At 36.3% G+C, this 57,671-nt stretch carries 40 protein-coding genes and 1 pseudogene (1 of these 41 cut by a window edge); 35 read left to right on the top strand and 6 right to left on the bottom strand.

Annotation, left to right across the window (positions count from 1 at the left end):
- Positions 1 to 874: the 3' portion of a response regulator gene (locus AC07SW_RS05910; RefSeq protein WP_463685126.1), read on the top strand. It extends 578 nt beyond the left edge of the window; the window shows 874 of its 1,452 coding nt (coding positions 579-1,452); its start codon lies off the left edge, out of view; the stop codon is at positions 872 to 874.
- 148 nt (positions 875 to 1,022) lie between these two features.
- Here AC07SW_RS05910 and AC07SW_RS05905 read toward each other — a convergent pair whose 3' ends face one another.
- Positions 1,023 to 2,111, bottom strand: a complete 1,089-nt coding sequence (locus AC07SW_RS05905; RefSeq protein WP_135022756.1) for a GntR family transcriptional regulator — start codon at positions 2,109 to 2,111, stop codon at positions 1,023 to 1,025.
- Between the two features lie 191 nt (positions 2,112 to 2,302).
- On the opposite strand from AC07SW_RS05905, the gene AC07SW_RS05900 reads away from it, so the two are divergent.
- The 3 genes from AC07SW_RS05900 (at position 2,303) to AC07SW_RS05890 (ending at position 7,274) form a co-directional block, all read left to right on the top strand.
- Positions 2,303 to 3,589, top strand: a complete 1,287-nt coding sequence (locus tag AC07SW_RS05900) for a glycoside hydrolase family 125 protein (protein ID WP_494632442.1) — start codon at positions 2,303 to 2,305, stop codon at positions 3,587 to 3,589.
- Between the two features lie 15 nt (positions 3,590 to 3,604).
- A complete protein-coding gene (locus AC07SW_RS05895) occupies positions 3,605 to 6,292 on the top strand; it encodes an alpha-mannosidase (protein WP_135022757.1) in 2,688 nt (895 codons plus the stop codon).
- 106 nt (positions 6,293 to 6,398) lie between these two features.
- Complete coding sequence (locus AC07SW_RS05890; RefSeq protein ID WP_119907528.1) at positions 6,399 to 7,274, top strand: ROK family protein; 876 nt, start codon at positions 6,399 to 6,401, stop codon at positions 7,272 to 7,274.
- Positions 7,275 to 7,311: 37 nt separating this feature from the next.
- Here the strand turns inward: AC07SW_RS05890 and AC07SW_RS05885 are convergent, their stop codons facing one another.
- Complete coding sequence (locus AC07SW_RS05885; RefSeq protein WP_202872135.1) at positions 7,312 to 9,513, bottom strand: GH92 family glycosyl hydrolase; 2,202 nt, start codon at positions 9,511 to 9,513, stop codon at positions 7,312 to 7,314.
- Between the two features lie 315 nt (positions 9,514 to 9,828).
- On the opposite strand from AC07SW_RS05885, the gene AC07SW_RS05880 reads away from it, so the two are divergent.
- The 21 genes and pseudogenes from AC07SW_RS05880 (at position 9,829) to AC07SW_RS05780 (ending at position 31,765) form a co-directional block, all read left to right on the top strand.
- Positions 9,829 to 11,838, top strand: coding sequence for a KUP/HAK/KT family potassium transporter (locus tag AC07SW_RS05880; protein ID WP_119907530.1), 2,010 nt, complete (start codon positions 9,829 to 9,831; stop codon positions 11,836 to 11,838).
- A 290-nt stretch (positions 11,839 to 12,128) separates the two neighbouring features.
- Positions 12,129 to 13,967, top strand: a complete 1,839-nt coding sequence (locus AC07SW_RS05875) for a beta-glucoside-specific PTS transporter subunit IIABC (RefSeq protein ID WP_494632441.1) — start codon at positions 12,129 to 12,131, stop codon at positions 13,965 to 13,967.
- 29 nt (positions 13,968 to 13,996) lie between these two features.
- Positions 13,997 to 15,463 carry a glycoside hydrolase family 1 protein gene (locus AC07SW_RS05870; RefSeq protein WP_494632439.1) on the top strand — a complete coding sequence of 489 codons (1,467 nt, stop codon included), beginning with the start codon at positions 13,997 to 13,999 and terminating at the stop codon, positions 15,461 to 15,463.
- Positions 15,464 to 15,483: 20 nt separating this feature from the next.
- Complete coding sequence (locus AC07SW_RS05865) at positions 15,484 to 16,335, top strand: PRD domain-containing protein (RefSeq protein WP_119907533.1); 852 nt, start codon at positions 15,484 to 15,486, stop codon at positions 16,333 to 16,335.
- A 195-nt stretch (positions 16,336 to 16,530) separates the two neighbouring features.
- Positions 16,531 to 17,235: a GntR family transcriptional regulator gene (locus tag AC07SW_RS05860; RefSeq protein ID WP_074402264.1), complete on the top strand. Its 705-nt coding sequence runs from the start codon at positions 16,531 to 16,533 to the stop codon at positions 17,233 to 17,235.
- Positions 17,236 to 17,460: 225 nt separating this feature from the next.
- Positions 17,461 to 19,317, top strand: a complete 1,857-nt coding sequence (locus AC07SW_RS05855) for a BglG family transcription antiterminator (protein ID WP_494632438.1) — start codon at positions 17,461 to 17,463, stop codon at positions 19,315 to 19,317.
- A 12-nt stretch (positions 19,318 to 19,329) separates the two neighbouring features.
- Positions 19,330 to 19,677: a transcriptional regulator gene (locus AC07SW_RS05850; RefSeq protein WP_034571794.1), complete on the top strand. Its 348-nt coding sequence runs from the start codon at positions 19,330 to 19,332 to the stop codon at positions 19,675 to 19,677.
- Between the two features lie 40 nt (positions 19,678 to 19,717).
- Positions 19,718 to 20,074 (top strand): glycine-rich SFCGS family protein, encoded by a 357-nt coding sequence (locus AC07SW_RS05845; protein WP_034571791.1) that lies wholly within the window; start codon positions 19,718 to 19,720, stop codon positions 20,072 to 20,074.
- Between the two features lie 32 nt (positions 20,075 to 20,106).
- Positions 20,107 to 20,481, top strand: a complete 375-nt coding sequence (locus AC07SW_RS05840) for a DUF4312 family protein (RefSeq protein WP_463685134.1) — start codon at positions 20,107 to 20,109, stop codon at positions 20,479 to 20,481.
- Positions 20,482 to 21,264 carry a DUF4311 domain-containing protein gene (locus tag AC07SW_RS05835; RefSeq protein ID WP_034571785.1) on the top strand — a complete coding sequence of 261 codons (783 nt, stop codon included), beginning with the start codon at positions 20,482 to 20,484 and terminating at the stop codon, positions 21,262 to 21,264.
- Positions 21,265 to 21,286: 22 nt separating this feature from the next.
- Entirely contained in the window at positions 21,287 to 21,943 is a 657-nt protein-coding gene (locus tag AC07SW_RS05830) for a DUF4310 family protein (protein ID WP_074402270.1), read from the top strand.
- Between the two features lie 117 nt (positions 21,944 to 22,060).
- Positions 22,061 to 23,359, top strand: coding sequence for a PTS sugar transporter subunit IIC (locus AC07SW_RS05825; protein ID WP_034571781.1), 1,299 nt, complete (start codon positions 22,061 to 22,063; stop codon positions 23,357 to 23,359).
- A gap of 54 nt (positions 23,360 to 23,413) precedes the next feature.
- Positions 23,414 to 23,686 (top strand): hypothetical protein, encoded by a 273-nt coding sequence (locus AC07SW_RS05820; RefSeq protein ID WP_034571779.1) that lies wholly within the window; start codon positions 23,414 to 23,416, stop codon positions 23,684 to 23,686.
- Positions 23,683 to 24,771, top strand: coding sequence for a DUF871 domain-containing protein (locus AC07SW_RS05815; protein ID WP_463685136.1), 1,089 nt, complete (start codon positions 23,683 to 23,685; stop codon positions 24,769 to 24,771). Before AC07SW_RS05820 ends, AC07SW_RS05815 begins: the two co-directional genes overlap by 4 nt.
- Before the next feature lie 8 nt (positions 24,772 to 24,779).
- Positions 24,780 to 25,892 carry an amidohydrolase/deacetylase family metallohydrolase gene (locus AC07SW_RS05810; protein WP_494632436.1) on the top strand — a complete coding sequence of 371 codons (1,113 nt, stop codon included), beginning with the start codon at positions 24,780 to 24,782 and terminating at the stop codon, positions 25,890 to 25,892.
- Position 25,893: 1 nt separating this feature from the next.
- The gene (locus AC07SW_RS05805) at positions 25,894 to 26,991 is read left to right on the top strand and encodes a DgaE family pyridoxal phosphate-dependent ammonia lyase (RefSeq protein ID WP_135022766.1); all 1,098 of its coding nucleotides are present in this window, start codon (positions 25,894 to 25,896) and stop codon (positions 26,989 to 26,991) included.
- 30 nt (positions 26,992 to 27,021) lie between these two features.
- Positions 27,022 to 27,762, top strand: a complete 741-nt coding sequence (gene dagF / locus AC07SW_RS05800) for a 2-dehydro-3-deoxy-phosphogluconate aldolase (protein ID WP_109841224.1) — start codon at positions 27,022 to 27,024, stop codon at positions 27,760 to 27,762.
- Positions 27,763 to 27,787: 25 nt separating this feature from the next.
- Entirely contained in the window at positions 27,788 to 28,798 is a 1,011-nt protein-coding gene (locus AC07SW_RS05795; RefSeq protein WP_135022767.1) for a sugar kinase, read from the top strand.
- Positions 28,799 to 29,199: 401 nt separating this feature from the next.
- Positions 29,200 to 30,339: pseudogene (locus tag AC07SW_RS05790) on the top strand (SulP family inorganic anion transporter); the annotation flags it as partial.
- Positions 30,340 to 30,636, top strand: a complete 297-nt coding sequence (locus AC07SW_RS05785; RefSeq protein ID WP_376711434.1) for an STAS domain-containing protein — start codon at positions 30,340 to 30,342, stop codon at positions 30,634 to 30,636. It begins immediately after the preceding pseudogene.
- A gap of 439 nt (positions 30,637 to 31,075) precedes the next feature.
- Positions 31,076 to 31,765 (top strand): YcjF family protein, encoded by a 690-nt coding sequence (locus tag AC07SW_RS05780; protein ID WP_034571765.1) that lies wholly within the window; start codon positions 31,076 to 31,078, stop codon positions 31,763 to 31,765.
- A gap of 229 nt (positions 31,766 to 31,994) precedes the next feature.
- Here AC07SW_RS05780 and AC07SW_RS05775 read toward each other — a convergent pair whose 3' ends face one another.
- From AC07SW_RS05775 to AC07SW_RS05760, 4 genes are all read right to left on the bottom strand, one after another.
- On the bottom strand, positions 31,995 to 33,239 hold the full coding sequence (locus AC07SW_RS05775) for a glutamate-5-semialdehyde dehydrogenase (RefSeq protein ID WP_494632434.1): 1,245 nt from the start codon (positions 33,237 to 33,239) through the stop codon (positions 31,995 to 31,997).
- A complete protein-coding gene (gene proB / locus AC07SW_RS05770; RefSeq protein WP_135017927.1) occupies positions 33,240 to 34,064 on the bottom strand; it encodes a glutamate 5-kinase in 825 nt (274 codons plus the stop codon).
- A 22-nt stretch (positions 34,065 to 34,086) separates the two neighbouring features.
- The gene (locus tag AC07SW_RS05765) at positions 34,087 to 35,307 is read right to left on the bottom strand and encodes a GNAT family N-acetyltransferase (protein ID WP_034571760.1); all 1,221 of its coding nucleotides are present in this window, start codon (positions 35,305 to 35,307) and stop codon (positions 34,087 to 34,089) included.
- Positions 35,308 to 35,467: 160 nt separating this feature from the next.
- Positions 35,468 to 38,101 (bottom strand): cation-translocating P-type ATPase, encoded by a 2,634-nt coding sequence (locus AC07SW_RS05760; protein WP_494632432.1) that lies wholly within the window; start codon positions 38,099 to 38,101, stop codon positions 35,468 to 35,470.
- A 281-nt stretch (positions 38,102 to 38,382) separates the two neighbouring features.
- Here AC07SW_RS05760 and rlmN point away from each other — a divergent pair, with 281 nt between their 5' ends.
- From rlmN to AC07SW_RS05710, 10 genes are all read left to right on the top strand, one after another.
- The gene (rlmN, locus tag AC07SW_RS05755) at positions 38,383 to 39,441 is read left to right on the top strand and encodes a dual-specificity RNA methyltransferase RlmN (RefSeq protein ID WP_135017929.1); all 1,059 of its coding nucleotides are present in this window, start codon (positions 38,383 to 38,385) and stop codon (positions 39,439 to 39,441) included.
- A gap of 353 nt (positions 39,442 to 39,794) precedes the next feature.
- The gene (gene abc-f / locus AC07SW_RS05750) at positions 39,795 to 41,360 is read left to right on the top strand and encodes a ribosomal protection-like ABC-F family protein (protein WP_494632431.1); all 1,566 of its coding nucleotides are present in this window, start codon (positions 39,795 to 39,797) and stop codon (positions 41,358 to 41,360) included.
- A gap of 279 nt (positions 41,361 to 41,639) precedes the next feature.
- Positions 41,640 to 42,473: a BglG family transcription antiterminator LicT gene (gene licT, locus AC07SW_RS05745; RefSeq protein WP_135017931.1), complete on the top strand. Its 834-nt coding sequence runs from the start codon at positions 41,640 to 41,642 to the stop codon at positions 42,471 to 42,473.
- 168 nt (positions 42,474 to 42,641) lie between these two features.
- Positions 42,642 to 44,531 (top strand): beta-glucoside-specific PTS transporter subunit IIABC, encoded by a 1,890-nt coding sequence (locus tag AC07SW_RS05740; RefSeq protein ID WP_494632430.1) that lies wholly within the window; start codon positions 42,642 to 42,644, stop codon positions 44,529 to 44,531.
- A gap of 134 nt (positions 44,532 to 44,665) precedes the next feature.
- Positions 44,666 to 45,784: an AI-2E family transporter gene (locus AC07SW_RS05735; RefSeq protein WP_135022773.1), complete on the top strand. Its 1,119-nt coding sequence runs from the start codon at positions 44,666 to 44,668 to the stop codon at positions 45,782 to 45,784.
- 26 nt (positions 45,785 to 45,810) lie between these two features.
- Positions 45,811 to 46,617, top strand: coding sequence for a MerR family transcriptional regulator (locus AC07SW_RS05730; protein ID WP_135022774.1), 807 nt, complete (start codon positions 45,811 to 45,813; stop codon positions 46,615 to 46,617).
- A 607-nt stretch (positions 46,618 to 47,224) separates the two neighbouring features.
- The gene (locus AC07SW_RS05725; RefSeq protein ID WP_494632429.1) at positions 47,225 to 52,522 is read left to right on the top strand and encodes an adhesive domain-containing protein; all 5,298 of its coding nucleotides are present in this window, start codon (positions 47,225 to 47,227) and stop codon (positions 52,520 to 52,522) included.
- A gap of 222 nt (positions 52,523 to 52,744) precedes the next feature.
- Positions 52,745 to 53,503, top strand: a complete 759-nt coding sequence (gene fabI, locus AC07SW_RS05720) for an enoyl-ACP reductase FabI (protein WP_034571738.1) — start codon at positions 52,745 to 52,747, stop codon at positions 53,501 to 53,503.
- A 363-nt stretch (positions 53,504 to 53,866) separates the two neighbouring features.
- The gene (locus AC07SW_RS05715) at positions 53,867 to 54,544 is read left to right on the top strand and encodes a hypothetical protein (RefSeq protein ID WP_494632428.1); all 678 of its coding nucleotides are present in this window, start codon (positions 53,867 to 53,869) and stop codon (positions 54,542 to 54,544) included.
- Positions 54,545 to 54,555: 11 nt separating this feature from the next.
- On the top strand, positions 54,556 to 57,671 hold a 3,116-nt coding region (locus AC07SW_RS05710; protein ID WP_494632426.1), incomplete at its 3' end, for an isopeptide-forming domain-containing fimbrial protein.

Genomic DNA, 57,671 nt, shown 5'->3' with positions numbered 1-57,671 from the left:
TCATTATTTATTTTTAATGGTTTCTGAAACTGAACTGGCAGTGATTGTAATGGATTCTCGAAAAGACGAATTGATTTCTGACTTAACCAGTAAAATGCAAGAGAACGTATTGGTTTTTGAAGGAACAGTTGTTGCAACGATGGAGGAAGTAGGAGGAAGTTATCAAACAGCTAAAGGGAAATTAGATACATTCGCCTTCTACAATAAGGATGTTTTAATCGTAGAAAAGGAGAAACCAAGCCAATTCCTACCAGAGTCCTTTAAACAGTTTACAGAAGTATTAGCATTGCAAGACTTGAGCAAAATTAAAGCAGCTATGCAAGAAATTTTAACTCATTTTGAGCAAAATGTGGAACAACCAAAAATGGTGAAGCAACATGCTAATTTACTCTTAATGCACCTTCATTTACAATTTACCTTCATTGAAAACACCCTTTTTCAAGAAAAAATAAATGAGGTGAATCAGGCTAAAAAACTAAAAGATGTAGAAAACATCTTATTAGAAATGCTTCAAATAATCGAATTAGATGAGCATCTAGTTATCTACAGTCCCATTACGCAACAAGTGATTGAACTAGTCCAAACGAGCTACCGTGAAGATTTGAATTTAAAAATGATTGCAAAAAAATTACATGTCAACGTGATGTACTTAGGACAACTATTTAAAAAAGAAACGAAGAAGAGCTTTTCAACCTACTTAAACGACTACCGGATTAAGTTAGCTCAAAATCTCCTGCTGCATTCAACGGATCCAATTAATGATATTGCCTTAAACGTGGGCTACCAAAGCTCCGGTTATTTTTATAAGAACTTTAAGAAAAAGTGTGGCGTCTCACCGAAGGAATTTAGAGAACATTATTTGAATCGGAAATAAAAACCCAAATTTTTTTATTGAAACTGATTTTATAAAGCAAATAAGCAATACCTATTTACTTATCTTAAAGTATCAACAAACGATAATTTGTCTAAAAACCGCTTTAATTTGTTACTAGTTTCAATGTAGAAAATTCATTAAACTAAACTTAGTGAATCGGTTTTAAAACAGATTCTCTTTCCACCAACGCAACAGGAACAATTTTTGAAAATTTTTGATTAGTATTGTCGCGCTCAGTTAATTGTTGAACCAAAGACTCGGCTGCTAAAAAGCCAATTTGATAAAAATTTTGTTCGACAGTTGTGAGCTGTGGGGAAACTAAATCAGTCATTTGGATGTTATCAAAGCCAATCAACGAAAGATCATTTGGAATATCTAGTTTGAGTTTTTTAGCTTCTGCTAATAAACGCATGGCAATAATGTCGTTTTCAGCAATAATGCAAGTGAAGCCAGTCCGTTTAATTTCTAAAAGGTATTCTTGTAAGGAAGCAGCATCCAATTGTTTGATGAATTTTTTATTTGTTAACCCATCTGAATAGTCTTGAATTTTAGCGTCGTGGAGAGCCTTTAAATAGCCTAAGTAACGATCACGAACGGAAGTGTTTTCTAGCAAATCAATCGTGGACAAATAGGCGATTTTTGTATGCCCCATTTTGAGGGCGTAGTTAGCAGCTAGCGCACCACCATTAAAGTTATCTGAAGTTATGGAAGGAATATCCGTCCCTTCTAGCTTTTTATCCAGCATTACGATTGGGAAGCCATTTAGATGCTGACGGTAAAGTAAGTCGATGGAATTGATTGGGTTTTCTGGATAAATAATCAGTCCGTCGTATTTATCTTCTTTTAAATTCTGCAATAATTCGCGTTGTCGAGTAGGGCTTCCTTCAGTTGCGTGGATGGTTAATTGATAGGGTGTTTTTTCTAAGTAATCTGTTGCCCCTTGTACGTAATATTCTAAACCTGCTGCTTGAGAAAAAGGCAACATAAAAGCAAGTTCATACGTTTGAGGAAGGGATTGACTTTGGTAGATTACAAAGCTTCCTTTTCCGGCAGTTCGTTCAATTAATCTATCGCTTTCAAGCTCCATTAAAGCACGTTTAGCTGTAATCCTGCTTACTTGATAAGTTTCAGTTAACTCCATTTCAGTAGGAACCTGAGTCCCATAGGAGTAGTGTTGATTTAAAATAGCGTTTTTTAAGTCGAGATAAATGACTTTGTAAAGAGGTTCTTTTTTCATCTTAAAAGCTCCTTAGTTGTTTTAAATGGTATAGTTCTTGTTTTATTAATATATCATTTATTCCAGTTAAAAGAAAGCGAAAGAAAGAAAATAAGAGATTTTAGTTAAATTCAGTAGAAAGTGTAGACAATATAAATGATATATCATATAATTGTTATATAACTAAAAATGATATAAGAGGAGCGAATAAAATGGTTTATCAAGAAATCCCTACATCAGTTAAAAATTTTATGAATACGATTACAGAAAAGTGCCAAGAGCATCCACGTTGGGCAGAGAATTTTAACGCTTGTTTTGCAAATACATTGCTAACAACCGTTAAACGCCAAGAAGATGGAACGACTTTTGTTTTAACAGGAGATATTCCAGCGATGTGGTTACGTGATTCAACAGCGCAAGTTCGTCCTTATTTAGCCATCGCAAAAGAAGATTCAGATATTGGAGATATGATTGAAGGGTTAGTAGAAAAACAATTTCAATATATTCAGTTAGACCCTTACGCAAACGCTTTCAATGAAACGGCAAATCACGCCGGTCATCAAACGGATCATACGAAGATGAATCCATGGATTTGGGAACGCAAATATGAAATTGATTCCTTATGCTACCCATTGCAACTAAGCTACTTATTATGGAAAGCAACTGGCCGAACCACTCAATTCAATCAAACGTTTAAAGCAGCAGTGAATGAAGTTTTAACAGTCTGGGAAATTGAACAAGATCATAATCGGTCTGCGTATCAATTTGAACGCGATACAACAAGAGAAGAAGATACGTTAGTAAACAGAGGTCGAGGAACAGAAGTTGCGCCAACAGGTATGACGTGGTCTGGTTTTAGACCAAGTGATGATCGCTGTATTTATCATTACCTAGTTCCGTCTAATATGTTTGCTGTGGTTGTTTTGGACTATTTAAAAGAAATTTTTGAGATGATTTTAAAAGAAGAAGAACTGATTCCCCGAATCACAGCTTTACGAGAAGCGATTCAAGAAGGTATTGAAAAATATGGAAAAACAACGAATAAAGCTGGTGAAACAGTTTTTGCATATGAAGTAGATGGTCTAGGAAATGCTAGCTTAATGGATGATTCCAATGTGCCTAATTTATTAGCCGCTCCTTATTTGGGCTATTGTTCGCCAGAAGATGAAGTCTATTTAACAACAAGAAAAACCCTGTTAAGCAGTGAGAATCCTTTCTTTTATGAAGGTGAATTTGCGAAAGGAATCGGAAGCTCCCACACACCAGAGAACTATATTTGGCCAATTGCGATGGCAATGGAAGGGTTGACGACTTCTGATAAGTCAGAAAAAGAACGAATTTTAAATACGCTAGTTGCAACAGACGGTGGGACGAATTTAATGCATGAAGGCTTTGATGTTAATGACCCAAATCAGTACACTAGAGAGTGGTTTTCATGGGCAAACATGATGTTTTGCGAGTTAGTAATGGATTACTTTGATATTCAAATCGAGAAGTAGAAAGGAATGGAAAGCATGAAAAAAGTATCAATTATTGCCCATAGTCACTGGGATCGAGAATGGTATTTACCCTACGAACAGCACCATATGCGATTAGTAGAATTAATGGATGATTTGCTTGAGTTATTTGAAACGGATCCTGATTTTAACAGTTTCCATTTAGATGGACAAACGATTATTTTAGACGACTATTTACAAGTCCGACCAGAAAAAAAAGCATTAGTCCAAAAATACATTACAGAAGGAAAATTAAAAATTGGTCCCTTCTACATTTTGCAAGACGATTTCTTAACGAGCAGTGAATCCAACACCCGCAATATGCTGATTGGTATGGATGAAAGTAAAAAATGGGGAGTACCAGTTCAACTTGGTTATTTTCCAGATACTTTTGGAAATATGGGGCAAACTCCGCAGATGATGAAACAAGCTGGGCTAGATGTTGCGGCATTTGGTCGAGGAGTGAAGCCGACAGGTTTTGATAATGTAGTGATTAATGATGAAAAATATGCTTCTCAATACTCAGAAATGTGGTGGGAAGGTCCAGATGGTTCTAAGATTTTAGGTCTGTTGTTTGCCAATTGGTACAGCAATGGAAATGAAATTCCAGTTGAAAAAGAAGCCGCAAAAGCCTTTTGGGCGAAAAAATTAGCAGATGCAGAAACGTATGCATCGACGGATCATCTATTAATGATGAATGGTTGCGATCATCAACCCGTTCAAAAAGACTTATCAAAAGCCATCGCAGTAGCCAATGAATTGTATCCAGAGATTGAATTTGTGCATACTGATTTTGATACGTATTTAACGGGACTCAAAGAAGCCTTACCTGCTGATTTAAGTACCGTCACTGGGGAATTGACTTCACAAGAGACTGACGGCTGGTATACGTTGGCGAACACTGCTTCTGCACGGATCTATTTAAAACAATGGAATACTCGTGTTTCAAGACAATTAGAAAATATTGCAGAACCTTTAGCAACAATGGCTTATGAAGTGACAAAAGAGTATCCACACGATTCATTGCGTTACGCATGGAAAACATTGATGCAAAACCATCCTCACGATAGTATCTGTGGTTGTAGTGTGGATGAGGTTCATCGGGAAATGATGCCACGTTTTGAAAAAGCCAATGAAGTTGGAAAATTTGTTGCCGATGAAGCAGCACGCCAATTAATAGCTGCTATTGATACAGCTAGTTTACCAGAGAATGGAATTCCATTTGTTGTATTTAACACGAATGGTTCAGAAAAAACAGGTCTGGCAACGATTCGTTTGGAAATCAAACGTTTGCCATTTGCTAGTGGTTTGCCAGAAACCCTCTATCAAACGTTAAAAGCAGAAGATTTCCCTACGTTTAGTGTAAAAAACAGCAAAGGAGAAGTTGTTTTAGCTGAAATTAAAGATGATGGAGTTGAGTTCGGATACGATTTACCAAAAGATCGTTTTAGACAGCCCTTTATGGCACGATATGCACGAGTTGAAATTCCAATGGAAGCCATGACAGGTTTGAGCTGGGAAACATTTATGTTAGTAGAAACAGAAAAAAATCTGCAAGAAGCGTCAGACGAACTTATTAACGAGCTCGAAGGCACAATGGAAAATGAGTACCTTAAAGTTACGATTGCTTCTAATGGCATCTTGACGGTTCTTGATAAGGAAACGAATCACACCTATCACGACTTATTGAATTTTGAAGATGTCGGAGATTTAGGAAATGAATACATTTTTAAACAACCTGCTAATGATCAACCGATTTATTCTAAAAATAGTCAAGCGACAGTCAAGACTCTTAATAATACAGCCAGCTATGGAGAAATTGAAGTTATCCAACAATTGGACATTCCAATTTCAATGGATGAACGCTTAGAAGAAGAACAAAAAGCGGTTGTTGAATTCCGTTATCGTAAAGCAGAACGCAGTAAAAAACTTGCTCCGTTTACTCTAACCACTAAAATTTTATTAGAAAAAGGTAGCAGACAACTAAAATTCACCACTCACTTTGATAACCAAATGAAAGATCATCGACTTCGTGTTCTTTTCCCAACAGGAATTGAGACAACGGTTCATTATGCTGATAGTATTTATGAAGTTGTTGAAAGACCTAATACCACCGATAGTGCGTGGGAAAATCCAACGAATGCACAACATCAGCATGCTTTTGTGAACGTAAAAGATCAGCGTCAAGGTGTAACCGTAGCTAATTTTGGCTTAAATGAGTACGAAATTTTACCTGAAGACACAACCATTGCGTTAACCTTATTGCGTAGTGTTGGAGAGCTTGGAGATTGGGGATATTTTCCAACGCCAGAAGCGCAATGCCTAGGAGAACAGGTTGTCGAGTATGCCCTATCTTTCCACGGCTCAGCGGATGCCGTTCAGACGTATCATGAAGCAATGACGTTCCAAGTTCCGTTTAGTACGTATCAAACGGATCGTCATCAAGGGTCATTGCCGCTAACCCATTGTTTTGCGGATTTAGAAGGCGAAAAAGTTGCCTTAACGGCCTTTAAACGAAATGAAGCTACTTCTGAAATCGTTACACGAGTGTATAATTTAACAAATGAGCAAACAACGTTTAACTTAACGATTCCTAATCAAACTCCGTATGTTTGTAATTTAATTGAAGAAATATCTGATGCTAAGCCGACAAAAGTAGTAGCTCCTTATGAAATTATTAGCTATCGTTGGCAAAAAGGCAATTAAACACGAGTGAAAAAACACTATTTTCTATAGTGTTTTTTCGCTATAAATTGCGAATTTAATAGAATCATGTAAAATAAAAGAAACGAATTCTTTAGGAGGAACGTAGATGGCAATTTTAGCTTTTGACTTAGGAGGAACGGCAGTAAAATACGGAATTTGGGAAAACAATCAGTTGCAAGAAATTAGTAATTTCAGTACCCCAACTTCTTTTGATGAATTAGAAGAAAAAATGAAAGCGGTTTTAAATGAGCTTGAATTAAAATATGAAATAGTGGGTATTGGGATTAGTGCACCGGGCACTGTAGATACTCAAAAAGGAGAAATTGGTGGAATCAGCGCCATTCCTTATATTCATCGTTTTCCCATCAAAGCCCATTTTGAGCACAGCTTTAATCGACCTGTGACAATTGAAAATGACGCCAACTGCGCTGCCCTAGCTGAAATGTGGCAAGGCGCTGGTAAGGGAAAGAAAAATGTATTGTTTGTTGTCATTGGTACAGGAATTGGCGGAGCAGTAATCATGGAAGGGAAGTTGCAAAAGGGGAAACATCTTTATGGCGGTGAATTTGGTTTAATGATTTTGGATCGTGGAGAAAGCTTTAGCGAGCTAGGAACAGCAGCCAATATGGCGAAACGTTATTCAGAAAAAAAAGGAACACTCTATACAGGGGAAGAGGTTTTTGAAAGAGCCAATCAAGGAGAAGAAGATGCCTTGGAAGCTGTTCATGAATTTTATCACTATTTAACAGTCGGGCTGTATAATTTACAATTCACAGTAGATCCAGAATTGATTATTATTGGTGGCGGAATTTCAAAAAAAGAAGAGCTTTATCCTGAAATCAACCAGCGAATGGAAGTCTTATTAGCTAAAAATGAGCTGAAAGACTTTGTCCCTCAAGTGGTCCCTTGTGTGTATCGAAATGATGCGAATTTGGTAGGGGCAGTTGCAGTATTTAGTGAGCGTTATCCGAGTTTAAACTAAAAAAACATTGAGCTAATTCAATTAGCTCAATGTTTTTTTAGTTGGATTCAGAAATTGAGAAAGGAACTTCTTTAGTTGAATAGTCATGGTAAGTTGGCGCTAGTCCTAATGTAAAATGAAGACTTGCTCCCTCTAGTAAGGTTTGATGAGTTAAAAATAGAGGGCGATAGTCTTGTTGATTCACTTTCAAATTGGCAACAAAATTTGCTTGGGGAACGTTATTGTCTGTTTCAATCGTCAAAGCCTTTCCATTTGGCAAGTGTATCTTAACTGAATCAAACAATGGAATGCCAAGGACATATTCCCCACTACCTGGGGTTACTGGATAAAAGCCGAGAGCACTAAAGACAAACCAACCAGACATGCTCCCATTATCTTCATCCCCTGGAAAGCCATCAAAACCACTATTAAACAAGCGTGTCATGAGTTGTTTCACTACAACTTGAGTGGAAGCAGGTTGACCTACATAATTAAACAAGTAAGGCAAATGGAAGCTAGGTTGATTTGAAAGAGCTAACTGACCATAATCAACAGCGGCCATTTCACTCATTTCATGAATTTCAAAACCATAGCCAAGCACATCAAATTCAGGCGGTTGGTTGCACAAATCAGTTATTTTTTTGAAGAATGCTTCCTTTGAGCCATAAAGCTTAATTAAACCTGCAAAATCCTGGTAGACAGCAAAACTATTTTGCCATGCGCTGCCTTCTGCGTAATCAAGACCCCAGTTCAGATCGTTAAAATGTGGTCTGAATTCCCCTTTTGTATTTTTCGCCCGCATCAAGCCAGAATCAGGATCAAATAAATTCTGATAATTTAAAGCATTTGAGCGGTACGTTTTAGCCAACTCGGTTTTTCCTAATAAATCAGCTACTTGGCTAATACAAAAATCACTATACGCATAATCCAAGGTGTGGTTCACACTTTCATGGTGATCCAGTGGAACGTAGCCATATTTCAGGTAATCGGTTGTCCCTCTTCGACCATAATTTGGATCTTTACTTTGAGTCGTAGCAGCATGGAGCATGGCAGATAAAAATTCTTCTAGTTGAACTTGATTAACGAGACCTTTCACTGCAGCGTCAGCAATAACAGCATCTACCAAGGTTCCTGGCATCAGTCCGCGTTCATCAGGTGAAAGCCATTTAGGTAAGTAGCCTGTTTCGCGATAGGAAGTGAGCAAACCCTCCAAAATTTCTTGATATTCAGTAGGAGCAATCAAAGAATAGAGAGGGTAGACGGTTTTGTAAGTATCCCAAAAACCATTATTTGTGTACAAAATACCATTAGCGACTTTTTTAGTAGTTGTATTGTAGTGAATCGGTTGATTATCTAATGTAAGCTCGTAGAATTTTTGTGGAAATAAAAACATTCGGTACAAGCAAGTGTAAAAAGTTTTCACCTGTTCTTGATTGGAGCTTTGAATCTCAATTTTAGATAGATAATGAGTCCAACGATCTGCTGCAAGAGTCTTTAAATCTGCAAATGAATGTTCAGCTAGTTCACGTTGGTAATTTAATTGAGCCTGCTCAATACTGATATAAGAAGTGGCTAATTTAATAGATGCCTGTTGATTCGACAATGTCAAAAAACGAAGAATAAAAGCTTTATCTTGCCCGTTTAATTCAGTAGCTGAGATAAAGTCATCGCCATTAAAGTAGCCCGTTTTAGCTAAGTCAATAGAAGCATCAAAAGTCATTGTGAAGTAGAGTTTAAAATTTTCATCTAAACAACCTGAGAAATTTGAAATAAAACCGGTTAACGTCGAAGTTTCAACATCAAGTTGATAAGAGGATTTGCCAGGTGCTTGTAAAATAAAGCCAGGATCATCTTTCTGTGGATAGGTTAGTTTTAAACTGGCGCCGCGTTCAGTAGGGGTCAATTCAGTTGTAATTTGATAGCGCTGTTGCTTTATTTTTAAATAGTGAGGTTGAAAAATCGCTTCTTCAGGTCGATAGGAGCTTTGATAGCTAAACACATCTCCTTTTAAATAGGTTCCTGTAACCGGTGTCATTAAGATATGTGCAAAATCGCCCATCCAAGGACTTGGTTGATGGCTAATTCGAATTCCTTGAAAGGTGCGGTGAAGTGGATTGAAAAACCAACTAGATTCATGATTGGTTTGCGGAACATAATGATTCATTCCAAAAGGCAAACTTGTGTAAGGTAAGGTATTTCCATTTGAAAAACTGTGACTGTTATGAGTACCTTGTCGTGTGTCAATAGACTCTAGCATAATAAAACCTCTCTTTTTGTTTTATTTGATATATCAATACAACTATTTTAACATATCTATAAAAGGTTTGTAAGGTGTTTGCGAAATGTTGTAATTCTTTTTAATGATATATCATTAAAAAGGGCTGAACTAAAATTTTTTTTAATAATTTTTCGGTAAAAATAAAGTTGAAAAGATGATTGTTATTATTTTTATATTTGGTATAATCAAGCTTAGATTTCAGGAATGCTATTATCAATAAAACAAATCGAAATGGTTTCAAGGAAAGTTTCAAATTCACAAAGCAAGTCAAAATTCAATTAAAAGAGGATCAGAAAAATGGAAGTAAATCATGACAGAAGAAGTCATATGAACAAAGTAACACTAGGTGGAATTTTAGTTGCGTTAGGTGTTGTTTATGGCGATATCGGAACGTCACCACTTTATGTAATGAAAGCTATTGTAAAAGGAAATGGTGGTTTAGCTAATATTTCCGAAAACTTTATTTTAGGTTCAGTTTCACTCGTATTTTGGACGATTACCATTTTAACAACCATTAAATACGTCTTAATTACGTTACGGGCAGATAACCATGGTGAAGGTGGGATTTTCTCCTTATATACTTTAGTTCGAAAGCAAGCCAAATGGCTCATCGTTCCAGCTATGATTGGGGGCGCCACGCTCTTAGCAGACGGAATGCTCACCCCGGCGGTAACAGTAACGTCAGCCATTGAAGGATTAAAAGAGATACCGGTATTTAGTTCGTTCTTTGGTGAAAACCAACATATAATCATCGTAATTGTAATTACGATTATCAGTGCCTTGTTTTTAATTCAACGTTTTGGATCGGAAACTGTTGGGAAAATGTTTGGACCAATTATGATGGTTTGGTTTACAACCTTAGCTATTTTTGGGATTGTGAATATTACAAGAGATGTGACGTTGTTTAGAGCATTGTCCCCACACTATGCAATCGCAGTTCTTTTTAGCGATGAAAATAAAATGGGATTTTTCATTTTAGGTGGTGTTTTCCTAGCAACAACAGGTGCAGAGGCGTTGTATTCTGATTTGGGACATGCGGGAAGAAAAAACATTTACGCAACATGGGGCTTTGTAAAATTAAGTCTAGTTTTAAATTATTTTGGTCAAGCTGCATGGTTATTAGATGCCAAAAATGATCCTCGATTATTAGCAATGAAAGATATGAACCCTTTCTTTCAAATGATGCCAAAACAATTCTTGATTTATGGTGTCGTAATCGCTACATTAGCCGCAATCATAGCCTCACAAGCCTTGATTTCTGGTTCGTATACACTTGTTTCAGAAGCCATTAAATTGAATCTATTGCCACGTCTTCACAGTCGCTATCCATCAAGTTCAAAAGGACAAGTTTACATTTCAACAGTCAATACAATCCTTTGGGCAGTGTGCGTAGGAGTGGTGTTATTCTTTAGAAGTTCTGATCGAATGGAGGCCGCCTATGGTTTAGCCATTACGGTCACTATGTTGATGACGACTATTTTATTGTACAATTATTTGATTAAAATTCATTGTCCAAAATGGGTTGCAATGGGAATGTTGCTTTTCTTTGGCGCTTTTGAATTTTCATTCTTCCTATCAAGTGCCGTTAAATTTATGCATGGTGGTTTTGTAACTGTGATTATAGCACTGGCTATTCTGTTTGTTATGTTTATCTGCATTCGCAGCTACAAAATTAAAATGCGCTTATTGGAAAATGTGCCATTAGCAGATTATAAAGATCAGTTGGTGCAATTAACTCATGACGCAGACCGTACAAAATATGCAACAAACTTAGTTTATTTAACCAATTGTGCCAAACCCGGACAAGTAGAATCTAAAATTATGTATTCTATCTTAGATAAACGACCAAAACGCGCAGATGTGTATTGGTTTGTAAATGTGGTTGTAACAGACGAACCCTATACCGCAGAGTACACCGTAGACAACATTGGTGGAACAGATTATATGATTAAGATTCAACTAAAATTAGGGTTTAGAGTCAATCAAAAACTCAATGTATTCTTACGACAAATCGTAACAGAATTAGTTGAAAGTGGCGAAGTAGACATTCAATCAAGAAACTATACAACCATTCCAGGACGTAAAGTCGGCGATTTCCGCTTTATCTTGATTCAAGAACAACTTTCCATGGAAACAGAATTAAACAGCTTTGAAACCTTTATAATGCAAGCGAAACTCATGCTGAAACGTCATACAGTTGAACCCGAAAAATGGTTTGGCTTAAATGCAAGTGACGTTGAAATCGAATACGTGCCATTATTCTTAGGGAAGCGGAAAGATTTGATGTTGAAGCGAGTAGCGAAGTAACGTGACATATAAAGCTATAAAAGACGATACAACCTTTAAATAGATGGTTGTATCGTTTTTTTTCACATAATAAATCAGCTAAACAAAAAAATGGTTGCGTTTTCAAAAAACATATGCTAACATAAAGACAATTAAGAACAGGCATGTGACTGGTAATGCAGGCAGGACCTAAATAAAGTATTTTTCAAAAAAGAGTTTCATTTTGATGAATGCAGTATTTAGATTCTGCCTGTTTTTTTTGCGTAGTGTTTGGCCAATACTACGTAACTACTTATAAAGGAGAAATTGTGATGAACTATAAAGAAACTGCTGTATCGATTCTACCGCTAATTGGCGGAAAAGAAAATGTATCACACCTTGAGCATTGCTCGACTCGATTACGTTTTACGTTAAAAGATAATGCTAAAATAGAAACTGAAAAACTTGAAAAAATTGATGGCGTCATTGGAGTTCGTCAAAATGTTCAATGTCAAGTCATTATCGGCAATGATGTTGTTGAAGTTTACGATGAAATGAAAGCTTTGTTAGGAGAACTATCAGAATCAGGCAGTTCAACTGAAAAACAAAAATGGGGAGCCGTAATATTAGATTTTATTATTTCTATTTTTCAGCCCCTTATTCCAGCCATTGCTGGTGGAGGTATTTTAAAATCATTATTGTTGCTTGCTTCTGTTACTGGAGTAATGAGCGATCAAAGCCAGACCTACCAAATTCTTAACTTAATCGGAGGTGCACCGCTTTACTTTTTACCTATTTTGGTTGCTATGACAACGGCAAATAAATTAAAAGTAAACCAGCTAGTTGCCGTATCAGCTGTAGGGGCACTGATTTTGCCAGAACTGTCTACTTTATTGACAGAAGGAGCTACTTTTTTAGGCTTTGGTATAACGAATATTGCCTATGCTTCTCAAGTGTTTCCAGCAATTTTAACGGTATTATTTTATGCGCAAGTAGAAAAACTATTTACCAACTATTCACCAAAGCCCATTCGAATTTTCTTTGTTCCAATGATGAGTTTATTGATTACAGTACCAGTCGCACTACTTGTTTTAGGCCCATTAGGATATAATGTTGGGACTGTTTTTTCTACAGCAATCATTTGGCTTTATTCTCGCTTGGGTTGGGTTGCTACAGGAGTATTGGCAGCAGGCTTGCCCTTTATGGTAGTGACGGGTATGCACAAAGCCATGATTCCATATGCTGTTTCTTCAATAAGTGAAATTGGAGCGGAACTCCTTTACTTACCTGCTTCATTAGCTCATAACATTGCGGAATCTGGGGCCTGTTTTGCTGTAAGTATTAAAACAAAAGATCAAAAGCTACGTTCTACTGCGATATCTGCAGCAATTTCAGCACTCTTTGGGATTACAGAACCAGCTTTATATGGCGTAACCATTTTAAATAAACGTGTGTTGTATAGTGTGATGTTTGCAAGTTTAGTCGGAGGTAGTTTTGCAGGGATTATGGCCATTAAAGCTTTTGCATTGGTAGGACCTGGTTTAGCTAGCATTACGATGTTTGTCGATAAAGTAAATCCAATGAACTTAATTTGGGCATTTGTCACAGTAGGTATTTCCTTTGTAATTGGATTTATAGCTGTACTAGTTAGCTACAAAGATGAGGTTGAATTAGAAAAAGCTGATGAGGTCAACGAAGCTTCTAACGCAGACGCTGAACAATTAATCAGTCCAGTCGCAGGACAAATTATTTCTTTGAGTGAAGTCAAAGACGATGTCTTTTCAAGTGGGTTAATGGGAGATGGACTTGCGATCATTCCAGACGATAATGTATTGATTGCACCAGAAGACGGTGAAATTACCATGGTATTTGAAACAAAACATGCTTTAGGATTTAAAACAACTAATGGAGCAGAAATTCTATTTCACATTGGTCTAAATACCGTACAATTAGGTGGAGAAGGATTTGAAGTATTTGTACAAGTGGGGGATAAGGTCGTGAAAGGACAAAAATTGATTGAATTCAATCTGGAAAAAATTAAATCAGCTGGATTTGATCCAACGATTGTCTGTGTTGTAACAAATAAGGAAGCCTACACGGTTAAAACGTCTCATCAATCTGAGATGGTTACGAACCAGACGGATGTCTTATCCATTGTACCAATTATATAACAGAAAAAACGTGAAAATAGGAGGATATTATGAAAATTAAAAACACATTTCCAAAGAATTTTTTATGGGGTGGCGCAATTGCTGCCAATCAAGTAGAGGGGGGCTGGAATGTTGATGGAAAGGGCTTATCTGTAGCGGATATTGCTAGTTACAAACCACATGTAGATAATAAAGATTATGCAGCTCATATGGATATTTCCACTTCAACAATTGAATCAGCGATGGCTGATAAAACAGACAAATGGTACCCAAAACGTCGAGGAATTGACTTTTATCATCGCTACAAAGAGGATTTGGCATTGTTTAGCGAACTAGGATTTAAAACTTTACGTTTGTCTATCGCGTGGACACGTCTCTTTCCAACAGGTGAAGAAGAACAACCAAACGAAAAAGGAATCGCCTTTTATCGTAGTGTATTTAAAGAGATGCAACGCCTAGGAATCAAACCAATTGTTACGCTGTCCCATTATGAAATGCCATTATCTCTTAGTTTAAAGTACAATGGATGGGTTAATCGTCGAGTGATAGATGATTTTGTTCGTTTTGCAACCGTTTGTTTCGAAGAATTTGGTGAATACGTTGATTACTGGTTGACGTTTAATGAAATTGATAGTATTCATCGTCATCCATTTACAACAGCTGGGATTGTGCCAGACAAGTGTCAACCTGGAAAAGAAGAGCAAGAAATCTATCAAGCATTGCATCATCAATTTGTTGCAAGTGCATTAGTAACAAAAATAGCGCATGAAATTAATCAAGAAAACAAAGTAGGCTGTATGTTGACTAAGTTAATGACCTATCCACTAACTTGTGATCCTCTTGATGTTGAACTTACATTAAAGAAAAATTTAGAAAATAATTTTTATACGGATGTTCAAGTGAAGGGAGAATATCCTAAAATGATTGAAGTTGCTTTAAAAAATAAAGGAATTGACATTAAAATAACTCCAGAAGAACGACAAATTTTGAGAGAAAATACGGTTGATTTTCTTTCGTTCAGTTATTATATGTCGATGGCAGAGTCTGGAGATCCTAAAGCGGAAAGAACTCCTGGTAATACTGTTTTAGGTGTTAAAAATCCATATCTACCATCAACAGACTGGGGATGGCAAATCGATCCCAAAGGACTAAAAATTGCCTTGATTGAATTATACGATCGCTATCAGCTACCGTTGATGATTGTAGAAAACGGAATGGGATCTGTTGATACGGTTGAAGAGGGACATATTCACGATCCCTATCGAATTGCTTATTTTAAAGCACATTTTCAACAAATGAAAGAAGCCATTGATGAGGGGGTCGATTTGATAGGATACACGAGTTGGGCGCCGATTGATTTAGTCAGCGCAGGAACATCTCAAATGTCAAAACGTTACGGATTCATCTATGTTGATACAGATGATGAAGGAAATGGCACATACAATCGCTCTAAAAAAGATTCCTTTGACTGGTATCAAGAGGTTATTGCCACAAATGGTGGAAGTTTAGAGGAGTAGTAGACAAGGAGAGGATCTGGATGATCTTAGTAAAAAAAGTATTGAATTCAAGTGTAGTTCTTGTGGAAAAAGAAGGACAAGAAATGATTGCTCTAGGGAAAGGAATCGGTTACGGTAAAAAAAGGGGCGATTTTATTTCCGATTCAGTAGTTGACCAAATTTTCTTGCCAATAGAAGAGCAGAAGTCTTCACAATTTGCTGAACTAGTTGATGAAATTCCAATGAAATTTTTTGAAATCACGAAAGAAATTGTTTCGATTGCAGAAGAAGAGTTAGCTGTATCACTGAATACAAGTATTTATTTAACCCTTTCCGACCACTTGCATTTTGCAGTTGAACGTAGTGAGAAGGGATTAAATACTTCGAATCGATTGTATTGGGAAATTAAAAATTACTATCCAAAAGAGCTTCATATTGGTGAGATTGCTTTAAACAAAATGAAAACGAGCTATCAAATTGAGCTACCAATTGAAGAAGCTTCAAATATTGCTTTTCATTTAATTAATGCTCAATCCGACAACCACGAGGACAAAGATGGGTTAAAAAAAGCTAAATTGGTTGGAACAATCGTTAACATGGTCCGCTATTCACTACGACAAGAAATTGATACAAATTCAGTACATTATACACGTTTTATCACCCATGTCCGCTTTTTTGTTGATCGTTTTTTTTCCGATGGTCTACTTCAAGAAAAGGAAGATGAATTGTACCGTCAAATGTGGTCTTTATATCCAGGTGCAATGGAAATTGCAACAAAAGTTAAAAATTATATCGATCAAAGCTACCATACACAAATCCCGGAAAATGAATTGGTTTACCTTGGTGTTCATCTTAATCGTTTGATGAATCATTCTGCGATTGAAAATGACTAGTGTCTGATTAAATGATTCAACAAGTCTTGATTTGAAGTCAAGGCTTGTTTTTTTTAGCAAAGAAGATAAGAATAGCGATGACAACTAGTCTTGCTCAAAATAGTTAAAGACATTTTAACGAAATAAAGTTTTTTATTGACTAATGCCATCGACTCTCCTATTCTAAAGATACTACATAAAACGAAGGGAGAGACTATGAAAGCAAAAGGTCCGTTGTATATCGAAGTTGCTGAAAATATCAAATCTGCTATTTTAAATGGGGTTTACCCTGTTGGCACGCAAATCCCTACTGAAAATGAACTAGAACAAACCTTTAATGTTAGTAAAATCACAGTTCGTAAAGCGATTGAGATTTTATCGAATGAAGGCTATGTGGAAAAGAAAAGTGGCAAAGGAACAACTGTATTAAGTGATCGATTATTTAATAAACTGTCTAAAGCAGCCTCATTTTCTAGTATGATTGAAGCATCAGGTCACCATTTAACCAAAGAAATTTTAGCCGTAGAAAAAGTGAAACTAACCGTCGATCAAACAGAGCTAACCCAAATTTTTGGGAAACAAGCCTTTAAATTGACACGTTTTTATCGATTAGATGAGGAACCGTATATTTACTTTGAACATTACTTGCCAACTTTAGGAAATGAAAAAAACCTGATTCAAATGGAACAAATTTCTTTGTATAAATGGTTAGCTAGTCACCAAAAGGTGGTTGCTCGATTTCAAGATAGCTTTTCAGTGGAGGAAGTAAGCCAAGAAATTAAAACCTTGTTAGCCACCGATCAAAGCCACTTATTAAAACGAAAGCGAACTTCATATAGTCAAACAGGAGAAATCATTGAAATTTCGTATGCACTTTATGACACAATCAAGTATCCTTATTTGATTGAATATGAAATTTAATCCTTAATAAGGACGAAAAACAGCACAAAAAGCCACGGCTTAGTGCTGTTTTTTTTGTTCTTCATTTATTTAAAAAGAAAAGTCATGCAAGAAGTTAAAAAGAAAATAAAAAAACTGCACTTATTCAAGTGCAATCATCTACTATTGTATTTCAGCATAGATACCGATATATTTGGAATGTAAAGGGTTTTAATAAAGTGCTGAAGAAAGAAAGGATTGAGCAAGATGCAGCTATCAAAACGACAAATCAAAATAATCTTAGCCTTATTGGATTTAGAAAACGCCATTACAACCAAAGAATTAGCGGAACAGTTTCAAATGAGTATTCGCACAATCAAGTATGATTTAGACGCAATCAAAACATGGTTTACAAAAAAAGACAGTTTATTGTGTACACAGCGAAACAAAGGAATCTGGCTAGACGTGACAGACTCTAAAAGAATCGAATTAAAAAATGAATTGTTGCAAGTTGAGCGTTATGAATTGTATCCAGATCAAGAAATTAGAATACATCAAATGATTACGATTCTATGCTTGCAAACCACTTATTTAACCACCCAACAGCTTGCAGATGATTTAAAAGTCAGTAAAAGCACCATTGTAGCAGATTTAGAAAAATTAGAACAGGTCTTAATGAGCTACCAATTGCAATTGATTCGAAAGAACTATTTTGGTTACACCATCGTAGGAGCAGAAAATCAGATTCGGCTATTGCTAGAATTTATTATTCAAAAAGGAATTACGGATTACGATATTTACAATATTATGAACGTAATCACCAATCCCACAGAAGAAAGCAATCATCAGTTGAAATTAGCCATTCATAGCCAAATGCAACAAATCTACCAAGTGACCTTATTTGAAATCTCAAAAATCGTGAATCAAGAAGTGTTAGAGCAGTTCAATTATAGCGAAATTTTATCGATTATTTTACGCGTAACCATCGCTACTGCCAGAATGAATATCAATCACACCATTGAAAGCTATAAAATATTGCCCAATCAAGAACTATTGGAAAAGAAAAAAGAATTGCCATTCTTATTGATGCGACAAGTTTTTAGTTCCTATGAATTTCCAATATTGGAAGATGAGTACATTTATATTTTTAGTGATGTTTTAATGGCTTATGAAGAACACAATATAGCCGATTTAACGAGACAGATGATTGCATTTGTCAGCGAAAAAGAAGAGGTTGCATTCAATGGAGATCAGCAATTATTTACCAATTTATTCGCCCATTTATCATTGAAGCTGCATAAAAAATACCTGTTTGTAAATGAGTACAATCCCTTTACAGAAGATATTAAGCAACGGTATCCTTCTTTATTTCAAACGATTAGTGATGCTTGTCAAAAAGAAATTTCTAAATCCGTATCGATTATTAACGATTCTTTTATTTCGTACATTGCCTTGCATTTTCTCGTGTCATTTGAAAAATTAACGATCAATCAGACGATTGTGAGAATCGTTTACATTTGTTCTACCGGTTTAGGAGTGACGAGTCTCATTCAACAACGAATTATGGAAGAAGTTCCAAACGTTGAAATTGCTAGCTTTGCTTCTGTTTTAAAAGTAAAAGAAGTCCTTCAAGAAGTAGAGCCCGATTTAGTTGTGAGTATTTTTCCATTAGAAGATATACAACTGCCCTTCGTTAAAGTCAATCCCATCCCAACTAAATCAGATATCGCAACCATTCGTAAAATGGTAGAAGGAATTTTACAAGGAAATCCAAATAAAACAACGACAAAATTTTTGGCAAGTAAAGGAAAACCAAGTCAAAACGGAATTGAAGAAGAAAGCAGAGAATTAATTTTAATGGGATTTCTGGTATATGAGGAACTAATAAAATTATTTAATCAACGTATCCAAGAAGAGTACGAAGCAGCCTTTTTATTACATGTCTATATGATGGTTCATCGAATTTATTTTCAATCGCAATATGAAAATAAAGGCAATGTAGCACCAGATTCATTACTTAATTATCAAGAAGAAGTTGCTGAAGTTGAAAGCATTATGGCAAAAAATAAGTTGCCAATTAACAAAGCTGAAATCACAGCTTTATTACAATACCTAACCATTTAGGAGGAATAGATTTTGGAAAATCAAGTGACACAAGCGGTTGAAGAAATCATTTTAGCAAGTCACGACTCTGTTGCAACAAGAAAAATAATAGATTTTACGTTAGCAAAATTACGCACATTTGAAATTGTACCAACGGAAGTTCAATTGGTTGTATTAGCGAATCATTTAGGTGAAATGATTCGTCGTTCACAAACGAACGAAAGGATGATGCGTGTTGATCCGTTGATGTTTAGCGAGGTTTCTAAGGAGGCACTGGCTCTTTCTCAAGCAGTCGTAAAAGAAGTTGGAAATTTAGCCGTTGATGAAAAATATGTTTTATCGATTCATTTTGAAACAGCAAGACAAAATAAATTGAATTAACTAAATGAAATACAAACAATAATACTAGGAGGCAACAATTATGATAACAGTAGTCATTGCAGATCGATTAGGAAAAGGACAAAATGTCGCAAAAGGAGTAGAAGCAGCAGGAGGAAAAGCTGTTGTAGTACCAGGAATGGGGGCTGATATGCGTTTGGGTGACGTGATGCAACAAGAGAAAGCCGATTTAGGTATTTCATTTTGTGGCAGTGGAGGCGCTGGGGCGTTAACAGCAGCAACGAAATATGGCTATCCAGAACGACATGGCATGCGCTCAGTCGAAGAGGGAATCACGGCAATCAATGATGGAAAAACTGTTTTAGGCTTTGGTTTCATGGACCAAGAAGAATTAGGGAAACGGATTGTTGAAACGTATTTAAAAAAAATTGGATCCTAATAGAATAAAAAACACAAGAGGAGGAGATCCATTTGTCAGAAGTCAGATGCAAAAAAAGACAGGTGATTCGAGTAGAGGGAACTGGTAAAGAAAAAACACAAGCTTTTGCAAGTGCCTTAAATAGCATTCATACAAAAGTATTAAAGGAAAGCAATGAAGTTGTGCTACGTATTGAACCGCTAGATGTTCAGGTTCTTGTTGCAGAAGAGGCAACTTTTATAGAAAAATTTTTATTCTTGTTCTTACCCAGGACAAGAGTTACTTACCGGGTCGTTTTAAATGTTGAGATTGAAGTAACCTTAATCGAAATGGAGAAAGTAACCTTTGTCAAAAAAAAGATTTCTGATCCAAATGGTGTCTCCAATCCTTTTCGTAAAAAGAAATTGATTCAAAAGGAGGAAAGTTAGATGACGATTATTATTATTTTGTTGAAATCATTGTTTATCGGAGGCTTGGTGGGGTTTGCAGCTGGAGCTGGGGCAGCACGCATGTTCCATGCCCCGACAACACAAGGCCTAGGCGCCTTTAGAACGCTAGGTGAGATGAATGCTTGTGAAGGGGATGCGGCGAGTCATTTCTCATTTGGACTAGGTTTTTTCTTTAATGCTTGGGCATCAACGGTTGGAGCAGGTGCGTTTACGCAAGATATTACCCATCGTGTCATTCCCAACTGGGCAACGGCTGCTTTGATGATTAAAAATAAAAACGTAGCAGAAACAATGCATGATCCTAAAAAAATGAGTATTGCTGGCGGCGTGATTGGAATGATTTTAGTGGCATTCTTAAATACAACCGCTTCAGCAATTCCAGAAGCGTTACAAGTAACGGCAGTAGCTGTTTTAGTACCAGCAGCCAATCTATTAATCAACACGGTCATGCCAGTACTATTTTGGCTAGCTGCAATTGATGCTGGAAAACGTTCCGGTTTATGGGGAACGATCTTTGGTGGCTTATCTGCAATGGTTATGGGAAATGCAACACCAGGCGTAGTCCTTGGGATTCTAATTGGCAAAGGCGTGGATGAAATTGGTTGGAATCGTGTGACTAAGAGCATGATGGTAGCAGTTATTTTACTCTTTATTTTAAGTGGTTTCTTTAGAGGCTTTGATTTACAAATGCTAGAAAGCTTTAGAGTACAAATTCCACAATGGTTAGAAAACACTCACGGTATCTTTAATATCGGCAAATAATAAAAGAAGGTGGGAATAATAGATGAATGAACGAATTGAAAAACCAAATTTTTGGTTTGCGGATTGGTCGTTTCCAATCTTTGTTGGGCTTTTAGCGGCAGGTATTTTTGCCGGAACACATATGTATTTTGTATACGGCGTTGGAGCATTTAACGAGGTCGCAATTGTGGCAATGTTAAAAGCGGGAATGGATGGAGGTTCCTATGGCGCAGCTGCAGCTTTTGGTGCTAGTTTCTTATTTGCTCGCATATTAGAAGGGTCATTAGTCGGTATCTTAGATCTAGGGGGAGCGATTTTAACCGGAATTGGAATCGGTGTGCCAGCGATTTTGCTTAGTATGGGAATTGTTGCCCCAATTGAAAATTTTGCATTGGCATTATTAACAGGTTTAATTTGTGGATTGGCAACCGGAGGAATTATTGTATTGATTCGTAAGTTTACTATCAATCAATCAAATTCAACTTTTGGAGCAGATGTCATGATGGGAGCAGGAAATGCCTCAGGTCGATTTTTAGGTCCTTTGATTATTTTAAGCGCATGTGGCGCATCGATTCCAATTGGAATTGGTGCAACAATTGGCGCAGTCATTTTTTATCTTTGGAAAAAACCCATTGCAGGAGGAGCCATTTTAGGAGCCATGATTTTAGGAGCGATTTTCCCTATTGCTTTAGGAAGTTAGTTTTAAGAAGGCAAGAGGGATGAATCTAAAAAACAATTCAAGAAATCGTTTACATCTAAAGGTTATAATGTTATATTGTTTTTGTAAAACATTATAATCTTTATTTGGGAGGAACGTATGGATAAACTTGTTGAGTTATTAGAATCAAAAGTACTACCAGTAGCAACAAAAATTGGATCACAACGTCATATGACGGCGATTAGAAAAGGGATTATTGCAACGCTACCCTTAACAATTGTCGGATCATTTTTCACGATTTTGCTTAATATTCCAATTGATTCCGTTGCAGCCATCATTGAACCTTATAAATCTATTTTAGATGTTCCATTTCGATTTACAGTTGGAATCCTGTCTTTATATGCTACCTTTGGGATCTCATCTTCATTAGCCAAAAGCTATAAAATGGATAGTATGACCAGTGGATTACTGGCAGTTTTAGCCTTCTTAATTTCCACTGTGGTACCCACGCAAGTCTTAGATCCAGTCGATAAAGTAATTGAAGCAGGTCGTTATATTAATATCGCATCGCTAAGCTCGGCATCGTTATTTGGTGCCATTGTAACATCAATTATTTCAGTTGAGATCTATCGATTTATGAAAGAAAAGAATATTACCATTAAAATGCCAGAAGGTGTTCCACCTGAGGTTTCCAATTCATTTGTCGCTTTATTGCCAACAGCAGTCATTATTCTGTTCTTTTGGACAATTCGTTATGTTTTAGGTTTTGATATTAGTAGCTTCTTAAGTACGATATTGATGCCCTTGAAAGGCGTGTTAGCTGGGAATAGTTTATTTGGTGGACTTTTAACGGTCTTTCTAATTACTTTCTTCTGGGTTTTGGGAATTCACGGGCCAGCAATTATGGGACCAGTGATTCGTCCTTTCTGGGATATTTCAATTGCAGAAAATATGGATGCTTTTCAAGCTGGAACAAATGCCCATCAATTGCCTAATATCTTTACAGAACAATTCTTACAATGGTTTGTCTGGATTGGTGGAGCAGGAGCGACGCTTTCGTTAGTCGTTTTATTCCTCTTTTCAAAATCAGAATATTTACGTAGCTTAGGAAAATTGTCACTTTTACCAGGATTATTCAATATCAATGAACCGATTATTTTTGGTGCACCCATTGTAATGAATCCAATTTTAGGTTTGCCATTTATTCTTGCTCCGTTAGTTACAACAACATTATCTTATATTTTAACAGTGACCAATGTCGTCCCAATGATGACAGCAAGGTTGCCATTTACAGTTATTTCACCGATTGCAGCTTGGATTAGTACGAACTGGAGTATTATGGCGGGAATTTTAGTTATTATCAACTTCTTTATTTCCTTAGCTATCTATTATCCATTCTTTAAAGTTTTTGAAAAACAACAATTAGCTCGTGAACGAGAAGCAGCTGAAATGAACTAAATTTAAGAAAAGGAATGGGGGAAAGTCCTTTGGCTTTCTTCCTTGGTGAGAAAAATGCAACTAATTTATTTTATTGGATTTGTCGTTTATTTTATCGGGTGTCAATATCTTGTAGAAAAAGAAAAAATCCCTAAAGAAATAATGGATTGTTCTGCACTGAAATTAATTTTAGGTGGTATTTTTGTAATTGTTTTAAGCATGGTGATGGGTGTTTTATTATCGATTGCCGTTCCACTAGTAGTGGCAATGACCATGTTAGTGGCAAGTATTATTGCTGGCAAATACCGTAAAGTATTTAATGAAATGGAAAGAGGCGGGAAAATATGAAGAGACGTTTAGGTGTATCCATATACCCAGATCATAGTGATGTAAAAGTAGATGAAGCCTATTTAAAAAAGGCAGCAGAGTATGGATTTTCAAGAATTTTTATGAGCATGTTAGAAGTAACGGAAGGAAAAGAGGCTGTTGCAACTAAATTTACTCATATTATTCATTTTGCGAAAGAACTGGGATACGAAGTTATTTTAGATATTGCCCCGTCTATTTTTGATGAGCTAGCCATTTCATATGATGATTTAAGCTTTTTCCATCAGCTAGGAGCAGACGGTTTACGGTTAGATGTTGGTTTTGATGGAAACAAAGAAGCGATGATTTCTTTCAATCCATATGAAATGATTATTGAATTAAATATGAGTAATGATGTAGCCTACCTAGATAACATCTTAACTTATCAAGCCAATAAACCAATGTTGTATGGATGTCATAATTTTTATCCACAAAATGGAACGGCATTGCCATTTGATTTCTTTATGAAATGCAACGAACGTTTTAAAAACCAAGGATTAAGAACAGCAGCTTTTGTAAATTCTCAAGTAGGAAAGATGGGTCCTTGGGACATTAATGATGGATTGCCAACAGTCGAAATGCATCGTTTTCTTCCCGTTGAAGTTCAAGCAAAGCATCTATTTGCTACGAATAGGATTGATGACGTGATTATAGGCAATGCATATGCATCAGACGATGAATTAAACGCTTTATCACAAATAAATCCTTATCAAGTGACCTTTGATATTGAGTTTGTGGCAGACGTTAATCCTGTGGAAAAAGAAATCGTTAAAACAATGCAACATTACCGCCGAGGGGATATTACGGATCAAGTGATCCGTTCCACAGAAGTACGCAAAAAATTTAAAAATCATGAAAATAAACCACATGATCATTTACAGATGTTCCAAAAAGGCGACATTGTGATTGGCAATGATCAATTTGGCAAATACAAAAATGAACTACAAGTGGTTTTAGAGCCTCATCAGGATGAGCGTAAAAATTTAGTTGGACACATTATCCCTGAAGAGCACATCTTGTTGGACTTTATCTACCCATGGAGTAAGTTTAAATTCAACGAAAAGTGAGGCGTAACATGGTAGATTTATACATTAAAAATGGAAAGAGTGTTACAGGAAAATCAATTGAAGTTGCCATTGAAGCTGGGAAAATTACTGCAGTTGCAGAAAAACTATCGGTGACAGCTAAAAAAGTGTTAGATTTAAAGCATCAATCCGTTGTATCTGCTGGTTGGATCGATGACCATGTGCATTGCTATGAAAAAATGACCTTGTATTATGATTCACCCGATGCAATTGGAATTCCCAAAGGCGTAACGACGGTAATCGACGCAGGAACAACTGGTGCAGAAAATATTGGAGATTTTTATCAATTAGCGAAAAAGGCCAAAACCAATGTCTATGCACTGGTGAATATTTCAAAATGGGGCATTGTCGAGCAAGATGAACTAGCTGATTTGAAAAAAATCAAAGAAGAGTTGATTCACGAAGCGTTGCAAGAATATCCTGATTTTATCGTAGGAATCAAAGCAAGGATGAGCAAGACTGTAGTTGGAGAAAATGATATTGTACCACTAGAGTTGGCTAAAAATATCCAAAAGAAAAATGAAAATTTACCTTTAATGGTACACATCGGATCGGCACCACCTACCTTAGATGAAACGTTAGCTTTAATGGAAAAAGGCGATATAGTAACCCACTGTTTCAATGGAAAAGAAAATGGAATTTTAGACAGTGAGGGACGGATTAAACCTTTTGTTTGGGATGCATACCGTCGTGGTATTCTTTTTGATATTGGACACGGAACAGATAGCTTTAATTTTCATGTGGCTCAAGTGGCTCAAGAAGCGGGGCTAACGCCTCAAACGGTTAGTACCGATATTTACCATCGAAATCGTGAAACAGGTCCAGTCTACGATTTAGCGACAACGCTTGAAAAAATGCGCACTTTAGGATATACCTTAGAAGAGCTAATGCCGATGGTAACAACAAATCCAGCCCGTGCTTTCCATTTAGCAACTAAAGGCGAATTGAAGCCTGATTTTGATGCGGATATGACTATTTTTAATGTAGTAGCGGGTGAAAAAGGGTTAACAGATTCAAATGGTGGAACAAGAAAAACCAATGAATTGATTCAGCCAATCTACACAATCGTTAATGGCGAAGTTTATCCAGTAGGAGGAAACTGAAATGAATAGTTACGAAAAATACAATCTAAAAGAGGTTATTAATGCAAGTGGAAAAATGACCATCTTAGGAGTTTCGAAGGTTAGTGATGAAGTTCTTGCAGCCCAACAATTTGGAGGACAGCATTTTTTTGAGATGGCGGATTTAACGATTCAAACGGGGAAACACATTGCGAATTTGCTAGGTGCAGAAGATGGAATTGTTGTTTCTTCAGCTTCAGCAGGAATTGCCCAATCGGTAGCTGGAGTAATTGGAGAAGGAAATTTGTATCATGTGTACCATCCGTTTACAAATCAGATTACTAAACGTGAGATTATTCTACCGAAAGGTCATAATGTTGACTATGGAACACCTGTAGAAGTGATGGTTGAATTAGGCGGCGGGCAAGTCGTTGAAGCGGGCTACGCAAATATGTGCTCAGCTGAACACTTAGAAATGATGATTACGCCAAATACTGCGGCGATTCTCTATATTAAGAGCCATCATACTGTGCAAAAAAGTATGTTGACGGTTGACGAGGCGGCAGCTGTAGCCAAACGTCATAAGTTGCCACTGATTGTGGATGCAGCAGCAGAAGAGGATTTAGTGAAATACCGTGAAGCAGGCGCTGATTTAGTCATTTATAGCGGTGCTAAAGCATTAGGCGGACCAAGTTCTGGACTAGTGATTGGAAAAGCGAGCTTTATTGAGTGGGTTCGTCTGCAAGGAAAAGGCATTGGTCGTGCCATGAAAATTGGAAAAGAAAATATTCTAGGCCTAACCACAGCAATTGAAGAATATGTACGAGATGGTAGCGAGTCAGGAACATCTATGAGAACTCGTTTAGAACCTTTTATTAAAGAGTTGAATCAACTGCCTCATCTTCAAGCCAGCGTGGAACAAGACGGAGCAGGACGTGAGATTTACCGAGCGAAGGTTCAAATTAAAGATTCTGCTCCACTGAGTGCAGTAGAAGTGATTAAAAAGTTAAAAGAAGGCCAGATTGCGATTTATACAAGAGAATACCGCGGAAATAATGGCATTATTGAATTTGATATTCGTGCTGTAAACGAGAAAGAAATGCAACAAATCGTGACTCGTTTGGCAGAAATTTTAAAATAAATGACTTAAAATGAAAGAAGGAACCCCATTATGAAAAAAACACCCAATTATTTAGAAGACCGTATTTGTTTAAATGTCTTAGCCAACTCTGTTGAAAACGCCATGGACTGTTATAAAGCAGCGGATGGGCATATCGTGCTCGGAGTTTTATCAAAAAATTATGACAGTGATGAGGCAGCAATTGCCGATATGGAACGCTACCAAGCTGCAACTAACAATGCCTTATCAGTTGGTTTAGGGGCAGGAGATCCGAATCAAAGTCAAATGGTGAGTCGCATCTCAGGAACCTTACAACCGCAACATGTAAATCAAGTATTCACAGGTGTTGGAACAAGTCGCGCTTTATTAAATCAATCAGAAACAATTGTCAACGGACTGATTTCACCTACTGGAAAAGTAGGTTTAGTGAATATTGCAACAGGGCCACTAAGTAGTCAAATGCCTGCTGGAGAAGTGACAATTGAAACGGCAATTGCATTGTTAAAAGATATGGGAGGCAGCTCCATCAAATTTTTCCCAATGAAAGGCTTGCAACATATTGAAGAATACAAAGCTGTAGCCAAAGCTTGCGCTGAACATGACTTTTATTTAGAGCCAACAGGTGGGATTGATCTTGAAAACTTTGAAGAAATTGTTCAAATCGCTATTGATGCAGGCGTAAAAAAAGTTATTCCTCATGTCTATAGTTCAATTATTGATGCTACAACAGGTGATACACGCCCCGAAGACGTGAAGACTTTACTAGAAATGATGAAAAAAACACTCGCTTAATCAATTTTAGAAAAAGGAGCTACCTATGAAAATTTTAGCATTTGGCGAAGTGATGATGCGTTTGACGCCACCTCAGTATAAATTGATTCAACAAACAGATAATGTAGATCTAAGCTTTACCGGAACAGGAGTCAATATTTTGAGTAGCTTAGCTCATTTTGGGTACGAGACATCAATGTTAACCATCTTACCAGACAATCAAGTAGGAAGAGCAGCAGCAGGCGCTATTCGAAGCCTAGGTATCAAAGATGAATTCGTTCGTTATCAAGGCGATCATATGGGACTTTATTTTTTAGAGATGGGCTTTGGCAATCGGCCTTCGGAAGTGACGTATTTAAATCGTTTAGCTAGCTCCTTTGGTGAAAGTACCCTTATCGATTATGATTTAGCAACAGCGGTCGCTAACAGTGAGGTGATCCATATTTGCGGTATTGCGTTAATGTTGTCAGAAGGGACTAGACAAGCAGCTTTTAAATTGGCTGAATTGGCACATCAGACGGGTAAAAAAGTTTGTTTTGATTTCAATTACCGGCCAAGTTTAAATAAACACAATAGTCACGAATGGGTAAAACAACAATTTGAGGCAATTCTACCCTATTGTGACATTGTGATTGGGGGTATAAGAGATTTAACAGAGTTGATGGATTTTAAAATTCCAACAGAACTGGAAGGTTCCATTGAACAGTTAGCCTATGTTAGCCAAATGTTTGTCAAGCAGTATCAATTAACGTACTTTGCAGGAACCATTCGTCAAAAAGAAACTACTCTATCCATTCGAGGTTTTGTAACAAGCAACCAAGAATTCGCCCTGAGCCAGCCAATGGAATTACAGATTTATGACCGTATCGGAACTGGGGATGCCTATGCTGCAGGGATTATTACAGGAATGATTGAGAAATGGGACAATCAAAAAATGGTTCAATTTGCAATCAATAATGCTGTTCTAGCCCACACGACCTTCGGGGATAGCCCTTTAATGAGAAGAGAGCAGGTAGAAGCGTTTAGTCAGGGAAACCGAGGGGACGTTATTCGGTAAGAAAGAATTTAAAGTAGAAAGAATCAGATCCGTTTTCCACTATGGAAGGGTTTGATTCTTTTTTTTAAGGAAATAATTGTGTAAAAAAAAGAAGTTATCAACAAAAACAGAAAGCATCTGTGGATAAAATTAGGAGTTACCCACAAAAAAATGTGCATAAGTATGTATAGCTGTTATTAAAACCGTAAAATCGGTTTTTTTAATCGGTTTAATTGCAGAAAAATAGATAAGTTATACACAACCTCTGTGAATAACTTAAATTCATTTATAATAGTTACCCACAGACCTGTGTATAAAAATATTTTTAAGAGGCTGTGTTGCTTTATTAGTTAATATAATTTTGATATTATGGTAAAGTTGTGACACTTAACTATAATTTTTAAAGGATGTGAACGGGTTACATGCTATTTAGTATAAAAAAAGAAGAATGGCTAGGAAATATAAGAAATGATTTATTTGCTGGATTAGTTTCTTCAATAGCATTACTTCCAGAAGTTGTTGGTTTTGCCATTATTGCAGGGGTAAATCCAATGACAGCTTTATTTGCTTCAGCGACGACCATTTTGGTAATTTCTTTTACAGGTGGAAGACCGGCTATGGTTTCTGCAGCTGCCGGATCGATGGCGCTTGTTATGGCTAGCTTAATCAAAAGTCATGGTCTTGAATATATGATTGCAGCAACGATCTTAACGGGTCTTTTGCAACTAATTTTAGGATACCTAGGGATTCAAAAATTAATGAAATTCATTCCAAAAACTGTTATGTTTGGCTTCGTAAATGCTTTAGCTATTTTGATTTTTTTAGCACAAATTCAACAATTGCCGGGGCAAACATTATGGACGTATTTTATGGTAGCACTCACTATTATATTGATGTACGCACTTCCAAAAATCATAAAAGCAGTCCCACCAGCATTAATTGTTATCCTGATCATGACCGTTGTGGCAATGATATTTCCTGAGTATTTGCAAAAAATTGGAGATATGGGAAACATGTCTACAGTTGTACCTATTTTGTCTTTTCCAACTGTTCCATTCACTATTGAAACACTTGTAATCATTTTTCCAACAGCGATTGCTTTGACAATGGTGGGGCTTATAGAATCTCTTTTAACGATTCCATTAGTTGATAAAATGACTGAAACTAAAGGGGATAGTAAAAGAGAGGTAAAATCGCAAGGTCTTGCCAATATAGTGACAGGATTATTTGGTGGTCCAGCAGGTTGCGCAATGATTGGGCAAGCTGTGATAAATGTAAAATCTGGAGGACGAAAAAGGCTTTCTACTTTTATTGCGGGAATAGCATTATTAGTATTAATTTTTGGGTTAAAGGATATGATGGTACAAATTCCTACGGCAGCTCTTATTGGAATTATGATTACCGTTTCATTTGAAACCTTTGAATGGGAGAGCTTGTCGCTTATTCGATCTTTTCAAATAACTGAGAGCATGATTATGTTAGTGACCATTAGTCTAGTTGTCTATACACATAATTTAGCAATTGGTATTTTTGTTGGAGTTTTACTAAGTTCTGTCATTTTCATGGCAAAATTAGCTAACATTTCTATCACTCAAGAGGAGAATGTATTTGTAGTAAGGGGACCTTTATTTTTTGCTTCTACACATGAGTTTCTTCACTATTTTGAATCTCGTGATTACGATAACGAGACACTTATAATAAATTTATCTGACTCACATATATTGGATCATTCTGGAATTGAAGCACTAAAGACCTTGATTATCAATACAAAAAAACAAAACAGAAAAATAGCCATTATTGGTTTAGAAATTCATAATCCTGAATTGCGTAATGAGATAGACTTACTTTTATCAGAATAATAAAAAATGAATTCAAAAAGATATGTACAAATAAAAAATAACTAAAGATAGCGTGAATCCGAAGGTTAGATTCACGCGTAAATTACATATTTAAAAACTCTATAATAATCGTTCAATAAAACGAACACGGCTAGTTTTTCAAATTATTAAATGAAACTAAAAATGCTCATCCCTATTTTGAAAAAGAATAGGAACACTAAACCACTAGTTCGTTACAAGTAAATTCAAAAGATAGCGAAAGGACAATTTAAATTCAGAGTTGCTTTTAAATAAGAATGCGAACTTATAAAAACATGAAGACATGAGTAATTTATGTTTTGTGATAAAATAGGAGATGTAAGGTGGGGATCTTGTTTTACCACAAAAAAAGCGTAAAATAAAACTTAATTTTACTAGAAAATTTAAAGAGCGAATTAAGTAGATATAGGAGGAACTCAATATGAAAAAAATTTTTAAGAAAAAAAGGATAGATGAAGATAAATTAGTAGAAAAAGAGCCTAAAGAAGAGAATCAAGTTTTAGAACAGAGTGACAAAGAATTTGACTCTTTTTTTTCAGAAGTAATAAAAAAAATGCCTTCTAAAACAGGAAAAGTCATTCTTAAAAGTTATGAAAGCTCAAAATTACGGGCTGAAAAAATACTTGAAAATAGTAAGAGTCAATTAGACGGACAGTTTGATGTGTTTCTAAAAGATGTCGATAGCCAAACAAGGAAAAAATGCCATACAATCATTCATGCAGCTTCCTTAACAGCAGCTATTATTGGCTGTTCTCCCATTCCTTTTTCAGACGCTTTTTTACTAGTCCCAGTGCAACTTACCATGATGGCTCGTCTGCATAAGTTATTTGGTCAATCATGGTCGGAAAGTTTAGGGAAAAGCTTATCAAAAGAATTGATAATTGTTGGGTTAGGAAGAAGTACCGTTGGAAATATAGTTAAATTAGTTCCAGGGGTAGGAACTGTGACAGGTGCAGCAATCAACGCTACGGTTGCGAGTACGATAACGGAAGCGCTAGGTTGGGTTACGGTAAAAATGTTAAATGATGGACAAGATATATTTGAAGAAGCTATGAGTTTTAAAGGGCAGTATACAATGTTATTTAAAGCTCTTCGAAAATCAACTAAGTAGAGGTTAAATGAAGTAGTTGTATTTTGAAATAGGAATGTAAAAATCGCTAGTCTTTTTTTTAAGAAAAAAAACTTTTACTATCGGTAGTCAATCGATTTTTAACTTTTTTAAATAAAAGCTAAAAAAGATTTGCTAATCCTCTAATAATTTAAATTTAGACTTTAATCCATTAAATGTTAAACCAAAAAAGGACATCTATTAAGCAACATGCTTTTAGATATCCTTTTTTTTATCGAATTTGACCTTCGCCAAAGATAATGTATTTTGAAGATGTTAGTTCATTTAAACCCATTGGCCCTCGAGCATGAAGTTTTTGCGTGCTAATTCCAATTTCAGCCCCAAAACCAAATTCAAAACCATCGGTAAAACGAGTGGAGGCATTAATGTAAACAGCCGCCGAATCAACCTCACGGTGGAATTGTTGACCATTAAAATAATTACTTGTCACAATCGATTCAGAATGTTTTGTACTGTATTGATTGATATGTTTGATGGCTTCGTCAATAGAATCCACAACTTTGACAGCTAAAATGAAGTCAAGAAATTCAGTTTCCCAATCCTCTTCAGTTGCCTCAACAGCCGTTTTGAAGATAGCCAAAGCTGAAGAATCTGCTCGTAATTCTACTTGATACGGAGCTAAGGATTCTTCAATAACAGGGAGAAAGGCAGTTGCTACATTTCTATGAATCAATAAGGTTTCAGCAGAGTTACAGACAGATGGACGAGAACATTTAGCATTTACGATAATATCCGTCGCCATTTTTAAATCGGCAGATTCATCAATGTAGACATGACAATTTCCAGTTCCTGTTTCAATAACAGGAACCGTAGCATGCTCTAAAACGGTTTGAATTAATGTGGCACCTCCACGAGGAATCAGTACATCTAAATAACGATTTAACTGCATCAATTGGCGTGCAGTTTCTCTTGAAGTATCAGTAATTAATTGAATCGCATCTTTTGGAAAGCCAGCTTGTTCTAAGGCTGTTTGTAAAATAAGTACAATTGCACTATTAGAATGGACAGCTTCTTTTCCACCACGTAAAATGACTGCATTTCCAGATTTGAAACAAAGAGCTGCAGCATCAGCGGTTACATTTGGACGAGATTCATAAATAATGCCAATAACACCCAAAGGAACCTGTTGTTTGCCAATGGTTAAATTAGCGTCATTTTTCCACATTTCACTGACATGGCCAATTGGATCCGGTAATTCCGCGACATCTAAAAGTCCTTGTGCCATTGCTTGAATACGGTTTTTATCAAGTTTTAAGCGGTCCAACATGACTTCAGTAACGCCATTATTTTTTGCAGCATTCAAGTCTTGTTCGTTGGCTTTTATAATCGTAGCATCATGAGCAATTAAAGCAGCACTCATTTGTTTTAAAGCATTATTTTTTAATAGCGTATCTGCTTGGGCCAAAAAAGTGGCAGATTTTTTGGCTGCTTTACCCATCGTTATTAAATCACTCATTTAGTCCACCTCTTTCAAAGCTCTGAAATGCGTTCCAATTTGTTCCCCATTAATAATATCAAAAATAATCGTTGGATCTGCACCATTTGCTAAAATCATTTGTCCATTTTGTTCTAAAACATGGTGGGCGGCTTTCAATTTTGTTGCCATCCCACCTGTTCCAAATTCCGAACCATTTCCACCTGCTAATGTTACCAATTCAGGTGTAATAGCATGGATGTCAGAAAATAATGTGGCAGCAGGATTAGTTGTGGGATTGTCATTGTAAAAACCATCAATATCAGACAGCATAATCAGTAAATCTGCAGTGACCAGTTCGCTCACAATCGCAGAAAGTCGGTCATTATCGCCAAATTTTGTTAAATGATCTAGTTCTTCTACAGCTACAGTGTCGTTCTCATTAACAACAGGAATGATTCCTTGTTTTAATAACTGCTCGAAGGTATTAATCACATTGTTTCGACTTTTAGGATAGTCAATAATATCTCTTGTTAATAGCAATTGGCCAACAATTTGTCCATAATTTCCAAAGAACTGGCTATATAAATTCATTAATTCGCTTTGGCCAACGGCAGCAATAGCTTGTTGTTCAGGAATGGTAGCTGGGCGTTTAGTTATATTCAAACGATGGCATCCTACGCCAATAGCACCAGATGAAACCAAGATGACTTCTTTGCCTTGATTTTTTAAATCGGTCAGCACGAAAGCTAATTTTTCAATACGTTGTAAATTCAGTTTGCCATTTGGGTACATCAAGGTGCTTGTGCCAACTTTGATTACGATTCGTTTCATTTTATTTAATGAAGAACGAGTTGCTGCTTTCATAAGTCATCCTCCAATTTTCTAGTTAAAAGTAGTCTGAGAAGTAAGGCTCACCTTGTGGAATAAGTTGTTCTAAACTACGTAATGTTTTTTTATCTGTACTTAATCGTTCTAATTTTGCTAAATAAGAAGGTCTGCGATACCCCATCAACATGGTTGTCAAGGTCTGGATATCAATGTGAACAGGATTGCCAATGGCTTTATCTGTAACAGCTAAGGTGCCGTCTGGAGAAAATTGAAGTCCAAAAACTCCGGTATTCCACTCTAACATCGGATCTTCTACAACAAAATGGAAGTCTTCAACAGTCACGGTTTCAAAAGGATATTCTTTCAAAAATTCAGCAACGTCAACAATTCGCGCCATAAAATAAGGCTGGATCGTTTCAATAATTTCGCTATCCTCCAGAATAAATGCAATCGGTTCATTTTTATAGATATTGCCGCGTACTTCGTCAACCATTGAAAAATGGGCCGTAACAAAATTCCATAAACCTTTTCTTGCTTCTTGATTTAAATAAATCATTTCTTTCATATGGAAGACATCTTCTGCTATCCAATAAAAAAGATAGCCAGTCGGTTCTTGTTTTTCATTATAATAAACAGCCGCAATATGCTCTTCTTCATTTTCCCAACGCCAGTATTCATCCCAAGCCAATTCATCACGAATCATTGCGCCATGATTGACTCTTGAAAAGGTATCATAGACAGCGATTACGTCAGGATGGTTGATATCTAAGCGTTCGACAAAGCCGTTAACTGGGACAGCTTTTGGTAGCTGCGTGTCTTTGATTGTAAATGTCATTTTATCTGACATAATTTCCCAGCCTTTTCGGCGATAATAAGGAATGGAGTAGGGGAACAAGTAAGAAATCCATTGGCCTTTTTCACGCATGCGTTTTAAGCTTTCTTTCATTAAATGATGCATCAGACCTAAATTTGCATACTCTGGATAAGTTCCAACTCCTGTTAGACCGCCCATTTTTACGATTTTTCCTCGAATGTTTACTTCGCAAGGATAGACAGCTAATTGCGAAATCAATTTTTCGTCATCAAACCAACCTAATACATCGGCTTGACGCAATACCGGTCGTTTAGCCCGTTCTAATTCATCTTCTTCATAGCCCACTTCTTGAAGATCTTGATTGGTCACCTGAAAAACATAGCGTAACAGCTCGTTAAATTGTGATAAATGTTCCATTTCTACAGGTTTCATTTCAAATTGTTTGCCATGATCATCTTGTATCATAAGTATCCCTCGCTCTAATTTTTATTTCAATAAATAGAAATAAATGAATAGTTCTATTTTATCAGTTTCTAACAGGAAAGACTATCTTTTAAGGAAAACTTATCTAAAAAACACTCTTATACATAAGTTCTGCATAAGAGTGTTGAAATCATTTTTTATTTTAGAAACTTTTCCCCATTTTTCTAAACACAGCTTTTTGAATCTCAATTACGACTAATGGCACGATGGATAAACCAACGGCTAGTAACCAGTGAGTGGAACTTAGCGACACAAGTGAGAAGATACTTGCGAAGGCTGGGACCAATGCTACTAATAGAATCAGTGAAATCGAAAGCATTGCAGACCAGAATAAAACGGGATTGGACATAAAGCCAATTTTGAAGATCGATTCTTTACTACGTGCATTGAAAATGTGGATAACAGAAGACCAGCCAAGAATGATAAAGGCCATTGTTTGTCCAACTTGGTGATTTGCTGTAATCGTTTGGTTGATATCCACAAAGGAACCAACATAAAACCCAATCAACGTAATAATCGTAAAGATGATTGATTGTACACCAATTTTTTGAGCTAAGCCACCACTAAAGATACTAGCGCCTTTTTTAGTAGGGGTTTGTTCCATAATATCGGTATCAGCTTTTTCTCTACTTAAAGAGAAACCAGGAATTCCATCAGCTACAACATTGATTAATAATAGTTGAATCGAGATCACTGGAACACCCCAACCCATACTAACCGCAATTAGCATAACGAAAATCTCTGAAATATTACAACTTAATAGGAAGTAAACAGCTTTTCGAATGTTTTCATACACACGACGACCTTCTTCAACTGCATGAACAATCGTTGCGAAGTTATCATCCGTTAAAACCATATCCGCAGCACTTTTCGCTACTTCGGTTCCAGCAATTCCCATCGCAGTTCCAACATCAGCTGCTTTTAAAGCAGGAGCATCATTGACACCGTCTCCAGTCATGGCAACAACTTCGCCGTTTGCTTGCCAGGCTTTAACGATTCGAATTTTGTCTTCTGGTGAAACACGGGCATACACTGCATAATCGCGAACCGAATTTTTTAACTCTTCATCAGATAGTTGCGCTAATTTTGCTCCCGTAATCGATTTATCACCGTCTTCTAAAATACCAATCTCTTTAGCAATAGCTTTAGCAGTGACAATGTGATCTCCGGTAATCATGACTGTCTTAATACCGGCAGCTTTAGCGGCTCGAACGGCTTCTTTACTTTCTTTACGAGGAGGATCAATCATCCCAACGATTCCAGCAAAAGTTAAATTTGTTTCAAGTTCTGCTTGAGTTAAATCAGAAGGAAGCTCTTCGTAATATTTGTATCCCACAGCGATAACTCTAAGAGCTTTTTCAGCAAAAGAATCATGAATTTGTTGCGCTTTTAATTTTAACTCGTTAGAAAAATCAGCAGGGATTCGATCGAATGCTCCTTTTGTAATTGAAATATAGCCATTTTCCCATTCGTGAAGGGTAGTCATTAACTTACGCTCGGAGTCAAAAGGAATTTCGTGTATTCTAGGATGACGTTTCTCAAGTTCATCTTTTTGTTGACCACGATCTTGTAGCAAGCGAATAATCGCAGATTCAGTAGGGTCCCCGCTTAAAATTTCTTCGCCATCTCGTTCCTCAATCGTAGCATTTGTTGCTAAACTAATCATTTCTAATAAATTATTTTCTTCTTCTTGATAATCAGCATCCGCTTTGATAGGTTCATGATTTACTGCCCAAAGCTCTTTAATAGTCATTTTATTTTGTGTTAAGGTCCCTGTTTTATCTGAACAAATAACAGAAGCGCTCCCTAACGTTTCAACAGAAGGAATGTTTCGAATAATCGCATTTCGTTTAACCATATTTTGAACACCGTAGGCAAGAGTAATCGTCACAATAACCGGTAACGTTTCAGGAACGGCAGCAACTGCTAAGGATACAGCAGTCATCAACATCTCGGCAAGGGCTTCGCCATGTAAGTAACCAATTACGAAAATAAAAACTCCGGCAAGTAAAGCAATCACACTTAGCGTTTTTCCTAAATTATGAAGACGATGCTGTAAAGGTGTTTTAGCTTTTTTAGTTGTGCTCAATAACTCAGCAATTTTTCCCATTTCAGTATCCATGCCCGTTGCAACTACCACAGCAGTTCCACGACCATTTGTAATTAAACAACCTGAGAAAACCATATTGAAGTGATCCCCCAAAGCAGCATCGGCTGCAACAAGTGCTTTTTCATCCTTATCAACAGGTAAGCTTTCACCAGTCAAGGCAGATTCTTCCACGCTTAAACCAGAAGACGTCAATAATCTAGCGTCGGCTGGAATCGATTCACCCGCTTCTAAAATTAAAATGTCACCAGGAACAAGCTCCCAAGCTTCAACTTTTTCAATTTGACCGTTTCTTAAAACAGTTGCTTGTGGTGAATTTAAGCTCTTAAGAGAATCTAGGGCTTTTTCTGCATTATTCTCTTGTTTGATACTTAAAATTACATTCAAAACCACAATTGCAATAATAACGATTGGTTCAGCAAAATCTTCTGGATGTAATGTTAAGGTCAAATAAAAGGAGATTGCCGCGGCAATAAGTAAAATAATGGTGGTAATTTCTTTTAGTTGATCGAGTACTTTTATGAAAAGAGAGTCTTTTTTTTCTTCTTTAAATTGATTCGGCCCTGTTTCATTTCGAATCGCTTCTACTTGTTCTAGAGTCAAGCCCTTGTTTTCGTTGACGTTTAATTTTTTTAAGACAGACTGTATTGAATCAGTTCTTAAATCCATAAATCATCCTCCTTTAAGTCTATTTTTTTGGAAAATACAAGCAAGTAGTCGCTTGCTTTATAATCTAACTTTAACAAAAAAAGAATTTAATTACAAGTAATACCTCATTAAAACTTTCCTTATTAAAGAAATAAATCGTTTGATATCTGTCACATTTAAATTAAATTAATCAAATAGAGATTGCTAGAATAGGCATTTTGGTATATATTGTTAAAGACTATCCATTGTGATATAGGTAACGAATGACAAATTAAAAAAAGTGAGAAAAGCGAGGTAAGAAGATGAAACCGTCAATTTACGGATTAACAAATGCAGAATTAGTAGAGTGGTTTTTAGAACACGATCAAAAGAAATTTAGAGCAACACAAGTTTGGGACTGGTTATATGTAAAACGTGTGCGTCAATTTTCTGAAATGACGAATCTTTCAAAAGCAACCATTCAATTATTGGAAGAAAATTTTATTATGCAACCATTGGAACAAAAAATTGTTCAAGAATCAAATGACGGAACAATTAAATACCTGTTTGAATTATCAGATGGTTTGTTGATTGAGACGGTATTAATGCGCCATGAATACGGCTTATCTGTTTGTGTGACAACTCAAGTAGGCTGTAATATCGGTTGTACCTTCTGTGCAAGTGGTCTTTTGAAAAAACAACGTGATTTAACGGCCGGTGAAATTGTTTCGCAAATTATGCAAGTACAACATTATTTAGATGACAAAGAAGAAAACGACCGCGTGAGTCATATTGTTGTAATGGGAATTGGCGAGCCTTTCGATAATTATGATAATGTGATGAGTTTCTTGAAAATCGTTAATGACAATGAAGGGCTAGCAATTGGCGCTCGTCATATTACAGTTTCGACTAGTGGACTAGCACCAAAAATCAAAGAATTTGCTGAAAACGGCTTGCAAGTAAACCTAGCAATCTCATTACATGCGCCAAACAATGAAATCAGAACAAGCATTATGCGTATCAATCGCAACTTCCCAATTGAAAAATTAATGGAAGCCGTCGATTATTATTTAGAAAAAACAAATCGTCGCATTACCTTTGAATACATTATGTTACGAGGCGTAAATGACCAAAAAGAACAAGCTTTGGAACTAGCAGCACTCCTTGCTAATAAACGTCATTTAGCCTATGTAAATTTGATTCCATACAATTCAGTATCCGAACACGATCAGTACAGCCGCAGTAAAAAAGCAGATGTACTAGCCTTTCACGATACGTTGAAGAAAAAAGGAATTAATTCAGTTGTCCGTAAAGAACAAGGAAGCGATATCGATGCTGCTTGTGGACAACTAAGAAGCAAGCAATTAAAGTCTAAAGAATAGTTCAATAGTATAAGAAAGTTCCTTCAATTATTTTTTTGAAGGGATTTTTTTAATGCCACGATTTGAAATTTAGCAACAAATAAAGTACAATAGCGGTGTAAGATCAATTCATGAAAGGTAAAGGTATTTAAGGCGATGAAAATATAATTCACTGTTTCTTAGTTAACTGAATTCTTAAAGTAACTTCAAAGGCAAAATAATGAAGGGTTATTTGGAATTTTCGCAACTAATCTGAGAGTGGATTTTATCAACATACAAGCCAAAATACCCGTCTAGTTCCTTTATTAGAATCGGTCTATTTATTTTGTATGCAAGTAAACCATCACCTCTTCAGATTTGAAGGAGGTTTTTTTATGTTAGTAGAAATAAAAGCAATCAAAAAATCAGTTGGAGGTCGTGTCTTAGTTGAGATTGACAACTGGCAAATTGAGGATGGCGACCGCATTGGAATTGTCGGCGCCAATGGTTCAGGTAAGACAACATTATTAAATTTATTAAGCAATAAAGAAGTTCCTGATAGTGGATTCATTCGTTCGTTTAGTCCAATCGGTTATTTGGAACAACTACCAGATGCTGTCGCAGGCGCTACTGTAAGTGGTGGAGAAGAAACCAAACGCAAGCTACAAAAAGCGTTTGAATTTGGAAGCGGCATTTTGCTAGCAGATGAACCAACAAGCCATCTTGATAAGGACAACCGTCTTTATTTAGAAAAAGCAATCAAGCAATTTAATGGTGCCGTCCTTGTGGTTTCTCATGATCGAACCTTTTTAAACCAAGTCTGTACTAAAATAGTAGAACTTGAAAGAGGAAAAACGTACTTTTACGAAGGAAACTATGACGACTATTTAAACCAGAAAGAGCTTAAACAACATACGGAGCAAGCAGAATATCACCAATACGAAAAAGAAAAAAAACGATTAAAACAAGTGGCCAGAGAGACAGAAACAAGAGCGTCGAAAATTCGAAAAGCTCCTAAACGAATGGGGAATTCGGAGGCAAGACTCCATAAAATGGGGGATCAAAAAGCTAAGAAAAAATTAGGTCAATTAGCAAAAAATGCTGAAAAACGACTGGATCAATTAGATGTCAAGCAAGCGCCAACGGAGCTTGCGAACATTAAAATCAAATTGGCTAAAGGCAAGACCTTACACGCACCTATTTTACTATCGGCAACAAAGCTAACTAAAAAAATTGACGAACGCATCCTTCTAAATCAAATTGATTTTTCGTTAGTCAATCACTCAAAAACAGCTTTAATCGGAGGAAATGGCGTAGGAAAAACAACCTTACTCAAACTGATTATAGAAAATTCACCGGAAATTCAAAAAGTGAAAAACCTTTCAATTGGTTACTTTAGTCAAAAGCTAGAGTTATTGGAGGAAGAAAGTACGATTTTAGAAAATGTAATGAAGGAAAGCGTTCATGACGAGACCTTTGTTCGGATGCTATTAGCAAGACTATTATTTAGAAAGCAAGATGTCTATAAAGAAGTCCATTTACTAAGTGGTGGTGAAAAAAATAAGGTTTCATTGGCGAAGCTTCTTGTAAGTGATGCCAATTTACTACTATTAGATGAACCTACCAACTATTTAGACATTCCTTCATTAAAAGCAGTCGAGGAAGCTTTAATGGCTTATGAAGGAACGCTTCTTTTTGTCTCACATGATGAAACTTTCAACCAGAAGATAGCAACTCATTACTGGGAAATCAAACAGCAAAAACTGACTATGTGGGAAGCTGAAAAGAACAAAGAAACCTCTGATAAAAAAATTCCAGTAAAGCAATCAGCAGATGAAAAACTAGTATTAGAAACCCAATTAACGGCAATTATTGGGAAATTATCAAATCCAAATCCAAAAGAAGACCGACAAAAATTGGAAAATGAGTATCAAATACTATTGAAAAAATTAAAAGAATAGATAGAAGAAACGATTCGTAGCCTGATTTTACGAATCGTTTTTCTATAAAAAAAAGTATTGAATGAATTGGATAAAAATAAATTAAAAAATTTATTAAGAGAACGGTTGCAAAAACTAAAATCACATGGTATATTGTGAATATAACAGACAGGGTTGTTACTGGTCATGCAGGCAAAACCTAAATTGATTCGAAATCATATCTATCCACTTTGAGGGATAACTAGATTTGGAATGAGTTTAGGTTTTTCTTTTTACTCTAGGATTAAAGGTGGGGGAGAAATGATAATTGAAAAAATTTTAAACAACAATGTCGTTCTAACCTTGACTGCTGATGAAAAAGAAATGGTCGTAATGGGAAGAGGTTTGGCCTTCAATAAGAGGGTGGGGGATGGGATCGATCCCACATTGATTGAAAAAACTTTCGTTACCGAAGGAAAAGAAGTCACCGAACAATTAGCTGAGCTATTCAAAGAAATTCCATTAGATGAAATAGAAGTCGCAAATGAAATTATTCAGCTGGCTCAAAAAGAATTAGATGTCAAACTAAGCACAAATATCCATTTGACATTAACCGACCATATCCATTTTGCTATCACTAGAAGTAAAGAAGGACTAGACCTCAAAAATCCCTTAATTTGGGAAATCAAAAAGTTTTATAAAAAAGAATACCAAATTGGGTTAAATGCGATTGATAGAATTCAAGAAAAATTAGGTGTAACGTTGAATCCTGATGAAGCCGGTTCAATTGCGTTGCATATTGTAAATGCAAGACAAGGCGATCAAGATATGAATCAAACGTTTCAAATGACAAAGATCGTTCAAGATATCTTAAACATTGTTCGCATGCATTATGGTTTAGTTTTCGATGAAAATTCCTTAAACTATACCCGATTCATAACCCATTTACAGTATTTTGCTCAGCGAATGATTGCAGGTGAGACCCATGAATCAGGAGATGATTTTTTATACGAACAAGTACAAATCAAATACCCAAAAGCATTTGATTGTACAGTGAAAATCAACAGTTACTTGAAGAGCGCTCATCAAAAAGAGATGTCGATGGATGAACAGGTTTACCTAACCATTCATATTCACCGAGTAGCAGATAATTAAATAAGAATACATCGATGATGGATTGTTACTGATAAAGCAGGCAAAACCTAAGTTGATAGTGAGGCATTCTCCTTGTAGAGAATAGCGATCACTATTGATTTGGGTTTTTTATTTTTCCAAAAATGCTTTGTCGAAAAAATAGAAGAACATACAAAGGAGATCGAGAACATGGATAACAAACAAATAGCACAAGACGTATTAGTGTTAGTAGGTGGCGAAGAAAATGTAAATTCAGTTGTACATTGTGCAACTCGCTTACGTTTCAAATTAAAAGACGCAAAAAAAGCCAACCGTGCTGGCTTAGAAGCACATGAAGGTGTGATTACTGTAGTCGAAAGCGGCGGTCAATACCAAGTCGTGATTGGTAGCAACGTCAACGAAGTTTATAAAGATCTAATGGCTATTTCGAATTTGGATCAATCGACAGGTGAAAAAGAAGAGTCTGGCGAAAAAGGCTCATTTTTAAGTACATTAATTGATATTATTTCGGGTATTTTCACTCCATTCTTAGGTGCAATGGCTGGAGCCGGGGTCTTAAAAGGATTTCTATCATTAGCAACTGTAATGGGATGGCTTTCAGCAACATCTGGAACGTATATTGTTCTGTTTGCTGCAGCCGATGGTATTTTTAATTTCTTACCATTCTTCCTAGCCTTTACCGCAGCTAAAAAATTCAATACCAATCAATTTGTTGCAGTAGGCCTTGCGGCAGCCTTGATGCACCCAATGATGGATGCAGCGACGGCAGCTGGAAATGCGATTACCTTCTTTGGAATTCCAATCACATTGATGTCTTATGCATCAACCGTTATTCCAATTATTCTAGCAGTTTGGATTCAAAGCTACGTTGAACGTTTCTTTACAAAAGTTGTTCCTGAGTTTATCAAAATTATCCTTGTACCACTTCTAGTATTACTTGTAATGGTTCCGTTAACATTTATTGCAATTGGCCCATTAGGCGGATTTATTGGGGATGGTCTAGGTTATGTTTACAGTATGATTTATGGTCTAAGCCCAATGGTTGCAGGTGCATTTATGGGTGGTTTCTGGCAAGTGTTAGTAATTTTCGGAATGCATTGGGGCTTTGTGCCAATCATGATGACCAACTTATCACAAATGGGTTACGATACAATGGTTCCAATGCTATTGCCAGCAGTTTTGGCTCAAGGTGGAGCAGCGTTAGGCGTATTCTTAAAAACAAAAGATACAAAAATGAAAGCTTTAGCAGGTTCATCAACGTTAACAGCCTTCTTTGGAATTACTGAACCAACGGTTTATGGAGTAACGTTGAAATTAAAAAAACCATTTATTTATGGTTGTATCAGTGGAGCAATTGGTGGAGCGATTATCGGGTTTGCAGGGGTTAAAAACTTTGCATTTGGTTTAGTAAGTATTTTAAGCTTACCTTCATTTATTAGTACAGATTCAGCAATTGCTTCAAATGTCATGGTTGCGATTATTGGAACAGCGATTGCCTTTGTCTTAGCATTGGCGTTAACTTTAATTTTAGGATTTGATGATGTTGTCCCAACTGTTACTGCGGCTACAACAAGTGCAACAACTGAAGAATTGAACAATGACACCGATCCATCAACATATATTGAAAAAGAAGTAATTGAAAGTCCGTTAACAGGACGTGCAGTTTTACTGAAAGATGTTGCTGACGAAGCATTTGCAAGTGGCGCATTAGGAAAAGGAATGGCAATTGAGCCAACAGTTGGCGAGCTAACTTCTCCTGTTACAGGTGTTGTGACCATTGTTTTCCCAACAGGACACGCTATTGGCATCACATCTGATGATGGCACTGAAATTTTAATGCATATTGGGATGGATACGGTTCAAATGAATGGGGACGGGTTTACCACTCATGTAAAACAAGGAGAGCACGTAACGGTAGGTCAATCACTTGTTTCATTTGACATTGAAAAAATAAAAGCGGCTGGTTTTCCAGTAATTACACCAATTGTAGTGACAAACTCAGCAGACTTTTTAGATGTACTAACAACAGATAAAACAGAACTGAATGGGAAAGATTACTTGATGACTGTAGTCATTTAGTGAGGAGATAAGCGATGGCAACATCGCTTATTTTTTTTGTATTAGTTTCAATGGAATCATTTATTTAAAAAACATGTTAAAATAAATAAGAATAAACACGATAAATGAAAATGCGACGATAAGGAGAATACCGTATGAATAAATTAAAAGAATCAAGCCTCTTTTTTTGGACAATTGAATTATTGGCCTTTGCAACACTTATTTTTGTCAGCACTAAAATAGGATTTTTATTTGAACCAATTGGCACTTTTGTTTCAACTCTATTTGCACCAGTTTTAGTTGCAGGATTTTTATATTATATTATGAACCCTCTAATCAAGTTTTTGGAGAATCGTTTGAAAATAAAACGAATTTGGGGCATTTTATTAGTCTTTATTGTATTGATTGTCCTATTTGTTTTGTTAGTAGTAAATTTGATTCCCAATTTATTAGAACAGTTAACACAACTGATTCAAAATTTCCCAGCTATGATGAAAGAGGGACAAAAGCAGTTTAATTTATTAGTTGAACGTCCAGAACTTAAAAATATTGATCTGCAAAAATACTTAAATGAATTAAACTTATCCACTTCGAAATTTATCACTGGGGCATTTTCTGGCGTGACAGATAGTTTATTGTCGATTATTGGAATTGTTTCAAGTGTGACAATTGTAGTTATCACGGTTCCAATCGTTTTATTTTATATGTTTAAAGATGGAGAGAAGTTTCCAAAAGCCGTTCAACGGTTTGTTCCATTAAAATACAAAGAAGAAGTAGGTAGCCTTTTGACAGATGTGGATCATACTCTTTCTTCTTTTATTAGCGGACAAGCAATTGTTTGTTTATATGTTGCAGTTTGTACATCGTTAGGCTACTGGGCAATTGGTTTACCCTATGCATTATTGTTAGGTGTTATTGCTGGTGCGATGGATATTATTCCTTACTTAGGACCTTGGTTGGGAGTCACTCCTGCGATTTTAATCGCCTTTACTCGTTCACCTTTTGAAGCCTTACTTGTTGCAATTATTGTGATTGTGACGCAAGTAGGTGAATCGAATATCGTTTATCCATTGGTGATGGGAAAATCTCTTGATATGCATCCCTTAACCATTGTTTTTATCCTGCTAGTAGCTGGGAATTTAGCTGGTTTAATAGGAATGATCTTAGGAATCCCTTTATATGCTGTGTTGAAAATTGTGTTGCATCACCTATATGGAATGATAGATGATCGTAGAGAGATTCCATTAAATCGAGAAGAAATTGATGAAGTTTAACTCTTAAAAATTAGGAGGAGTCTAATGTGTATAAAATTGGTGAATTTTCTAAATTATCCACTATTAGCGTTCGAATGCTAAGGCATTATGACCAATTAAATCTATTGAATCCACAACTGACTGATACAGAATCGGGTTATCGATACTACAGTAGTAAACAGCTTAAAAAAGTAAATAAAATTCAACGACTAAAAGAGCTAGGATTTAGTTTATCAGAAATTAAAGAAATGTTAACGACTGAAAATTCACTTCAAGGATATTTTGAAAAACGAGAGACAGAGGTAGAGGTTGAATTAGAAAAATTAGCGCATCAAAAGAAAATGCTTCAACGCTCAATCCATTCTTTGAAGTACCAAAAAGAACCATTAAATTACCATGTTCAGTTGAAATATTTTCCAGAACAACAGGTAGTTTCACTGAGATCGAATTTAACAAGTTATCAAGAAGAAGGAAAGTTATGGAGTATTTTGTACGAAGAACTTGCTAAAGAAAAAGTGAACCTACAACAACTGGGTCAACACAAAGCTATTTTCCACGACAAGGAATATAAAGAAAAGAATGTTGATGTTGAAATTCAAGCAAGTTTTAAGGGAGAATTAAATCTTAATTCTAAATTGGTTCAGGTAAAAAAAGAACCGACTGTAAAGGCAGCAACGGTCATAATGAATGGCAGTTATCACCAAGTTTCTTATGTAACAGAGAGTATTGCTTGTTGGATTGAAGATCACCAATATAAGATTGAAGGCAAGATGTTTAATATTTATCATGTATCACCCACACAAGAAAAAGAAGTTGAAAAATGGGTGACGGAAATTTGTTTTCCAATTGTTTAAATTTAAATGGCTCCTATGTATTTGGATGTAGATAAGTATAAAAAAAGAAGCAAAGCTATTTGTTAAAAAATAGATTTGCTTCTTTTTAGTTGTACATAAAATTATACAAGAGTATTCAAAATAAATTGAAAGCCGGGTAGCTATTTAATTTGAGAAGATATATGCCTCTTGTTTTTTTTTAGAATATATATTCTTTTTTATAATTTTAATTATTGGTATTTTTTATACTTTTTTTTCACAAACTTTCCAGTTTTTATTAGAATTATGAATTCGTTTGTACCTATACCACTTGTTTTTAAAGCGATGTTTAGGATTTTGTTTTTTTTGATAATTAAAATCAAATCCTTTGGAAAGTGTTTTTGAAAACGTTTTGAAAATATTTTATTTATTCTTAGATGTCTTTCTTTGGATAAGTGTTTTTATTTGATTTTATTTAAAATTATGTTATTTTTGATTTGAGTGAGAATTGAATCGTATGATTTAATCTTATTTTAATTTTAAGAGGTTCGTAATAGGGGGGAATAAAAAACAGATTTAAAAGTACCAGAGCTTATGGAATGCTTTTTAGTATTAAATCTGAATTTTGTAAAAAAGAGGGGGAGAAAAAATGAATAGTCAAAAGAATCAATCAAAAAAATCAAAAACGAATAAGAAAGTTTTTCAAAAGGCAGTTATTGTTTCTGCTGCATCAGTGTTACTGGCTTCACCGATTACTCCATTATTTCAAAATGGACATTTTATTGGTTTCCAAGAACAAACAGCTCAAGCTGCTTTAGCAGATGTAAGTATTTTAAATAATACGCAACTTGTTTCTAATACGGGAACTAATCTTAGTCCCAATGGCGCTGGAAATTATGATTTAGATTTAACTTATAGTGGAGATGCTTTAGCTAGCGTAGGTTTAGGAACACCAAAAGTAGTTGTATTTGCTTTACCTACTGAATTACAAGGAAAAGTCGTAGGAGGGGCAACCGTTGCAATTGATGCTAAATTATTACCAATTACACCAGCTCAACTACCTGGGTTGCCTGTACTGATAGGTACCGCTGATGCAGCATTGACAACTTTAGATAATGCAGCTAACCTTGCAGGTCAAGGAACAGCATTAGATCCAGTTATTGCGGCTTTTCAAGCAATTAAAACAGCTCAAAATTTTGGGAATTATCAAGAAACATTACCTGGTGTAGTTTCACCTGATGGCAAATATATCAGTGTTAACTTTACAGATGGATTAGGAAATTATGTAAAACAGTTACTCAAAGGGTTATTTGATGCCCTACACAATGCGATTAATGCTGTTGCATTTACAGGTTTGGCGGGTGCAACTTTAAACCCTCTTTTAGCAACTTTAAAAAATGCTTTAAATCCAATTTTCACAGTAGTCGATGGATTGCTTAATTTAACAGGTTCAGCTTTAAATAATTTAATTAGTGCTAGTTTGCTAGCAGGAACTTCTTATAACGTTAAATTTGCAGTGTCACCACCTGGCACAGCTCAATCAAAAATCACTGCTGGAGCAATTAATACCTCACTTATTTCTGCCGGAATCTTAGGCGATATCCAATCTGAAGGAGCAAGCGTAACGTTAAATTTTGCAAACCCAGCTTGGACAGCATACACAATCACCCCACCAACCATTAACCCCGTTCACGTCGGAGATACGAGCTTAACTGGAACTGTAGCATTAGCTTCACCAATTCCAGCCGGCAGTACATTTAGTACCGTCGTGACATTACCAGATGGTTCAACAGCAACTGCTGTAGTAAATCCAGATGGCAGTTTCATAGTTCCGTTTGGTAGTTACACACCTAAAACGAATGATAGCTTATCCACTGTTATTGAAGGGCTTAATGGTGGTGTTACAAAAACAAGTACACCAGTAACAACCACCGTTTTAGCTAATACAAGTCCAGGTTGGGACACCTATGTGGTAGCGCCTCCAGTAATTGATTCGGTTCATGCAGGCGATACTGAAATTACAGGTAAAACAACTTTAACAACACCGATTCCAACTGGAACCACTTTTACAACTATTATTACATTAGCAAACGGCACAGAAGTTACAGCAACGATTAATCCAGATGGAACATTTACCGTACCATTAGGGGCAAATGCAGTTACTGAAGGCGAAATCTTATCTAGTATTGTTCAAGGAGCAAATGCAGGAGAAACAAAAAATAGCACACCTGTTTTAACAACAGTTTTGGCAACCTTACCAGATCCAGCATGGGCGGGTTACGTTATTACACCACCAGTTATTGCACCCGTTTCAGTAGGTGATACAGAAATTACAGGAAAAGTAACCTTAACAACACCAATACCAAACGGTTCAACTTTCACTGCTATCGTGACCTTAAAAGACGGTACAAAAGTGAATGCGACAGTGAATCCAGACGGAACCTTTACCGTTCCTTTGGGTAGTAATACACTGACTGCGGGAGATATTCTATCTACAACTATTCAAGGTGTCAACGGAGGCGTAATTAAAAATAGTACGCCAGTTGAATCAACAGTTCTAGCAGAAGGTTGGGAAGACTATGTGGTATCCTCGCCTGTTGTGAATCCGGTTTACGTGGGTGATACAACCGTCACAGGAACAGTAGCATTAGCACCACCAATCCCAGCAGGTACTACCTTTGAAGCCATTGTAACCTTACCAGATGGCACAAAAGTAACGGCAACAGTGAATCCGGATGGCACCTTTACAGCGCTTTTAGGAAGCTATACACCTAAAGAAGGCGACACCCTTTCAACCATTGTGGAAGCAACCAATAATGGTGAAACGAAAGATAGTGCGCCAGTTGTCACAACAATCAAGCCTATTTCAGAAAGCCCAGCATGGTTAAATTATGTAGTGGCAGCACCCGTATTAAACCCAATTCATGTGGGAGATACTACCTTAACTGGTAATGTTACTTTGAATACACCAATCCCAGAAGGAACAACATTCTCAACAGTTGTGACTTTACCAGATAATACCAAATTAAATGCAATTATTGCCCCAGATGGCAGTATTACAGTTGCATTAAATGGCTACGTTCCTAAATTAGGTGATACCTTATCAACAATTGTTGAAGCTAAAAATGGAACAGCAACAAAAGATAGCACACCGGTTAGCAGCGTTGTTCAAGCAACGTTACCAGATCCAGCATGGGCAGGTTATACGGTTGCAGCCCCAATTATTGATTCAATTCATGCAGGGGACACAGAAATTACAGGGAAGGTAACATTAGCAGCCCCAATTCCACCAGGTTCAAGCTTTACAACATTAGTAACCTTACCAAATGGAAATGTGGTTCAAGCACCAGTCAATCCAGATGGAACCTTCACAGTAGCTTTGGGAAGCAATACTGTATCTGAAGGAGACGTCTTATCCACGATTGTTCAAGGAATCAACGGCGGAGTGATAAAAAATAGTACCGTAGTAGAAAGTACTGTTTTAGCCCCAGTTGTTGATCCAGCATGGGCAGCTTACGTTATTTCATCACCTGTCGTTGAGCCAGTCTCAGTAGGGGATACCAACATCACAGGAAAAGTAACATTGACTACCCCGATACCAAATGGTTCAACATTTACTGCTATCGTGACCTTAAAAGACGGTACAAAAGTGAATGCTACAGTGAATTCGGATGGAACCTTTACTGTTCCTTTAGGAAGTAACACTTTGACAGCAGGAGATATTCTTTCGACAACTATTCAAGGTGTCAACGGTGGTGTGATAAAAAATAGTGCCTCAGTTGAATCAACGGTTCTAGCAGAAGGTTGGAAAGACTATGTGGTATCTACACCGGTTGTCAATCCAATTTATGTAGGCGTTACAACTGTAACAGGAACAGTTGCATTAGCAACACCAATTCCAGCAGGTACTACCTTTGAAGCCATTGTAACCTTACCAGATGGCACAAAAGTAACGGCAACAGTGAATCCAGATGGTACCTTTACAGCACCTTTAGGAAGTTATACACCTAAAGAAGGCGACACGATTTCAACGATTATTGAAGCAACAAACAATGGTGAAATAAAAGACAGTACGCCAGTTGTCACAACGATTAAACCAGCTTCTGAAAGTCCAGCATGGTTAAATTATGTAGTGGCAGCACCCGTATTAAACCCAGTTCATGTAGGTGACACAACTCTCACTGGAAATGTCACTTTGAACACACCGATTCCAACAGGTACAACATTTAAAGTTGTTGTAACCTTACCAGATGGTAGTAAAGTTAATGCCATTGTAGGTGTAGATGGCAACATCTCTGTTTCATTAGGAAGTTACACAGCAGTAGCTGGCGATACACTTTCAAGCGTTGTGGAAGCAACAAATGGAACAGCAACTAAATTAAGTACTCCAGTTACAAGTATTGTGCAAACAGCCTTACCAGATCCAGCGTGGGCAGCCTATACTGTTGCACCACCTGTAGTAAGCCCAGTTCATGAAGGCGATACAACAATCACAGGAAAAGTAACCTTAACTACTCCAATACCAAATGGTTCAAGCTTTACAGCATTAGTAACGTTACCAAATGGAACAGTTATTCAAGCACAAGTGAATCCAGATGGCACCTTTACTGTTGCTTTAGGAGACAATATCCTTAAAGAAGGCGACTCATTATCAACAATTGTACAAGGTATCAATGGGGGCGTTACAAAAGATAGTACACCAGTAACTTCTATCGTTGAACCATCCACTTCAGAAACAGAATGGAACAACTATGTGATTACAGCACCAACAATCAATCAAGTTCACGAGGAAGATTTAATCTTAACTGGATCAGAAACATTCCCAACACCAGTTCCAGCAGGTGCAACTTTTGTAGCAGTCGTGACCTTAGCCGATGGCTCAACAATTGAGGTACCAGTTAGTACTACAGACGGTGTCATTAGTATTCCGTTTGGTGCTAAAAAAGTGAAGAAAAATGACATTCTTTCAATCGTTATCCGTGGAACTAAAGCGGGTGTGACAAAAGAAAGCTTGCCAACCTCAACAACTGTCCTAGCATCAGCGTGGGAAGACTATGTGGTTTCTAGCCCAGTCATTGATCCAATTCATGCAGGCGACAAAACTATTACTGGTTCAGTAACATTGAATCAACCAGTTCCAGCAGATACAAACTTTACAGCGATTGTGACTTTACCAGATGGAACAGTTATTACCGCCGCTCCAGTTGATTCAAATGGCCATATCTCAGTTGATTTAGGCGACAATGATTTAACTTCAGGAGATGTAACGATTGTTGTGGAAGCAACACATGGTGGGGAAACGAAAGAAAGTACACCAGTAACGTCAACTATTTTACCAAATGAAGCATGGGATGCGTATGTTATTACGAAACCAGTTATTAATGCAATTCACGTTGGAGATAAATTTGTAACAGGTAAAGTGACTCTAAATACACCAATTCCAGCAGGAACCGTATTTACAGCGATTATTACCTTACCAGATGGTTCAACAATTGAAGGCAGTGTTGCAGAAGATGGAACATTCAAAGCAGCTCTTACTCCAGTCACTAGAGCAATTTTAAGCAATTACGTTCTAAAAGTTGGAGACCAAGTAACAGCGCTTATCAAAGGCGTTAATGGTGGAGAGATTAAAGAAGGACCATCCGCATCAACAATTGTTTTAGCAGTCGATACAAACAATCCAGGTACCCCTGTCACTCCAGGAAAACCAGGTTCTGGAACTGGAACAACTCCAGGGAAACCAGGAAATCTAGGAACTTCAGGAACGACAAACGGTGGAAAGTATACAACGACTAAAGTAAATGGAAAAGGATCAAAAGGCTATAAAAATGGAGATAGCTACCCACAAACAGGAGAGCAAAATAATTCATTGTTTAGTTACCTTGGATTCTTAACACTAGGATCAGCAGCATTGTTGTTCTTAAGAAAAAAATTCGCTAAAAAATAAGCGTTAATATCCATGAACCTCTCTAAGAATAAACCTTCTTAGAGAGGTTTTTTATGTGAAGGATAAAAAAAGTCTATTATGGATATTAAATGTATTTCACATGAAGAAGCGAGTTAAAACAACGATTTTTTTAATGTTTTTCACAAACTTTGATAGAAAACAGCACGAATAAACAGAATTTGTGCTATAATAACAGTACTAAATATCGGGGAGGCATTAAGTTTGAATACATTACTTGAAGGAAAAAAAATAGTTATTATGGGTGTTGTAAATAAATCGAGTATTGCATGGGGTTGCGTAGAAGCAATGAGAGATTGTGGTGCTTTTATCATTTATACGTATCAAAACGACCGAGTAAAACGTCAACTAGAAAAATTGGTGGGAGCAGATGCGCCAATGGTGGAGTGTGATGTTGCAACAGATGAGGATGTTGAAAAAGCATTTAATGAAATTTCAACAAAATATGGAACGATTGATGGACTTGTTCATTCAATCGCTTTTGCAAGAAAAGAAGAATTAGAAGGAAGCTTATTAGATGCAAGTCGTGAAGGCTTTAGCATTGCTCATGATGTTAGTGCCTTTTCATTAATCGCTGTTTCAAAATATGCAAGCAAAATTATGAATCGTGGTGGAAGTATTGCTACTATGACCTATATTGGTTCTCATCGTGCAGTTCCTAATTATAATGTTATGGGTGTTGCAAAAGCTTCATTAGAATCTATTGTAAAATATTTGGCAGTCGATTTAGCTTCACAAGATATTCGAATTAACGCGATTTCAGCTGGAGCAATCAAAACGCTAGCTTCATCAGGAATCAAAGGTTTCCAACAATTGCTAGATTCAGCAAGTGAAAGAACACCTTCTGATAAACCGGTAACAACAAGAGAAGTTGGAAATACAGCAGCCTTTCTAATGAGCGATTTATCAACAGGGGTTAATGGAGACACCATCTATGTAGACAAAGGAACTCATCTTTCATAATAATAATATTTAAGTAAAACAAGGGAGAGCTAGTGTTCCTTGTTTTTTTTATAGAATAAAATAACTTTGTAACCTAAATCGATTCTACTATTTTAGAGTCCGTAATTAATTGTAAATTTTTCCCCGTATTAGTATTACATGTTAATATTTAAATTAAAAAAATGGAGGTGAGAATATATGAATAGATGGAAAAAGTCGCTATTGGTATAAATATATACATGAAATTGGATAATGATTTTAATTATCTTATTTATGTTTTTAATATTCAATAATATTACATATCGCCAATTCTAGCAGAGTTATTTCTTGTAAAACATCTATCAATTAAGATACAATTTTGTTAGAGAATTGGAGGAGAAAAGAATGAATAGACTAAAATATTTTAATTTTATAACTGTAATGACGTTAATTTTATCTGTGATTATTCCGTCGATAACAGTTTTAGCAATAACAGATATTGATAGTAATCAAAAGAATGTGTTTGAAAATGATACGATTAAGGTGGTGGCTGAACAGGTATCAGATGATTCTGGCAATCCTCTTAAAGAAAAAGAAATTGCCTATTTATATACAGTTACTAATAAGAAAGAACAGCCAGTGACATCAGTTTCAATTGCGCAATTAAATAACGAAGGAATCGATTTTGATTTAACAAGTTTTAAAATCAATGGGGAGCTTGTTACAGATAGAACTTTGTCCAAAGGTACTGAAGAAATCGAAGGAACAACCCTACCTAAATCATCCACTCTAACCATCAAAGACTTAAAGCCAAAAGAGGCTTCTAAGATTTTTATCAAAGCTAAAGTAGCAGACTCATTTAATAGCGAAAAGATACAAAAAATAGAAATTCTAGAAAATTTAATTAAAATTGGAGACTTAAATTTTTCTATTAACATTCCTACAAAACAAGAAGCCCCAATTGATGCCAAGGAAGGTTCATCAGAGATTTCAGTAACTGAAGAAGAGAATACAAATAATTCTGAGAATAGTAGTAATTCAACAGTCGAAGAGCAAACAAATTCAAAATTGTCAATCCAGTAGTCGATCAATTAATGCGAAGTCAAAATTTAGCAGCAATTGCTCCAAGTCCTGGTAGAGGCTTTGAACAACCAATTTATCAAGATGTTCATAAAGGAGAACTTTATTCAACAGGAAATACCAATTTTACAGTATCAACTAAATCAGCTGCTGCGACAAATTTTTTAAATAATCGTGGTCCGTCTAGTCCTAATACGGTTGCTAATTTTAGTCAATCAACAGTTGATATCGATAATGACCCTGCTACCAGTAATTCTAGTAAAGCTTATATTGATTTAGCTGGAGCTAAAGAGATTGCTTGGGCAGGATTATTCTGGAGTAGTTCACGTGTCAAAGGTACTCCTACAGCAACTACTAACATGTCTGATGCTGAAATCACAGCTCCAGTTGTGTTTAAAACACCTGGAGGAACGAGTTCTACAGTTCCACCAGATACCTACTATCGAATTGATCAAACTGATGGAAAAAATCCAGGGCAAGGATTTGGAAAAAATAATACGGGATATTCAAATTATGCAGATGTAACCTCAATTTTGCAGAAAGATGGTAGTAATACTGGCAGTTACATCGTAGGAAATATTCCAATGACGAATGCGTTTGAAAATCAGAATCAATTATCTAATTTTAGTGGATGGAGTTTATTTGTTGTTACTAAAGATCAGGCGAAAAAATCAAGAGCCTTTAGTATTTATTATGGTGCAAAAGGAAACGCGGCTAATGCAAATAACGAATTTGTGATGTCTGATTTCTTAACTGCAAAAAAAGGGAGATTAGATCCTATCGTTACATGGTTTACAGTCCAAGGAGATAAGTTTTGGACAGGTGACAATGGGCAAATTAAAAAGGGCAATGTATGGACTAATATTGTAAATCAACTTAATCCAGCAAATAATGTAATGAATGGAACTGTCTCTGATCAAGACCAACATATGGTCGATAAATATCCTGGCACATTTAATCCAAGTTTTCCTAATTTCATAGGAATTGACGTTGACCGTATAAACTTACCAGAGGGACTTTTAACCAATGGTCAAAGCAATATATCATTTAAAACAACAAGTAGTGGAGATGATTTTTCAACAAATGCTATTGGTTTTTCTGTAAATGCTGAAGTACCTGATTTGCAGATTAGTAAAGAAATTGTTAATCCAAAAACAACTTATGCAATTGGAGATGAAGTAGTATACCGTGTGAAAATAAAAAATATTACTGAGAATACCGAATCTATTAAAACAATTTCTGAGGATATTCTTGATAGTCGATTAGACTATACGCCAAATTCTTTATCTATTATCTCTGGGCCGAATATGGGAAATAAAACAGATCAATCAGGAGATGACCAAGCTGAATACGATTCTGATTCTAAAAAAATAGTCGTTAGAGTTGGAGAGAATGCAAATGCAATCAATGGTGGAAGCTATAAAGATACAACTGATGAAACCGTTTATGAATTTAAAGCAAAAATAAACAGTACAGCTCTACCAAATCAAAAAATTCCTAATAAAGCGAATGTTAAAGGAACAGATGTATTAACAAATGTTTCATTGGACGCAGATTCAGAAGTTGTTGAGGTTCAAGTCGAAAGTGAAAATATAGGTAAAATGGAAACTGCGAAAACAGTAAATAATCCATCCCCAAAAATCGGAGATGAATTAGAGTACAGTATTACATTTAAAAATACAATTCCAAACAGTGTATTAAATAAAGTAACTGTCACAGATACTTTACCCAAAGGGTTAACCTACGTAGAAGGAAGTGTAATAAGTACAGGAAGTGATCCACAACCAACTTCATTAAGCGTAATGAATGGGAAATTAGTTGCAGAATATCCAACAATTCGAGATACGGAAGAAAGGAAAATAACGTTCAAAGTAAAAGTAAACTCGGAGGCAGTAGCAGGTACGCCAATTGTGAACCAAGCAATCATTGACGACCATACGAACCCACCAGATGAACCAAAGGTTCCAGTTACACCAACAGAAACCCCAGGTGAGCTAATAACAACAAAATCCGTAAACAACCAATCCCCAAAAATTGGAGAGGAAGTCGAATACCGAATCAGCTTTAGTAACAAAATAGAAAACGGAGTATTAAACCAAGTGACCGTAACGGATAGTTTACCCAAAGGGTTAACCTACGTAGAAGGAAGCTTGAAGAGCGAAGGAGAAGATCCACAACCAACAAGCTTAAAGGTTACCGACAATAAAGTAGTAGCGGAATATAAAAACATTAAAGATACAAAAACAAGAAGCCTAGTTTTCAAAGTAAAAGTAAACTCGGAGGCAGTAGCAGGTACGCCAATCGTGAACCAAGCAACAATAGACGATGGAACAAACCCACCAGATAGACCAGAAGTTCCAGTCACACCAGTGGATACTCTAGGTGTACTTGAGTCCACTAAATCAGTAAATAATCAATCTCCAAAAATCGGAGATGAATTAGAGTACAGTATTACATTTAAAAATACAATTCCAAACAGTATATTAAATAAAGTAACTGTCACAGACACTTTACCCAAAGGGTTGACCTATGTAGAAGGAAGTGTAATAAGTACAGGAAGTGATCCACAACCAACTTCATTAAGCGTAATGAATGGGAAATTAGTTGCCGAATATCCAACAATTCGAGATACGGAAGAAAGGAAAATAACGTTCAAAGTAAAAGTAAACTCGGAGGTAGTAACAGGTACGCCAATCGTGAACCAAGCAACAATAGACGATGGAACAAACCCACCAGATAGACCAGAAGTTCCAGTCACACCAGTGGATACTCTAGGTGTACTTGAGTCCACTAAATCAGTAAATAATCAATCTCCAAAAATCGGAGATGAATTAGAGTACAGTATTACATTTAAAAATACAATTCCAAACAGTATATTAAATAAAGTAACTGTCACAGACACTTTACCCAAAGGGTTGACCTACGTAGAAGGAAGTGTAATAAGTACAGGAAGTGATCCTCAACCAACTTCATTGAGCGTAATGAATGGGAAATTAGTTGCCGAATATCCAACAATTCGAGATACGGAAGAAAGGAAAATAACGTTCAAAGTGAAAGTAAATTCGGAGGCAGTAGCAGGTACGCCAATTGTGAACCAAGCAATCATTGACGACCATACGAACCCACCAGA

The sequence above is a fragment of the Carnobacterium sp. GW821-FHT04C06 genome, assembly GCF_059420345.1.
Note: the sequence above shows the minus strand (reverse complement) of the source record. Positions and strands in the feature narration are given on the sequence as shown.

Bases quoted from the DNA above. Each gene is read 5' to 3' on its own strand.
- AC07SW_RS05905 (WP_135022756.1), bottom strand. From the start codon at position 2,111: ATGAAAAAAGAACCTCTTTACAAAGTCATTTATCTCGACTTAAAAAAC.
- AC07SW_RS05900 (WP_494632442.1), top strand. From the start codon at position 2,303: ATGGTTTATCAAGAAATCCCTACATCAGTTAAAAATTTTATGAATACG.
- AC07SW_RS05895 (WP_135022757.1), top strand. From the start codon at position 3,605: ATGAAAAAAGTATCAATTATTGCCCATAGTCACTGGGATCGAGAATGG.
- AC07SW_RS05890 (WP_119907528.1), top strand. From the start codon at position 6,399: ATGGCAATTTTAGCTTTTGACTTAGGAGGAACGGCAGTAAAATACGGA.
- AC07SW_RS05880 (WP_119907530.1), top strand. From the start codon at position 9,829: ATGGAAGTAAATCATGACAGAAGAAGTCATATGAACAAAGTAACACTA.
- AC07SW_RS05875 (WP_494632441.1), top strand. From the start codon at position 12,129: ATGAACTATAAAGAAACTGCTGTATCGATTCTACCGCTAATTGGCGGA.
- AC07SW_RS05870 (WP_494632439.1), top strand. From the start codon at position 13,997: ATGAAAATTAAAAACACATTTCCAAAGAATTTTTTATGGGGTGGCGCA.
- AC07SW_RS05865 (WP_119907533.1), top strand. From the start codon at position 15,484: ATGATCTTAGTAAAAAAAGTATTGAATTCAAGTGTAGTTCTTGTGGAA.
- AC07SW_RS05860 (WP_074402264.1), top strand. From the start codon at position 16,531: ATGAAAGCAAAAGGTCCGTTGTATATCGAAGTTGCTGAAAATATCAAA.
- AC07SW_RS05855 (WP_494632438.1), top strand. From the start codon at position 17,461: ATGCAGCTATCAAAACGACAAATCAAAATAATCTTAGCCTTATTGGAT.
- AC07SW_RS05845 (WP_034571791.1), top strand. From the start codon at position 19,718: ATGATAACAGTAGTCATTGCAGATCGATTAGGAAAAGGACAAAATGTC.
- AC07SW_RS05835 (WP_034571785.1), top strand. From the start codon at position 20,482: ATGACGATTATTATTATTTTGTTGAAATCATTGTTTATCGGAGGCTTG.
- AC07SW_RS05830 (WP_074402270.1), top strand. From the start codon at position 21,287: ATGAATGAACGAATTGAAAAACCAAATTTTTGGTTTGCGGATTGGTCG.
- AC07SW_RS05825 (WP_034571781.1), top strand. From the start codon at position 22,061: ATGGATAAACTTGTTGAGTTATTAGAATCAAAAGTACTACCAGTAGCA.
- AC07SW_RS05820 (WP_034571779.1), top strand. From the start codon at position 23,414: ATGCAACTAATTTATTTTATTGGATTTGTCGTTTATTTTATCGGGTGT.
- AC07SW_RS05815 (WP_463685136.1), top strand. From the start codon at position 23,683: ATGAAGAGACGTTTAGGTGTATCCATATACCCAGATCATAGTGATGTA.
- AC07SW_RS05810 (WP_494632436.1), top strand. From the start codon at position 24,780: ATGGTAGATTTATACATTAAAAATGGAAAGAGTGTTACAGGAAAATCA.
- AC07SW_RS05805 (WP_135022766.1), top strand. From the start codon at position 25,894: ATGAATAGTTACGAAAAATACAATCTAAAAGAGGTTATTAATGCAAGT.
- dagF (WP_109841224.1), top strand. From the start codon at position 27,022: ATGAAAAAAACACCCAATTATTTAGAAGACCGTATTTGTTTAAATGTC.
- AC07SW_RS05795 (WP_135022767.1), top strand. From the start codon at position 27,788: ATGAAAATTTTAGCATTTGGCGAAGTGATGATGCGTTTGACGCCACCT.
- AC07SW_RS05785 (WP_376711434.1), top strand. From the start codon at position 30,340: ATGGCAAAATTAGCTAACATTTCTATCACTCAAGAGGAGAATGTATTT.
- AC07SW_RS05780 (WP_034571765.1), top strand. From the start codon at position 31,076: ATGAAAAAAATTTTTAAGAAAAAAAGGATAGATGAAGATAAATTAGTA.
- AC07SW_RS05775 (WP_494632434.1), bottom strand. From the start codon at position 33,239: ATGAGTGATTTAATAACGATGGGTAAAGCAGCCAAAAAATCTGCCACT.
- proB (WP_135017927.1), bottom strand. From the start codon at position 34,064: ATGAAAGCAGCAACTCGTTCTTCATTAAATAAAATGAAACGAATCGTA.
- AC07SW_RS05765 (WP_034571760.1), bottom strand. From the start codon at position 35,307: ATGATACAAGATGATCATGGCAAACAATTTGAAATGAAACCTGTAGAA.
- AC07SW_RS05760 (WP_494632432.1), bottom strand. From the start codon at position 38,101: ATGGATTTAAGAACTGATTCAATACAGTCTGTCTTAAAAAAATTAAAC.
- rlmN (WP_135017929.1), top strand. From the start codon at position 38,383: ATGAAACCGTCAATTTACGGATTAACAAATGCAGAATTAGTAGAGTGG.
- abc-f (WP_494632431.1), top strand. From the start codon at position 39,795: ATGTTAGTAGAAATAAAAGCAATCAAAAAATCAGTTGGAGGTCGTGTC.
- licT (WP_135017931.1), top strand. From the start codon at position 41,640: ATGATAATTGAAAAAATTTTAAACAACAATGTCGTTCTAACCTTGACT.
- AC07SW_RS05740 (WP_494632430.1), top strand. From the start codon at position 42,642: ATGGATAACAAACAAATAGCACAAGACGTATTAGTGTTAGTAGGTGGC.
- AC07SW_RS05735 (WP_135022773.1), top strand. From the start codon at position 44,666: ATGAATAAATTAAAAGAATCAAGCCTCTTTTTTTGGACAATTGAATTA.
- AC07SW_RS05725 (WP_494632429.1), top strand. From the start codon at position 47,225: ATGAATAGTCAAAAGAATCAATCAAAAAAATCAAAAACGAATAAGAAA.
- AC07SW_RS05715 (WP_494632428.1), top strand. From the start codon at position 53,867: ATGAATAGACTAAAATATTTTAATTTTATAACTGTAATGACGTTAATT.